Raw genomic sequence first — 46,952 nt, forward strand, 5'->3', positions numbered from 1 at the left:
ACGCTGCGCGAGATGGCTTCGGTCGGGCCCACGTCCTGGCTCGCCAGCACCGGCACCACCAGGAACGTGGCAACCGTCCATGCGAGGCCAAGGAAGCCGGCCACCAGGCGACCGATCAGGCCCAGGCGTTCCTGCAGCGCACGCAGCACCAGACCCACGGTGGCGGCAATCAGTGCGTAACCGAAGATGTTCACGATGCGCGAACGCGCAATCGCCATGCCTTCGCCAAAGCTGGCCTCCTCACCGCGCAGACGGGCCAAGGCAGCGCCAGCGAGCGCCGTGTTGAAAAAGATGATCACGAAGTACTGCGCGAGATAGAACAGGAACAGCAGCACGTAACCGCCGGCACTCATGCGGTGGCCCTGGTCCGCCACGCCACCGGCCGACACCATGGCCGCGATGATCGGCACCAGGAAACTGGCCGCCACCAACAGGCAGCAGATGCTGGAGGCCAGCGGGAACATCAACAGCGACTTGTCCGAACGCAACACGTCCGCGCTGGCCTTCATCAGGCTCCAGCTGCGTGCAAAGCGACCTGCCATATGCCTTCCCCGTTCCATGTTAGGTGGGGCCGTTTCTAGCATTACTTGTGTGCCGGGGACAGTGCTGACACCGGGCTTTCGTGCGTGTACAGGGCTGTACCTGGACGCCCCCGGCACTACCAGGGGCGACGTTTCTTCCGGAAAACCACGCGCTCATCGAACGCTTCATAGAGCAGGCTCAACACGCCGCCGGCGGCAATGCCTGCAAGAAGCAACACCACCGGCCGGGAGTCGTAGAAAAACCGGTGCGCGTGGAAACCCAGCCATGCGGTGGCGACCAGCGTGACGATGATGAGCACAAGCGGCGTCCCATAGGTCACCACGGCTTCGCACCCCGGACACGTGCGCACGCCATGCCGTGCTTCGCTGCGGCAATGGGGGCAAATCGCGTAGCGAATCGCCGCGTCACGTTTCGTCTGGTTCCCCATGCGTCCTGCCGTATGCGCTTTCGTTCATGGCGTGCCGCAGCAGTACCGTGGAAAGCGACGTGTTTGCGTGATGACATCGATAAGCCGGCGCGCCAGAAGCATTCGCCGCGTCGCTCCGCCACGATGGGCGAAGCTAGACGTGGTGCACTGGCGACAAGGCGAAGCCTAGTTCGCGCGTTGCACCGCAAGGAATCAGACAATTCCAAGAACAGCCCCTCATGCGGCAGGAAACACGCCGAAGGCGATCATGCCGAGTGATCGTCGGGGGATAAGCCGCAAGGCGCGGCGAACGCCTTACAGCGGCTCGACGATGAGCGGCTCGCTATCCACCGGAAACGCCGACCACAGCGAGGCCATCGTCTCGCCGGTGACCGGATGCCTGAGCTGCGGCGCAATATCCGCGATCGGCCTGAGCACGAACGCGTGGCGAAGCTCCTTGCGCGGAATCTCCAGGTGTCCTTCGCCCTGCCGCACGAGGTCGTCGTACAACACGATGTCCACGTCGAGCGTACGATCGGAATAGCGCGGCACGTCGCGACGACGTCCGTGACGATCTTCCAGCGCGTGCAGCCACGCGTTGAGCGCTTCCGGAGAAAGATCGGTATCCAGCCCCACGGCCAGGTTCACGAAATCGGCGCCGTCGAAGCCCACCGATTTGCTGCGATAGGCCGGCGATACGGACAACGTGCCAAAACGCTCGCGCAATTCAGCCAGCGCAGCACGAAGATAACGCAGGGGTTCGAGATTGGAACCCAGACTCAGGTAGACGCGTGCCATCGATTCAGCGCATCACTGCGGTCGCGTGCCGCGTTCGATGCGTACGCCCACCGACTTTGCACCGCGCACCGCGCCGGGCTTGGAGAGCTTCAGCCGCACCCACGACACGCCGAACTCGTTGCGGATGATGGCCGCGCACTGCTCCGCCAGCGTCTCCACCAGTCCGAAGCTGGACGCGCCGACGTAGTCGATCAAGCGCTTGGACACGTCCTTGTAATTGAGCGTGAGCGCAATGTCGTCGCTCGCGGCGGGCACGGTGTTGTCGAACGCCATTTCAATGTCGAACGACAACGTCTGCCGCACGCGGCGTTCCCAGTCGTAGATGCCGATGACGGCATCGATGCGCAGGTCTTCGATGAAAACGATATCCATGCCGATAGGGTAACCATCTGCATGAGGGAGCGCACCCTGTGCGCTTCCTCGCGATGCATCACATCGCCGGCGGCAGCGTTTCCAGATCCCAGCGCGGGAACACCTGCACCGATTCGTCCTGATGCTGGCCATGCGCCAGGCGGATGGCGCCGGCGAGCGCAATCATGGCGCCGTTGTCGGTGCAGAAGGCAAGGCGCGGGAAATACGTCTGGAAACCGTCCTTCTCGCCGGCCGCCGCCAGTTCCGCGCGCAGGCGCTTGTTGGCGCCCACGCCACCGGCAATCACCAGCCGCTTCGCGCCCGTGGCCTGCAGTGCACGGCGGCACTTGATGATCATCGTGTCGACGATGGCTTCCTCGAACCCGCGTGCGATGTCGGCGCGCGTCTGCTCGCTCTGGTCCGATTGCTGCCAGGCCAGCAGCACCTGGGTCTTGAGGCCCGAGAAGCTGAAATCGAGGCCAGGGCGATCGGTCATCGGACGCGAGAACCGGAACACGCCCGGCTTGCCCTGCTCGGCCAGCTTGGCCAGCGCCGGGCCACCGGGGTACGGCAGGCCCATCAGCTTGGCGGTCTTGTCGAAGGCTTCGCCCGCGGCGTCGTCCAGCGTGTCGCCGAGTATCTTGTATTCGCCGATGCCCTTCACTTCCACCAGCATGGAGTGGCCGCCCGACACCAGCAACGCCACGAAGGGCGGCTCCGGCGGGTTTTCCTCCAGCAGCGGTGCCAGCAGGTGGCCTTCCATGTGGTGCACGCCAATGGCCGGCACGCCCAACGCCCAGGCCATGGCCCGGGCAGCCGACGCGCCCACCAGCAGGGCGCCGACGAGGCCGGGACCGGCGGTGTAAGCTACCCCTCCCAGGTCGGCCGGGGTCAGGCCCGCCTGGGCCAGCGCCTCACGCACCAAGGGCAGCAGTTTGCGCACGTGGTCGCGGCTGGCCAGCTCCGGCACGACACCGCCGTATTCGGCGTGCAGCTTGATCTGGCTGTAGAGCGTATGTGAAAGCAGGCCGTTGCCAGGCGCGCTGGGTTCCCAGCGCAGCAGGGCTACGCCGGTCTCGTCACAGGACGTCTCGATGCCCAGCACCGGCTTGTTTGCCGGTGGGTTGTACTGGGGCTTTGAAATTGCTGTCGTTTCCACGTTATACTTCGCGGCTCACCGTATTCAAACGGCTCGTTCAGGCGAGCCAGTCTAACACTTGGAGTCTCCATGCCCAGCGTAAAAGTCCGCGAGAACGAGCCGTTCGAGCTTGCCCTCCGTCGCTTCAAGCGCACCTGCGAAAAGGCCGGCGTCCTGGCCGAAACCCGCAAGCGCGAGTTCTACGAGAAGCCGACCCAGGAGCGTAAGCGCAAGCGCGCTGCCGCGGTGAAGCGTCACCTGCGTCGCCTCTCGCGCGACACGTCGCGTCGTACGCGCCTGTACTGAGCCCGTCGTCCGCCTGGCGGACGATCCGCGGTTCTGGCGCCTCTGGCGTCGTTACAGGTAGCTTGGCAGCTGGCGCGTCCTAATCCGCTGCCTCTGTCTTCGTAGACCTACACTAGCCGGCGTTGCTCAAGCAACGCCGGCTTTTGTGTTTCCCAAGGAAAAGACCATGACCCTGAAGCAGCAGCTCACCGACGACATGAAGACCGCCATGCGTGGCGGCGACAAGGACCGCCTGGGCGTGATCCGACTGATCATGGCGGCGGTCAAGCAGCGCGAAGTGGACGAGCGCATCGAGCTCGACGACGTGCAGACGCTCGCCGTGCTGGAGAAGATGGTCAAGCAGCGCAAGGACTCCATCACCCAGTACGACGCGGCCAACCGCCAAGACCTGGCCGACGTGGAACGCGCCGAGATGAAGGTGATCGAGACCTACCTGCCGGCCAAGATGGGCGACGAGGAGCTCGATGCACTGATCACCGCCGCCATCGCCGAAACGGGTGCCAGCTCGGCCCGCGACATGGGCAAGGTAGTGGCCGCCGTGAAGGAAAAGGCCGCGGGCCGCGCCGACATGGGCGTGGTGTCGGGCCGCATCAAGGCACGCCTGGCGGGCTGATCGCCCGCTTCCCATGCCAGCGCCCAGCGGCGCTGGCATGGCCAATAGTACGGACGTTCCGGCCTGCAGGGCCGCGGTAGCCGTGCCTATCCAGGGTCTCGGCTGCGCCGCCGAACTCGCATCGCGTCGACAACGACGCGGCACGGCCTTCACATATCGACACCTACAACGGCACGGCCACCGACGCTTCCGGCGGCGTTCTCCAACAGGAGTGACACATGCTCAAGTGGGCCATCATCCTTGCCATCGTTTCGCTCGTCACCGGCTGGCTGGGCTTCGGCACGCTGTCCGGCGTGACCGGCGCGATCGCCAAGGTGCTGTTCGCGATCTTCATCATCCTGTTCTTGATCGCCTTGCTGGCCTTGGTGGGCCTGATCCATCTGGCGTAGCCGCGTCAGTCGACGATGCGCTCCATGCGCCGGTGGTCGGGCACGCGACCGCGTTCGTTGGCCAGTTGCGACTTGCGCTCGCCGGTGACCTTGAAACCGGCGCGGCGATAAAGGGCTTCGGCGCGCGGGTTACTGGCGGCCACGTCGAGCACCACGCGGCTGCGGCCCACGTCGCGCGCCATGCCTACCAACTGATCGATGAGCGCGCGGCCGATGCCATGCCCGCGCAGTTCGGGCAGCACCGCCAGATGGGCGAGGTAATGCATGTCGCCCTTGGGCGGCTGGATCACCGATTCCACGCGCAGCCCGCGCGCGATCACGCCCAGCCCGCGACGCAGCCCGTAGTGGCGAACGATCTGGCGGGCCGCGGCCAGCATGAAGGGCCATTTGGCGTCGGCCCCGAAGCCCGCGCCCACGGTCACCACCTTGCCTTCGACCAGGCCGACCCAGTGGTTGCGCCAGCCGAACTCCCCGGCGCCATCCACGAAGCAATGCTGCAGGAAGGCCCGTGCGTCACCGCCGTCGCGGGTCGTGAACACATAGTCGAACGCCACCGGACCGGAGCTGTAGATCAACGGCACGGCCACCGCGGCGTCTTCCGGCGCCGCCGGGCGAAACCTCACCTGCAGGCCCGACCGGGCCATTCCCAGCACGTTTCCCATGGCACCCCCAGCCACCGCAACGCCTCGGCGAGAGCATAAGGCAGCGCGGTGACAGGCGCAGTGGGGCGCACGGCCCGGGCTGGGGGTGAAAGCGGCCAGAGGTGGCCTGCAGCCGATAGACTACGCATCTTATGCGCGGACGTATCCCAGACAGCTTCATCGACGAATTGCTTGCCCGCGTCGACATCGTCGACGTGATCGAGCGGCGCGTGCCGTTGAAGAAGGCGGGACGCGAATGGACCGCCTGCTGCCCGTTCCACAACGAGCGCACGCCATCCTTCTACGTGAGCCCAGCCAAGCAGTTCTTCCATTGCTTCGGCTGCGGCGCGCATGGCAGCGCGGTGAAGTTCCTGATGGACTATGAGCGCCTGGAATTCCCCGATGCGGTGGAAGAACTGGCGCAGTCGGTGGGCCTCACCGTGCCGCGCGAAGGCGGCGATGACCGTCCCCGCGAAGACAAGACCGATCTCTACGCCCTGCTCGACGCCGCCGCGCGCTGGTACGAGAACGAACTGCCGAAGAACGCTGAGGCGCAGGCGTACTGCAAGAAGCGCGGGCTCGATGCGCAGACCATCCAGCGCTTCCGCATCGGCTGGGCGCCGGCCGGTTTCGATGGCGTGATGAAGGCCCTCGGCGGCAGCGAGCGGCGCACGCAACTGCTCAACGAAGCGGGCATGGTGGCGAGCAACGAACGTGGCAGCCGCTACGACCGGTTCCGCGAACGGCTGATGTTTCCCATCCTGGATCGGCGCGGTCGTGTGATCGCCTTCGGCGGCCGCGTGCTGCAATCGGACCAGGGTCCGAAATACCTCAACTCGCCGGAAACACCGCTGTTCCACAAGGGCCGCGAGCTGTTCGCGCTGTGGCAGGTGAAGCAGGCCAATCCCAGCCTCGCGCGCATCGTGGTGGTCGAGGGCTACATGGACGTCATCGCCATGCACCAGGCCGGCCTGCCCATCGCGGTAGCCACGCTGGGCACGGCGACCACGCCCGAGCACACCGAAGTGTTGTTTCGCGCCGCGCCCGATGTGGTGTTCTGTTTCGACGGCGACCGCGCCGGCCGCGCCGCCGCCTGGAAGGCGCTGGAATCGGCGCTGCCGCGCCTGCGCGACGGACGCCAGGCGTACTTCCTGTTCCTGCCCGACGGCGAAGATCCGGACACGCTGATCCGCAAGGAAGGCAAGGACGGTTTCGAGAAGCGCCTGAAGGCCGCCACGCCGCTCTCCGAATACTTCTTCGGCGAACTGGCGCACGACGTGGATACGGCCAGCCTCGATGGCCGCGCACGCCTTGCCGAACGCGCACGCCCGCTGATCGCGCGGCTTCCCGATGGCGCCTTCCGCGACCTGATGGCGCAGGAGCTGGAGAAGCGCACAGGCGCACGCGCCACGCTGGACACCGCACCGACGCCTCGCACGGCGCTGCAGCGTCCCACCGTAGTGCAGCGCTCGCTGGTGCGCAGCGCCATCGCCCTGCTGCTGGCCCAGCCGGGCGTGGCCGATCAGGTGGAGCGTCCCTACGGCTTCCTGCGCCTGGACAAACCCGGCGTGGAATTGCTGGCCGAGCTGATCGACATGGCGCGTTCACGCCCCGGCATCAACTCCGCCATGCTGGTGGAACATTTCGCCGAACGCGCCGAATACCCTGCCCTGCAGAAACTGATGGCCGCGATGGTGGTGGGCGAGCCGGAAACCCAGCGCGCGGAGTTCTTCGATGCGTTGCGACGCATGGAGGAACAGGCCGTGATCCAGCGTCGGGACTGGCTGACCGCCAAGAGCCGCGAGGGCGCGCTCGACAGCGCCGAGAAGGCCGAACTGCGCGAACTGCTGGCCGCACGCGTCACCACGCCCTCTACCTAAGCATTTGTGACAGGTGTGTGGCGCATGCCCGTCTCGGCATGAAAAGAACAGGGTTCTAACTATTGGCCCTGCAAGATTGCGCCTCACCCCGGCCTCGTCCCCGCACGGAAGAGGAACATGGAGCGACCCTGCGCCGCGTCAAGCGTATGGACGTCTTCGTATGGGATCATCGACCCCTCTTTGAGGCATGGGTAGTCCGCCCGGGCATGGATGGTGATGGAACTGCTTGAACGACTGGTCACGGTGTTCGCCGAAAACGGCTACCTCGCGGTGTTCATCGCGTTGTTGCTGTGCGGCGCCGGCGTGCCGTTGCCCGAAGACATCACCCTGGTGGCCGGCGGCGTGATTGCCGGCCTCGGCTACGCCAACGTGCACACCATGTTCGGCGTCGGCATGGCCGGCGTGCTGGTGGGCGATTCGGGCATGTTCCTGCTGGGCCATCACTTCGGCGCGCGCATCCTCAAGTTGCGCTTCGTGGCGCGCGTGCTCACGCCGGAACGCTATGCCAAGGTGCAGGAAAAATTCGAGCGCTACGGCAACCGCCTGATGTTCATCGCGCGCTTCCTGCCCGGCATGCGCACCGCCGTATTCATCACCGCCGGCTCCACGCACCGCGTGTCGTTCCTGCGCTTCTTCCTGCTCGACGGACTGGCCGCGCTGATCAGCGTGCCGATCTGGGTGTACCTGGGCTATCTGGGCGCCGACAACCACGAATGGCTGGCCATGTGGATCCACCGCGGCCAGAACGGCCTGTGGCTGGTCGGTGCCGCCGCGCTCATCGTGGCGCTGGTGCTGTGGTGGCGGCACAAGCGGCGCGTGGCCTGCGAGTCGGGCACGCGCTGACACCCGCGCATCACCGCTCACGGCCTGACTGAAAGCGCGCACGAGAGCGAGTCCTTCGAGAACGTCGCTGCCGTTGGCGCCACGCCGAAAGGCATCCGCTGCAGCCTCGACACCCAACGGCAGGAAAGACGCCGCACGCGGGGGCCTCAGCGCGATCCGGAGGCCGATGTCGACGCCACGCTGCCCGCGTCCTGGCGATGCCACCAGCCGCCACCGAGCGATTGGAACAGCGCCACCGTATCGGAGTAACGCGCCGCCCTCGCCTGCACCAACGACAACGCTGCCTGCTGCCAGGCGAGCTGTGCGTTGAGCATCGCGGCCTCGCTGAGGTCGCCCAGCGCGAGTTGGCGCCTGGCGATGTCCAGGCTGTGCGCTGCGGCCTGCTCGGCGCGTTCGGCTGCGGCCAGCGCACGCGCATCCGCATCGATGGCATGCAGCGTGTCCGCCACGTTCTGCACGGCACCGAGCACGGTGCTGCGGTACTGCGCCGCGGCTTGTCGATACGCAACTTCCGCGCCGCGCTGCTTGTGCTTGAGTGCGCCACCGTCGAATAGCGGCTGCGTCACCGTCGCGCCCACGGCCCAGAAGCCGCTGCCCGCCGTGAACAGCTGGCTGGTCTTCTCCGAGGCCGACCCCAGCGAGGCATTGATCTGAACATTGGGCAGCCGATTGGCGATGGCCACGCCCACCTGCGCACTCGCTGCATGCAGCTGCTCTTCCGATGCGCGCACGTCCGGGCGCTGCTCGACCAATTGCGCAGGCAGGCTCAGCGGCAGCTCGGCCGGCAGTTGCAGGGATTGCAGTTGGAACTGCGCATCGACGCCCTGATCGGGCGTGCGCCCCGTGAGCGTGGCCAACAGGTCGCGCTGCTGCGCCAATTGCTTGTCCAGCGGTGGCAACGTGGCCCGGCTTTGCTCCAGCGTGGCGACCTGGGCTGCGATGGCGGCGTCCGATACGTCGCCCAGCTCGTGCTGCCGCTTGAGCGTGGCGAGGATGCTCTCCTGCTCGTCGATGATCTTCTGCGTCAGCTCGATCTGCGCGCGCAGCGATGCCTCCTGGATCGCCGTGTTCACCACGTTGCTGGTCAGGCTGAGATAGGTCGCCTCGAGCTGGAAGCGCTGCGCATTGGCCTGCGCCGTCAGCGACTCCACCTGCCGGCGATTGGCGCCCCAGATATCGAGCACGTAGGACACGCTGACCTGCGCCGTCGTCAACGTGTACAGGTCCGCGTTCGATGCCACGCCGCTGGCCACGTCGCTGGCATCGTCCTGGCGTGTGGGATTCACGCTGGCGTTGACGCTGGGAAAGTACGCACCACGCTGCGCGTACACCGCTTCCCACGCCGCCTGCAGCGAGGCGTGCGCTGCTTCGACATCGGCGTTGTGTTTCAACGCATCGTCGATCAGGCCGTTGAGCGGCTCGGAGTGGAACAAGGTCCACCATTGACCGGGAATGTCCATCGAAGCCAGCAGATGTTGCGCATCGCCACCTGAGCCAGGAGCCGATGCAGTCTCGCTGGCGATGGGCGTCGGCGCATACGTCTTCGCCTGCGGTGCCTGAGGCCGCTTGTAGTCGGGTCCCACGGCGCAGCCGGCGAGTGCCATGGTCACGCTCAGCGCAAGCATGGAAAGGCGTGTTGTCTTGGTCATGATCACAGCTCCCGCGACGGATGCGGACGATGCTTGCGGCGATGGCGCTCGATATAGCGCTCGACCGCGAAGTAGAACCCGGGAAGAACGAACAGCGTCAGCAGCGTGGCAATCGGCAGGCCGCCCACCACCACGGTGGCCAGGCCGCGCTGCACATCGGTGCCCACACCCGTGGCGAGCGCCGCAGGAAGCATGCCGACGCTGGCCACGGTGGCGGTCATCAGCACGGGGCGGAAACGTTCGGTGGCGCCTTCCAGCACTGCATCGCGCAGGCCATGCCCGTGTTTACGCACGCGATTGATGTTGGCCACCATGATGATGCCGTTTTGCACCGCCACGCCGAACAACGCAATGAACCCAACCGCCGTGGCGATGTTCAACGTCTCGCCGCGCAGGTGTAGCGAGATCAGGCCGCCCACGGTCGCCAGCGGCACCACCGCCAGTACCATCACCGCCTGGTGCAGCTTGCCGAATTCGGCGAACAGGAACACCAGCATGATGGCCATCACCAGCGCCATCACCACGGCCAGGCGTGCCTGCGCACGCTGCTGATTTTCGAACGTGCCGGCCCACTGCAGTTGATAGTTCTGCTTGTCGAAGTGCACCTTGGCGTCGATCTGTTGCTGCGCATCGGTCAGGTATTCGGACAGGGCGCGGTCGCGGTTGTCCACGCGGATGGTGATCTGCCGCTTGCCCTCTTCATGTGCGATGGTGCTTTCGCCCGTCTTGAAGTGGATGCCCGCCACCTGCTTCAGGGGAACCTGCGCGCCGCTGGCGGATGTCAACGGCAGCTGGCCGATGGCCTCGACGTTGTTGGCCGTCTCGTTCGACACGCGCGTCGTCACGTTGTAGATGCGATCACCCACATACACCTGCGTCACCGGCGTGCCGCCGATCGCCGTCTGGATCAGGTTACTGATGTCGCCGATATTGATGCCGTAGCGTGCTGCTGCATCGCGATCGGCCGTGATGGCAAGTTGCGGGATCGGTGGTTCCTGGAAGATCGACGCCTCGGCCGTGCCGCGCACGCCATGCAAAACATCGACGATCTCATTGCCCACGCGGCGCAGCTCGGTGAAGTCGTCGCCGTAGATGCGCAACACCAGCGGACTGTGCGCGCCGCCGATCATGTCGTTCTCGCCATCGACGATGGGCTGGCTGATGCCCACCGACACGCCGGGAATCTGCTGCATGCGTGCATTGAAGCGGCGCACGAAGGCGGCCTTGTCCTCGCCACGGGGCCAGGTGTCGTAAGGCTTCAGCCCGACGCCCGCCTCCACGTGCGACGGCGTCCACGGGTCGGTGCCGGTGTCGTTGCGCCCCAGCTGCGTCACCACGTACGACACCTCGGGAAACTCGCGGATCACCCGGCGAAGATCGGCCGTCATCTCGCTGGCCTTGTCGAGCGACAGCCCGGACGGCATCTGCACCTGCAGCCACAACGAGCCTTCGTCGAGATCCGGCAGGAATTCCCGACCGATGGTGGCGCCCAGCAACAGCACACCGGCAAACGCCACGCCAGCCACCGTGTAGACCACCGGCAACCTGCCCAGCAACTTGCCCAGCGACGCGGTGTACGCCGCCTGCAAACGCTCCAGCGGCTTGTTGCGGAACATCTTGCGCGGCTTGCGCAGAGCGAAGTACGCCAGGCCCGGCGTAAGCGTCACCGTGCACAGCAACGCGGCCAGCAACGCATAGCCCACGGTGAAGGCCATCGGGCGAAACAGCTTGCCCTCGGCATGCTCGAACGCGAACAGCGGCAGGTACGCGGTGATGATGATCAGCGTGGCGAAGAAGATCGAACGGCCGACGTGCTTGGTCACCGTCATCACGTCGTCTTCGGTGAGGATGGCGTTGGGCTTCTCCTCGCGCCGACGCAGGATCGCTTCGGTCACCACGATGGTGCCGTCCACGATCACGCCGAAGTCGATGGCGCCCAGCGAGAACAGGTTCGCCGGCATGTGCGTGAACTGCATCAGGATGAACACGGTGACCAGCGACATGGGAATGGCCACCGCCGCCACCATCGCCGAACGCGGGCTTCCCAGGAACAGGATGAGCACGATGCACACCAGTCCCACGCCTTCCATCACGGTATGGAACACTTTTTCCTTGGTCGCGTTCACCAGGTCATCGCGATCGATGTACGGCACGATGCGCACATCTTGCGCCGCCAGCTGCCTGTTGAGTTGCGCGACCGTGGCATGGATGTTCTCCAGCACACGCGACGGGTTCTCGTACTTGAGCAGGTCCACGATGCCTTCGATGGTGTCCGGATTGCTGTCCTTGCCCAGGATGCCCTGCCGCACCTGATGACCGTATTGCAGCTTGCCCAGGTCGCGCACCAGCACTGGCACGCCGCTGTTCTGCGTGACCACGATGTCGCCCAGGTCCTTCAGCGTGTGCACCATGCCGATGCCGCGCACGATGTACGACTGGTCGCCGCGCGTGATGCGCCCGCCGCCGGCGTTCGCCGTGTTGGCCGAGATCGCGCTCGTCACCTGGTTCACGCTCACGCCGTAGTGCAACAGCTGCGCCGGATCGAGCTCGAGCTGAAACTCCTTGGTGAAGCCGCCGAAGATGTCCACGTTGGCCACGCCGGGAATCTTCTGCAACGCCGGAATCACCACCCAGTTCTGCAGCTCCGAGAGTTCCATCAGGTTCTTGCTGGTGGATTCGAGCGTGTAGCGATAGATCTCGCCCGCCGGGCCCGATACGGGATCCAGGCTCGGCGTGATGCCGGACGGCAGCGTGGCCTGCGCGATGCGCTCCATCACGCGCTGGCGTTCCCAGTAATCCTCGGCACCATCCTTGAAGACCAGCGTGATCAGCGAGAGGCCGAACGTGCTGCTGGAACGCATGGCCACCAGGCCGGGCGTGCCGGCGAGCGCACGCTCCAGCGGCGTGGTGATCTGCTGCTCGATCTCCTCTGCGGCCAGGCCCGGCACCTGCGTCGTCACCTGCGCGGTGACGTCGCTGAGTTCCGGATACGCCTCGATGGCCAGCTGCGTCCACGAGTAATAGCCAAAGCACAGCACCAGCACCGACACCACGATGAAGATCACGCGCTTCTGGAAGCAGAAGTGGAAGATCGCGTTAATCATTGAGCAGGACTCCGCCCTTCACCACCACGCGATCACCCGCCTTGAGGCCCTTCACCACGCGGGCACCGGCCGATTCGTCGTAGCTGAGGATCACCGTGCGTCGCTCGAATACCCACGGCGCCACTTCCACGAACACCGTGGTGTTGTCGTTGTTCATCAGCAGTGCCGATTCCGGCACGAACACCTGCGCCGGCTGCGGCACTGCGATGCTGGCCTTGGCGAACATGTTCGGTTTCAGACGTCCATCCGTGTTCGCGAACACGGCGCGCACCATGTCGCGGCGCGTATCGGACTGCAGCACCTGGCTCACGAAAGCGACCTGGCCACGAAACACCTGATCGGGATAGGCCGACAACGTGGCATCGACGGCCTGTCCTTTCGCGATGCCACCGACGTCCGATTCCGGCACATTCGCCGTGATCCACACCGAGTCGAGATCGGCGATGATCATCAGCGGTGTGGTGGTGTCGTTGGCATAAGTACCGGGCGCGGCCGACAGCACAGTCACGTAGCCGCTCACCGGCGCGGTGATGCGGATGCTGCGTGCAGGGCCGGTTTGCCCGCCCGCATTGATCGATTGCAGCCGCGTCTGAGCGCGATCCGATTCGGCCAGGGCCTGGTTGTAGTTGCTCTGCGCGCCCTCCAGATCCTTTACCGCGTTGCCGCCCGCCTGCTGCACGCCGCGGGCGCGCTCCAGCCCTTTCTTCGCCAGCGCGAGCGCATCGGCGGCCTTGGCCACATCCGCATAGGCCTGCGCCATGTCGCCGGATTCGATCACCGCCAGCAATTGGTTGCGCACCACGTGGTCGCCGAGCCCGACCTTGAGTTCGGTGATGCGGCCGGTGAGCGGCACCACCACGTTGGCCGTGCGCGCCGGGTCCGATTCCACCGTGGCGGGAAACACCAACGCGTGCGGTGCCGAACGCATCTCGACGGGAGCCATGATGAGCGCTTTGCGCAGCGGCGAACCATCGGGCACGCGCAACACGCCGTGGTCTTCCACGAACGGCGGCGACGATGCCTGGTCGTCGGCGCGATGCGAGCACGCGCTCAACGACACAACGGCAAGAACGAAGAAGAAAGCTGTGAGGCGATGCGTCATGGGGACTTCCCTTGCAATGCTTGGCGTACACCCGCCCGTCACGGCCAGGGACCATGGGGCAGCGTTTGCGAAAGGGATGGCGCATGTCTCGCTAGGAGACCGAGCGCATGACCCGCTCGCGGACTGGCCGTCGTCGGCCGCCGCGTGCGGGTGTCACTCCGGAGGGAGCGGACGCAGGAGCGGGGTCGACGTGGTCAGCAAGAATTTTCGATGTCAGTCGATGGGTCCGGATCCAATGTGCCGTTGCTCCGTTACAAGTTGAGTACGTTATCTAAGAAGGCTTACGTCAGGTCGTCGCGGGCTCTCGCACGAGACGATCCTGCAACAGGCCGGCGCGCTCCAGCGGCAGGTAGGCCAGTGCCGCGAGATGCGAGTGGATGCGCTTGAGGTCACGCAGGATGCGCAGATAGACGTCTCCGCCACCGCCGCCATCGCGACGTTCACGCAGCGCGCGGATGTGACGCTCCGACGCTTCGTTCTCCAGCTTCCACAGCACTTCCTTGCGCGCCAGCAACTGCTGCGCGGCACGCACATCGCCGCGCAGGAACACGGTGAGGCCCAGGCGCAGGCTTTCCATTACCTGCGCATGCATCAAGGCCAGGTCCTGGATGTCCTCGGCCGAAAAATCCTGGCCGCGTTCCGCCTTCTTGGCGGCGAATTCCATCAGGTTGTTGGCGGTGATGTCGCCGATGTGTTCGATGTTGATGACGAACGCGAGGATCTCCTGGCTGCGCTCGCCATCCTCCTCGTTCAAGGCTTCGCCGCCGAGGTCGGCGAGATACTCGCGGATGGCCATGCCGAGGCGGTCGAGCGAGGAATCCATCCGGCCGACGGCGGCGGCACGCGAGCGATCGTCCTTGCCGAACACCTCCACCAGTCCCGTGAGCATGCCTTCCACCATGTCGGCCATGCGCATGGATTCGCGCGCGGCATTGGCCAGCGCCACGTTGGCCGATTCCAATGCGCCCTCGTCGAGGTATTGCGGCACGCCCGGATCGTTGGGCTTGGGCGGCTCGGGAAGCAGGCGCACGAGCAGTCGCGCCAGGCCATCCACCGGCACGATGAAGATCAGCGCGAGTACAAGATTGAATGCTGTATGGAAATTCACCACGATGCGCGCCGGCGAGGCACCTAGCGGCGCAAGCCAGTGCGCAAGCAGCGGCAACATGGGCAGGCACACGATGCAACCGAAGGCTCGCACCATCAGGTTGCCCATCGGCAGGCGGCGCGCCACCGGCGTATGCGCCTCCATCAGCGCGGGAATGGTGCCGCCCAGATTCGCGCCCAGTACAAGCGCCAGCGCGCCCGACGTATCGACCACGCCTGCGTTCGCCAGCGACACGATCAGCAGCACCACCGCCACGCTGGAGTGGCAGGCCCAGGTGAGCACGGCGGCCACCAGCATCGCCAGCACCGGCTCACTCGCCAGGCTCTGCAGGATGGCGCGCAGCAACTGCGCGTTCTCCACCGGCGCCATCGCGCCCACCAGCAAGTGAAGCGCCAGCAGCATCAGGCCAAGGCCGATGGAGACGCGGCCGATGTTTTCGAAACTCACGTCGTCGGTACGGCGATGGATGGTGAAGCCGATGAGGATCAACACCGGCGCCACCACCGCGATGTCGAACGACATCACCTGCACGATCAGCGTGGTGCCCACGTTGGCGCCCAACATCACAGCCAGTCCCGGCGCGAGACCGAGAAAGCCGCTGGCGGCAAACGACGTGGCCATCAGGCCGGTCGCCGTGCTGCTCTGGAGAATTGCGGTGACGCACACGCCGAAGCCCAGCGCCGCCGGACGATGGCCGAGATAGCGACCCATCCAGCGACGCAGCGCACTGCCATAGCCGCGCAGCACGCCGCTGGTGACCATGTGCGTGCCCCACAGCAGCAGGGCGACGTAGCCGGCGATGTCGAGAAGAGCGAAGGTGCCTTTCATGGCGAGGCCTCCTTGGAGTAGATCGGACGCGTGGAGCATCCGCGGACTTCCTTGCGGGAGTCTTTGGTGGAATCGAGGGCGACGTCCTGAACACGCTTCGAAGCGACGCACGACATCTTCGCCGTCATTGCGGCGCACTCCCAAAGGGAGCAACGGAGGCGCGGCGCCGTTGCCGCCGCGCCCTCACCTCACAACCAGCGACCGTATCGCTTGATGTAAACCAGCTTCACCAGCTGCGTGAGCACGCAATACGTGAAGACGGTCAGCGCGAGCCAGCCGAAATACACGCCCGGCAGCGGCACCATGCCCAGCTTGCCACCCACCGGCGTGAACGGAATCAGCATGCCGATGATGATGATGGCCGTGGTCAGCGCCAACACCGGCGCCGAGGCGATGCTCTGCAGGAACGGAATGCGGCGCGTGCGTATCATGTGCACGATCAGCGTCTGCGTGAGCAGGCTTTCGATGAACCAGCCCGACTGGAAGAACGCCTGGTGCTCGTTCGAGTTCGCGCCGAACACGTACCACAGCAGCAGGAACGTGGTGATGTCGAAGATCGAGCTCACCGGGCCAATCCACACCATGAAGCGGCCGATGTCGCTGGCGTCCCACTTGCGTGGCTTGCGCAGGTACTGGTCGTCCATGCGATCGAACGGAATGGACAGCTGCGAGATGTCGTACAGCAGGTTCAGCACCAGGATCTGCAGCGGCAGCATCGGCAGGAACGGCAGGAAGGCACTGGCCACCAGCACCGAGAACATGTTGCCGAAGTTGGAGCTGGCGGTCATCTTGATGTACTTGATGATGTTGCCGAAGGTGATGCGACCTTCGATCACGCCTTCTTCCAGCACCATCAGGTTCTTTTCGAGCAGGATGATGTCCGCCGATTCCTTGGCGATATCCGTGGCCGTGTCCACCGAGATGCCCACGTCCGCTTCGCGCAGTGCCGGCGCATCGTTGATGCCGTCGCCGAGGAAGCCCACGGTGTGACCCTGGCGCTGCAGCGACTTGACCACGCGCGCTTTCTGCAGCGGCGACATCTTGGCGAACACGGTGGTGCGCTTCACCAGCGCATCCAGCTCGTCGTCGCTCAGCGGCTCGATGTGCTTGCCCTGCGCGGAGTGCTCCACGTCCAGGCCCACCTCGCGGCAGATCTTGCGCGTCACCGCCTCGTTGTCACCGGTGATCACCTTCACTTCGACGCCGTGGTGATGCAGCGCTGCGATGGCAGTGGCCGCGCTGTCCTTCGGCGGATCGAGGAAGGCCAGGCAGCCCACCGCAATGAGGTTGCTTTCGTCCGCCACGCCATAGGCGCGGCCGGCCGGCGGCTGTCGCTTGATGGCGACCACCAGCACGCGCAGGCCATCCTCGTTGAGACCGCGCGTCATCGCCTTGATCTCGGCGCGCATCTCGTCCGTCATCGGAACGATCGCGTCCTCCGTCTTGGCGGAGGAACAGATCGAGAGCATTTCCTCGACCGCGCCCTTGCACACCAGCAGCTCGTTGCCGTCGCCGTTGCCCAGCACCACCGACATGCGGCGGCGCTGGAAGTCGAACGGAATCTCGTCGACGATGCGGTAGTGCTGTGCGACCACTTCCAGGTCGCGATGCGTCAGCACCGCCTTGTCCATCAGGTTCTTCAGACCGGTCTGGAAGCGGCTGTTGAGATAGCCGTATTCCAGCGCTTCGTCCGACTCTTCGCCGTACAGATCAAGGTGACGCTCGAGCACGATCTTGTCGAGCGTGAGCGTGCCGGTCTTGTCCGTGCACAGCACGTCCATCGCGCCGAAGTTCTGGATCGCGTTGAGGCGTTTCACCACCACCTTGCGCTTGGACATCGCCAACGCGCCCTTGGCGAGGTTCGCGGTGACGATCAGCGGCAGCATCTCCGGCGTGAGGCCCACGGCCACGGAGAGCGCGAACAGGAAGGCTTCCCAGAAACTGCCCTTGTCGTACCAGTTGATGGCAAGAACGATGGGCACCATCACCAGCATGAAGCGGATCAGCAGCCAGCTGACGCTGTTCACGCCGCGATCGAAGCTGGTCTGCACGCGCTCGCCCACGATGGTGCGCGCCAGCGAGCCCAGGTAGGTGCGTGCGCCGGTGGCCACCACCACGGCGGTGGCGCTGCCGCTCACCACGTTGGTGCCCATGTAGCAGACGGTGGGCAGGTCCAGCGGATTGTCGCCGTGCGACCCGCCTTCCATTTCGTCGGTGCCATGCAGGTGCGCAGGCGCGGACTTCTCCACCGGCAGCGATTCGCCGGTGAGGATGGCCTGGCTGATAAACAGATCCTTCGCCGAAACCAGGCGCAGGTCCGCGGGCACCATGTCGCCGGCGGCGAGATGCACGATGTCGCCGGCCACCAGCTCGCTCACCGGCACTTCGATGCGCTCGCTGTGGCCGTCCGACGCGCGGCGCGTCACCGTGGCGGTGTTGCGCACCATCGCCTTGAGCTTCTCGGCGGCCTTCGACGAACGGTATTCCTGGGTGAAGCTGAGCACCACGCTGATGCCCACCATCACGGCGATGATGATCGGGCCCGTGAGGTCGGAGCTGTCCGTGGCCAGCTGCACGATGGCCAGCACCAGCAGCACGATGATGAACGGGTTCTTGAACGCCGTGAGCAGCTGCACTGTCCAGTGCGGCGGCTTCTCGTGCGAGACCTCGTTGAGGCCGTCACGGTCCAGGCGCTCGGAGATCTGCTCTTCGTTCAGACCGGCGGCGCTGGTGTCGAGCGCCGCGTACAGTGCCTCGTTGTGGCGGAACGCTTCCTGCGCCACGGCCACGCGCACCGGCGTGGCGGCGCTCGTGCCGGCCGCCTTGCCTGAGACGGACTGGGTGGAGTGCTTCAACATGACTCGCTTCCGTGAAATCGGTGACATCTGAGCCGGACCAGCGAGCCGGCGGGATCTAACCCGCGCGTGACGCCAATGCCTGCGCTACGAACTTCGTCGCAATCGATGCCAGCGGACTGGTGGGGGCCAGCCCTTGCACGGCAGCTCGAGGCGCGGCGAGGTCTTCATCAGAGACTGGATACCAGCTGCAGATGACGATGCGCTTGCGAAATAGCATGTTCCTGCCTGCGCACGACCTGATGGCCGCGCGGGGCGTCGGAAAGACGGTGATGCAAGTCGGACGGCGGGGTCACCTTCGCTTCACCCAGCGGGGCGGGCACGGTGATCGTCCAGGTACGGCGGGTATCGGCACGACGGCTCGCCAGCGCGCGGGGTGCGACACGCAGACGGAAGAATTCGCGAAGGAGCTTCATGGCCCTTTCTCCTCGTTAACGGCGCCAACGGCGCCATCAGAGGTGGGCCGGTCTTCCCTAGTCGAGGAAAGCGCCAGCCGACCGCAGGCGGTCGCCGCAGCAAATCAGCTTGTTATGCAATGCCGGCACCCGATGCTCGCGGATGTCGACGTTGCGACTAGGGTAAACGTCCATATGCCTTGGGTTGATAGGACAGAGGCCACTTAGGGCGTGTAACGCCCGGTAGCGGGCGAATTGTCTTGCTGCGGTGCGCAAGTGTCAACCCTGTGACGGTGAATTGGGGGGCGAAAGTTGTTGCGGTCACGAAGTGGGTCGGGGTGTGGTTTTGGCGTGATGGGCTGTTGGCGCTGCGCCGAGCCGGTGAGGGCTTGTTGGTTCTTTGGATGGGCGGCTTGTGTTGGCGACAACGGGCCACTCGGCCTCGACATCGCTTCGTTGTCGCGTGATCGCGACCTGGCTCGCCTGCGGCGGGCTTCCGTCCTCCTGCCGGAGGCCGGGTCACTTTTCTTTGCTTGCTCAAAGAAAAGTAACCACCGAGATGGTGGCAATGCCAAAAGAAAGAGCACCCCGGATGACGCGCCTTCCGGGCTTTCAGCCCTTCAGGTTCGCGGGCGGGTTACGGGGACCCCACAGAGCCAAGAGCAGAAGCAAATGCGAAAGCCAAAGCCAAAGCCAAAGCTCGAAGTAGCGACGCGTCCGCGAGCACCCGCCCCTCTCCCCGCCCCTCTCCCCTGCGGGGAGAGGGAGAAGTGCAGTGCTAAGCAAGAACCCAAGTCGTGCAGCCAAGAGGACGCGTAGCGCCGTTCCGCTTTAAGTCCTCTTCGCTTGGACGCGTGGCGGTGTAGCCGCAACATTCATTAGGGAGATCGTGACGTGCCGAGCTGCAACAAGCTCCAAGGCTCGTATTCAACAGAACGCTATGAGCCTTTAGCTCTAAAGGCCATTTTCTTTGGGTTACTTTTCTTTTGGGCCAGCAAAAGAAAAGTGACTCGAGCGGCGGCAGCCGATCGAAACGCCCGCCGCGTAGGCGGCCAGATCGCAGCAGCGCTGCATAAGAGCGACAGCAACGCTGCCGCCATAACCAAGAGCAAAGTCACTGGATGACCAGCCTTCGGCTGTTGAAAAGCGCCTCCTGCCTTCGCGGGAATGACGAGCAAGGAGACCTTCGTCTGTTGAAAGGCGCCTCCGGCCTACGCCGGAATGACGAGCAGAAAGGCGGGCTCAAACCGAGCGCTCAAACACCACACCCTGATGCTGAATCAACGGCTCCATCACCCAATGATCCACCAGCAAGAACGCAAACAACGCCATCAGATACACGATGGAATAATTGAACACCTTCATCGCGAAAAACTCATCCGGCGGATTGAGCAAACGCACGGCGTAATAAAGGAAACCCGCGCCCAACACCGCAGCGCCCCCCAAATACACCATCCCGCTGTATCCCGTCAGCGCAGGCAGCAACGTCACCAGCACCAGCAGGATCGTGTAGAACAACACGTGCCAGCGCGTGAACACCACGCCATGCGTCACCGGCAGCATCGGCACCTGCGCGCGTGAGTAATCGTCGCGGCGGAAGATCGCCAGCGCCCAGAAGTGCGGTGGCGTCCACACGAAGATGATCAGGCACAACTGCAGCGCGAACGGATGCAGCGCGCCCGTGACGGCGGTCCAGCCCAGTACCGGCGGAATCGCGCCGGCAAGGCCACCGATCACGATGTTCTGCGGCGTGGCACGCTTGAGATACGCCGTGTAGATCACCGCGTAGCCGATCAATCCGCAGAACGTGAGCAACGCCGTGAGCGGATTCACCAGCACGACGAGTATCACCATCGACAGCGCACCGAGCGCGAGCGCAAAGATCAGCACCTGATGCGGCTTGAGATGCCCCGTGGCGAGCGGACGATGCGCGGTGCGCGCCATCACCTTGTCGATGCGCTGATCGATGAGGTGATTGAACGCGGCCGCCGAGCCCGAGGCCATCCAGATACCCAGCGTGCCGTACACCAGCGCGCGCCACGGCGGCATGCCGGGCACGGCGAGGAACATGCCGATCACGGCGCAGAACACCAGCAGCGCGACGACGCGCGGCTTGGTCAGTTCCAGGTACTCATGGAAACGGCTGCTCATCGTCATCGGTATCCGTGGGAAAGAAACATCGCGTCCTCATGACGCTTCTGCGTGCGCGCCAGCGCTGCCAGCAGGGTGAACAGCAGCAAGGCGGCCACGCCATTGTGCAGCGTCGCCACCGGCAGCGGCAGTCCGAAATGCACATTGCTGATGCCCAGCAGCACCTGCGTCACCAGCACGATGGCAATGGCCAGGCCCAACGAACGCAAACCGCGACGCGACACGCGATGCGACAACCACGCCAGGTAGCAGAACACCACGAGCGCACCGAGGCGATGCGTAATCTGGATGGCGCTGCGCGCGGCCATGTCGAGCACGCCGCCTTCGTAGTTCACGCCGATGCCGCGCCACAGCACGAAGCCTTCGCGGAAATCGGTGGCGGGTGCCCACTGGCCCAGGCACTTGGGAAAATCCGTGCCGCAGGCGAGTGCGGCGTAGTTGGACGAGGTCCATCCGCCCAGCGCGATCTGCGCCAGCAACAGCACGATGCCGAGCACCACCGCCCTGCGAAGGTCCGCATAGCTGTCGTCATTCGCACCGCAACCGGCGAAACGCAACGCGGCATACGCGAGCAACGCAAAGGTGGTGATGCCGCCCATCAGATGCCCCATGACCACGATGGGTTTCAGCAGCAGCGTCACCGTCCACATGCCGAGCATTGCCTGGAACACCACCACCGACAGCGCCAGCACGCTGATGCGCCACGCGCCTGGGCGATGCAGACCCATCGCCGCTGCAAGCGGCAAGCCGATGGCGAGCAACGACACCAGCAGAGACCAGTGATGCTCGCCCTTGATGTACATGGCCACGCCCACGGCCGCGAAGATGGCGCCCGCGATCACTGCGAAACGCGCCCACGGCTTGCGCCAGCTGGCGATCAACGCGAGCGCGAACACCAGCGTGCCCAGCGTGCCGGCGAGGAAGCGGTGCACCTGTTCACGCCATGCCTTGTGCGTTTCGTAGGGACGATCCGGGAAGGCCTGGTTCGCCTGCGCGATCTCGTGCTGTTGCTCGGGCCACGCGGCGCGACCGTAACAGGTCGGCCAGTCGGGGCACGACAGGCCCGCATTGGAGAGGCGCACGAACGCACCGAACATCACCACGCCAAAGGCGAACACGGCAGCGAGCAAGGCAAGGCCACGCAGCACGTTAAGGGAACGGCTGGTCATCAACGGATCACCTTCTGGAGGTCCTTGCGCAAGCCGGTGGGATCGAAGCCGGCAGGATAGAACGAGAGCGCTGTGCCATCGGATTCCACCAGCAGCGCGTTCACGCTGTCAGGCGTGGTGGGCGTGAACGGCGCCAGGGCACCCATCGAGTCCTGGCCCAGCTTCCAGTAATTCGTCATGCCGGTGGCAACGGCATCTACCGGCGGCCGGCCGATATAGAGCAGACGCAGGCGCGGAGCGTTCTGGTTGAGCGTGAGGCGCGCCGCGGCCATCTTGGTCAGCACGTCGAGACACTGCTTTGCGCAACCAGGCCCAGCCAAGGCGATCAGGGTGAGTCGTGGTTCCTTCGCGCGCCAATCCCAGGTGTTTCCGTCAGTGAGCGATACAGGCACCTGTTCGGCCGCGAAATTGCGCTGCGGCGTGATGGGCTGGCCATTCGCCTTGCCGGACGGCTGCCAGCCCGCGAACGTGAGCAGCATGGCTGCCACGATCGGCGCCGCAAACACCAACATGATCAACAGCAGTTTTCGTCGGCTTGCGCGCAGTGCGGCAGGATCGGGTGTATTCATGACTTGTCCGGTCGGTTGGGACGACGACGATGCAATACCAGCAGGATCACCACCACCGCCACGGCGAAGGTGAACCACTGGAACGCGTAGGCACGATGGCGCGCAGGCGGCATCGCCGAGAAATCGATGGTGTGCTCGCGCACGTAGATGGATGACGGCTCGGCATCGAGCGAGAGCACGTGCGGGTACAGCGCGGTGCCAAGATCGGCGGCGACCTGCGGCAGGTCGAGATAGACGGTGGTCTTGGGCCACTGCGTCTGGCGCGCCAGCGCGTTGCCGCCAATTTCGAAACCCACGCCCGGCGGCGGCACGTAGAGGCCATGCAAGGATTGCTCACCGATGGCCATCGCCGGCAACTGCGGCGCCTGGTCGGTGCCGTTGCCCGGAAGAAAACCCAGATCCACCAGCAGCAGGCGATCACCGTTGTGTGGACGGAAAGGCGCATAGACTTCCACGCCACCGCGCTGGTCGTGCTTGGGATTGTCCAGCAGATAGAGCCGGCCGGCGAGGTATTCGCCGCGCACGTCGACGCGCGCAAAGGCATCCATGGGGGGATTCGAGGCCAACGCGGCAAAGTCGCGCGGTGCTGCGGTTTCCGCTGTGGCATACCGTCGCAGAATCGCTTCCTTCTCGTCGGCGCGATGCAGCTGCCACACGCCCAAACGTATGAACAGCAAGGCACTAACCGCAGTGAGCAGCAGCGCGAACCACGACGGACGGCGCAGCCACTTCACGCGGTGGCACCGCGCACGGCCGCTATACTCGGGTTGTCAAAAACGTTCGGACCGATCACGTGGAAACCATCTACAAATATGCGCTGGTGATTCTGCTGCTGGTGGTGTTGTTCAATCTTGGTCAGGCCCTGTACTTCATGATGACCGACAAGGAAGGCAGCAAGCGCACGGTGTGGGCGCTGACGCGCCGCATCGGGTTGTCGGTGCTGCTCATCCTGATGGTGGTGTTCGGCATCTGGATGGGCTGGCTTCACCCGCACGGCGTGGGCCAGTAATTGTAGCGTCCTGCCGCCGCTGACGCCTCGCTGCGACATCCGGTTCCACCCAAGGCCCGCCGATCGGCGGGCCTTTGTTTTGCGCAACGCACCCACCACGCAGGCGAGCACGGGAGCCCCACAAAAAAGCCCGCCTTCCGGCGGGCTTTTTGCTGCGACGCGCCAGCGTCTCAGAGGATGTAGACGAACATGAACAGGCCCAGCCACACCACGTCGACGAAGTGCCAGTACCAGGCCACCGCTTCGAACGCGAAGTGGTGTTCCTTGGTGAAATGGCCCTTGGCCACGCGCAGCCAGATGATCGCCAGCATGATCGTGCCCAGCGTCACGTGCATGCCGTGGAAGCCGGTGAGCATGAAGAAGGTCGACCCATACACGCCACTCTGCAGCGTGAGGTTGAGCTCCTTGTACGCCTCGATGTATTCGTGCGCCTGGAACCACAGGAAGGTGGCGCCGAGCAGCACGGTGAGGCCGAGGAACAGGAGGATCTTGCCGCGATGGCCGGCCTTCAGCGCGTGATGCGCGATGGTCACCGTGACGCTGGAGGAGAGCAGGATCAGCGTGTTGAGCAGCGGCAGGCCCCAGGGCGCCACCGTCTCGAAACTGCCGCCGATGCGCTCCGGACCACCACCGCCGCCAGCACCCCACGAAGCGGCGTAGTCGCTCCACAGGAACTGGTGGGTGAGCACGCCATGACCTTCGCCACCCAGCCACGGCACCGCGAACATGCGGGCGTAGAACAGCGCGCCGAAGAAGGCGGCGAAGAACATCACCTCGGAGAAGATGAACCACATCATGCCCATGCGGAACGAGCGGTCCACCTGGTTGTTGTAGTTGCCCGCGAGCGACTCGCGGATCACCGAGCGGAACCAGCCGAAGAACATCAGCAGGATGCCGACGAAGCCGATGCTCAGCATCGTCTTGCCGAAGCCCGCCTCACCCGGAGGCGCATTCAGCCAGTGCGCGGCACCGAGCACGGTGACGAACATGACCACCGCGGCCACGATCGGCCACTGGCTCTTGGATGGAACGAAATAAACGCCTTCTTGCTGAGCCATGCTGAGATCCCTATGGAATGCTCTGTCAACTTCCGCCCGTGCAATGGTCGCGCGGGCTGCAACCCGTGATGCCTGCTCGACACCGCGGAGGAATACGGCAGCGGTTGCGTCAGGAGTACTTCAGCCCCTGCAACAGCGAGAGCACGAAGATCGCAAACGCGATGCTGCCAACCACCGTGACGGTGAGTCGCACACCTTTCTTGCGGGCCTGCTCAATCGTTGTCGTAGACGGCTGGTTCATCGTTTCGCTTCCTTCCGCTCCGGCGCGAAACCGGAGCGGCAATGCTTGGATCAATCTTCGACGTGGCCGTGTGCCAGTTCGTCATCATGGATGACCGGCGGCACATCGAACGTGTGGTACGGCGCGGGCGACGGCAGGGTCCACTCCAGGCCCTTGGCGCCTTCCCACACGCGATCCGGTGCCTTCTTCTTGGAGAACCACACCGCGTGGATGATCACGCCCAGGAAGATCAGCTGCGAGGCGCCGAACAGGAAGCCGCCGATGGAGCTGATCATGTTGAAGTTGGCGAACGCGACGTTGTAGTCGGGAATGCGGCGAGGCATGCCGGCCAGGCCCAGGAAGTGCTGCGGGAAGAACAGCACGTTCACCCAGATCACGCTGTTCCAGAAGTGGATCTTGCCCCACGTTTCCGAATACATGTGGCCGGTCCACTTCGGCAGCCAGTAGTACGTACCCGCGATGATCGCGAAGATCGCACCGGTCACCAGCACGTAGTGGAAGTGCGCCACCACGAAGTAGGTGTCGTGATACTGGAAGTCGGCCGGAGCGAGCGCGAGCATCAGGCCCGAGAAGCCGCCGATGGTGAACAGGATGACGAACGCGATGGCGAACAGCATCGGCGTTTCGAACGTCATCGAGCCGCCCCACATGGTGCTGACCCAGTTGAACACCTTCACGCCGGTCGGCACCGCGATCAGCATGGTGGCGTACATGAAGAAGATTTCGCCGCCCAGCGGCAGACCCACCGCAAACATGTGGTGCGCCCACACGATGAACGACAGGAATGCGATGGACGCGATGGCGAACACCATCGCCTTGTAACCAAAGATCGGCTTGCGCGCGAAGGTCGGGATGATCTCGGAGACCAAGCCAAAGGCCGGCAAGATCATGATGTAGACCTCGGGGTGACCGAAGAACCAGAAGATGTGCTGGAACAGCACCGGGTCGCCACCGCCAGCCGCGTTGAAGAAGCTGGTGCCGAAGTATTTGTCGGTGAGCAGCATGGTCACCGCGCCGGCCAGCACCGGCATCACCGCGATCAACAGGAACGCCGTGATCAGCCAGCTCCACACGAACACCGGCATCTTCAGGAGATCCATGCCCGGCGCGCGCATGTTGAGGATGGTGGCGATGATGTTGATCGCGCCCATGATGGAGCTGATGCCCATCAAGTGCACCGCGAACACCAGGTACGCCACCGAGTCACCCTGCAGCGACAGCGGCGGATACATCGTCCAGCCGCCGGCGGGGCCACCGCCCGGAAGGAACAGCGTGGAAAGCAGCAGCGAGAAGGCGAACGGCAGGATCCAGAACGACAGGTTGTTCATGCGCGGCAAGGCCATGTCCGGCGCACCGATCATTAGCGGGATCATCCAGTTGCCCAGGCCCACGAAGGCCGGCATCACCGCGCCGAAGATCATGACCAGCGCATGCATCGTGGTCATTTCGTTGAAGAAGTACGGCTGCACCAGCTGCAGGCCGGGCTTGAAGAGCTCCGCGCGTATCACCATCGCGAAGCTGCCGCCGATGAAGAACATCAGGAGCGAGAACACCAGGTACAGCGTGCCGATGTCCTTGTGGTTGGTGGACATGCACCAACGGACAAAGAAATTTTTCGGCGCGCCGTGATGATCGTCGTGATGATGATCGTTTGTAGCTGCGTGGGCCATGCCTTACACCTCTACCTAAATACGAATGCTGTGAAGAAGCTGATCGCTCAGCCCTGATGGCCCTGGGAAACAGGTGCGTCGGTCGCCTGCGCCGTGGTCGGCGCGGCAGCGGTGGAAGCCGGCGCCGGAGCGGCAGGCTGCGCCGGCTGCTGCGGCTTGTTGGCCTCGGCCTCCTGCTCGGCCAGCCACTTCTCGAACTCGGGCTTGGGCAGCGCCTGCACCACGATCGGCATGAAGCCATGGTCCTGGCCGCACAACTCGGCGCACTGGCCGCGATATACGCCCGGCTCGGTGATGTTGGTCCAGGCGGCGTTGACGATGCCCGGGATGGCATCCATCTTCCAGCCCAGCGCCGGCACCCACCACGAGTGGATCACGTCGCCGGCCGTGATGACGAAGCGGATCTTGGTGCCCACCGGCACCACCAGCGGCTTGTCCACGTTGAGCAGGTAGGTGTTCTCGTTGCCCACCTTCACCGCGTTCGGGTCCAGGCCCGAATTGAGCTGGCGGGTCTCGTCGCTCTCGCGATCGAGCTTGGACATGAAGCCGACCTTCTCGATCGCCTTGCCCTTGTAGTCGACGTAGTCGTAGCGCCACTTCCACTGGTAGCCGGTGACCTTCACGGTCATCTGCGAGCCGGTGGTGTCGGCGAACGTGCGCAGGCCGCCCGTGGCGAGATAGGCCAGCACGATCAGAATGATGACGGGGATGGTGGTCCACACGATTTCGAGCGTGGTGTTGTGCGACCACTTTTCGGCCACCGCGCCGCGCGATTTGCGGAAGCGGAACATCGCGATGAACATCGCGCCGAACACAAGGATGCCGATCACGACGCACACGCCGAGGGCAACGTTGTTGAGGAAGTAGGCCTCGGGCGACCACTCGGAGGCGCCGCGGGTCATGTTCAACTGCCCTGGCTGCGGATTGGCCAAAGCCACGCCGCCGAACATGGTGAGGGCGAAGAGTGCGCTTGCCGCCACTGCTCGCTTGATGCTGCCAGGCTTGATGCCGCCAGATGTCATGTCGTGATGCACCCTTTGTTGAACCTACCTGCGCTGCGGACCACGTTGGATATCGGCCAGCAACACCATGAGTTTCCTTGACAGCTCGGCACGCTCCTCTTCCCCGAGGAAAGCCCCGATTTCCAGCTCCCGTCCATGCGATGCCAGCAGCAGACGTTCCCTTCCCTGGCCGGACCGCAGCTGCACGCGCACCCAATACGTGGGAAAGCGCGCACTGCGCCGACCTGGCAGGGATTGCACCTCCAGCGACGACTCGTCGAGGGTGATGCGTTCGCTGCGGTCGCCGGCCCGCCAGGCTACGCCTAGGGCGAAAGCCACCGCGGAAGACTCGACCAATGCAAACAAAGGAGCGAAGACATTCCCCTGCCATGCTCCCAACACGGCCGTCGTCAGCGCCAGCGCCGCCAGAACTCCGATCAATCGACGCAGGTCGCGTCGGCTCAGGGCACGATTGGGCTTGAGCCACATCGTTGCGCACGGCAAGCCGGCTGCTGCTGGTCGAAGCACGATCATGAGAACCCGGCGTGCCTGGAACGCAGGCATGATAGGCCGCGAGCGCATCGGGGAGCAACAATGCCGCATGTGCTTGATTTGAAGCAGGGATGAACGCGCAAGTTCGTGCTCGTGCGCACGATGAGACGCCAACGCAGGCGATGTTCGCCTTGAGGAACACGTGTTTGCGCCACGAACAGCGCAAACGGCGCCGACGGGCGGACCGCGCGACGCCATGGGTGCGACCGTTTGCCACGGCCCACGCATCGCACGTCGACCCACCCGACACGCCAGTGACATCTGCGGTGTCGCCGTGCCACCGGCATGACAACGTCGACCAGGGCGGTCCCGCCCTTCCCCAGACCCCAGGCCGCCCATACATATGTATGCGCCAGCCCGCGCGCCTGCCGCACCGCAACACCGCGTACGGGTGCGTGCGTATGCCCCCACGCGTACAATTCCGCGATTCCCCGCCCCACCAACGTTTCGGCTAAAGCCCAAGTGACACAACCTATCCTCAGCCCCGAACTGCCGACCGGCGTCGAACCGGCGCGCGCGCGCATCACTGCCAACTGGCTGCGCGACGAGACCGAAGCGGTCAACGACCTGCTCGCCCAGGCCACCCTGCCGCCCGTCGAGCGCGAAAAGGTGATCGATCTGGCGGCCGACCTGGTGAGCCGTGTGCGCCTGCGCGCCAAGGACCAGAGCGCCGTCGAATCCTTCATGCGCCAGTACGACCTGTCGTCGGAAGAAGGCGTGCTGCTGATGTGCGTGGCCGAGGCGCTGCTGCGCATTCCGGACAAGAGCACCGCCGACAAGCTGATCCGCGACAAGCTGGGCGATGCGAACTGGAAGAAGCACCTGGGCCAGAGCGAGTCGCTGTTCGTCAACGTCTCCACCTGGGGCCTGATGCTCACCGGCAAGTTGGTGACGCTGTCAGAAGAAACGCGCCACGATTTCACCGGCGCGCTGCGTCGCCTGGTGGGTCGCGCGGGCGAGCCGGCGATTCGTCTGGCCGTGCGCCAGGCCATGCGCATCATGGGCCACCAGTTCGTGATGGGCCGCACCATCGGCGAGGCGCTGGACCGCTGCGCGCAGAAGGAATACGCGGTCTATCGCTATTCCTACGACATGCTCGGCGAATCGGCGCTCACCAGCGAAACCGCCGAGCGCTACCAGCAGGATTACCGCAACGCCATCGCCGCAATCGGTTCGCGCGGTCCGTTCGCCAACCACACCGATGCGCCCTCGATCTCGGTGAAGCTCTCAGCGCTGCATCCGCGCTACGAAGTGGCCAAGCGCGAGATCGCCCGTCGCGACCTCACCGCCAAGCTGCTCGAACTCTCGCAGCTGGCGATGAAGCACGGCATCGCGCTTTCCGTCGACGCGGAAGAAGCCGATCGCCTGGAACTCTCGCTGGATATTCTCGGCGACGTCTTCGCGCATCCGTCGCTGCAGGGCTGGAACGGCCTGGGTATCGTGGTGCAGGCGTATTCCAAGCGCACGCCGTTCGTCATCGACTGGCTGATCGAAACCGCGCGCGCCAGCGGCCGCCGCTGGTACGTGCGACTGGTGAAGGGCGCGTACTGGGACGCGGAAGTGAAGCGCGCGCAGGAAAACGGCCTCAGTGGTTACCCGGTGTATACGCGCAAACCGAACACCGACGTGTCGTACCTCGCGTGTGCACGCAAGCTGTTCGACGCAGGCATCGAGCTGATCTATCCGCAGTTCGCCACGCACAACGCGCACACCATCGCCGCCGTGCATCACCTGGCGCAGAACCGTCCGTACGAATACCAGCGCCTGCACGGCATGGGCACGGACCTCTACGCCGAAGTGATCGGCAAGCAGAACCTCAACGTGCCGTGCCGCGTGTACGCGCCGGTGGGCACGCATGAAGACCTGCTGCCTTACCTGGTGCGCCGCCTGCTCGAGAACGGCGCCAACACCAGCTTCGTCAACCGCGTGGTCGACGAAACGCTGCCGGTGCGCGAACTGGTCGCCGATCCGTGCGAGACCGTGCGCTCCTTTGCCTCCATTCCTCACCCGCGCATCCCCCTGCCGGTGAATCTCTACGGTGAACTGCGGAAGAATTCCATGGGCGTCAACTTCTCCAACGACAACGAACTGAAGGCCCTCGCCGAGGCGATCCAAAGCAAGAGCGGCCCGTGGAATGCCGAACCGCTGGTGCCCGGCGCCAAGAGCACCGGCGCCACCGTGCAGGTGACCAATCCGGCCGACCGTCGCCAGACCGTGGGCAGCTACGTCACCGCCGACAGCGCCACCGTCGACAAGGCTCTCGCCAACGCCGTCAACGCACAGCACGCGTGGGACCGCCTGCCGGCCGCCAGCCGCGCAGCGATTCTCGAGCACGCTGCCGAACAACTCGAAGCGCGCCGTGGCGAATTCATCGCGCTGTGCGTGCGCGAAGCGGGCAAGAGCCTGCCCGACGCCATCGCCGAAATCCGCGAAGCGGCCGACTTCCTGCGTTATTACGCGACCATGGCACGCCGACTGTTTGGCCATCCGGAACAGTTGCCCGGTCCCACCGGCGAGAGCAACCAACTGTTCTTGAACGGCCGTGGCGTGTTCGTCTGCATCAGCCCGTGGAACTTCCCGCTGGCGATCTTCCTGGGCCAGGTCAGCGCCGCGCTTGCGGCAGGCAACGCCGTGATCGCCAAGCCCGCCGAACAGACCAGCCTGATCGGCTACGTCGCCGTGAAGCTGCTGCATGAAGCCGGCGTGCCCGCCGACGTGCTGCAATACCTTCCGGGCGACGGCGCCACCGTCGGCGCTGCATTGACGCGCGACCCGCGCGTGGCCGGCGTGGCCTTCACCGGTTCCACCGAAACCGCGTGGGCGATCAACCGCGCGCTCGCCGCGCGCAACGCACCCATCGCTGCGCTGATCGCCGAAACCGGCGGCCAGAACGCGATGATCGCCGACTCCTCCGCCCTGCCGGAGCAGATCGTCAAGGACGTCATTTCTTCGGCCTTCCAGTCCGCCGGCCAGCGTTGCTCGGCGGCGCGCGTGCTGTTCGTGCAGGAAGACATCGCCGACAAGGTGAGCGCGATGCTCGCCGGCGCGATGGCCGAGCTGAAGGTCGGCGACCCGGGCCAGCTGTCCACCGACGTGGGTCCGGTGATCGACGAGGACGCGAAGAAGATCCTGGTCGACCACGCCGCACGCATGGACAAGGAAGCGAAGAAGATCGGCGAAGTGACGCTCGATCCAGCCACCACCGGCCACGGCACGTTCTTCGCGCCGCGTGCGTACGAAATCCCGGGCCTGGCCACGCTGACCCGCGAAATCTTCGGTCCGGTGCTGCACGTGATCCGCTGGAAGGCCGACGAGTTGCCCAAGGTTGTCGAGCAGATCAACGCCACCGGCTACGGCCTCACGCTCGGCATTCACAGCCGCATCGACGACACGGTGGAGTTCATCCAGAGCCGTGCGCGCGTGGGCAACTGCTACGTCAACCGCAACCAGATCGGCGCGGTGGTCGGCGTGCAGCCGTTCGGCGGCGAAGGCCTGTCGGGCACCGGCCCGAAGGCCGGCGGACCGCACTACCTGCTGCGTTTTGCCGGCGAGCGCACGCTCACCATCAACACCACCGCCGCTGGCGGCAACGCCTCGCTGCTCACCATCGGCGAATAAGCGCACCACGGGCCGGCGCACCCGCGCCGGCCCGCACGTTCAAAGGAGCCAGCATGCGGCACGCTTCGCGATTCGTTGGTCTATTCGCCCTCGCGTGGATGCTGTGCCCGCTGCATGCGGCGGACGCACCGAACGACGAACAACGCTTCGTTGCCGCGCTGCAGCTCGGCCCATCAGCCGACGTGCATTATCTCGACGCCGCCGGCAAACCGTTGAGCTATGCCGCCTTCGCGCAGCAGCTCGGCGAAGGCCGCAATTACAGCAGCACCATGGACAGCAAGGCGAACGCAGCGATGCTGCGTTTGCGTCCACCCGGCAGCACAAGCGCGGGTCGCTTTTCGTTCGGACGCGGCAGCGCGTTTCCACCGTTCGAGCTGCCATCCCTGCAGGGCGACACGCAACGCCTGAGCGATTTTCGCGGCCGCTACACGCTGGTGAGTTTCTTTTTTGCCGAATGCGCGCCGTGCATCGCCGAAGTGCCGGCGCTCAACGCGTTTGCGCACGCCAACGGCGACATGGCCTTCGTCGCCATCACCTACGAAGACGCCGCCACGGCGCGCCAGTTCGTGGCCGATCGCGGCCTGAAGTGGCCGGTGCTGCACGATGGGCAAGCGCTGATCGACACGCTGGGCGTCAGCATCTACCCCACGCTGATGTTGATTGATCCCTCGGGCCACGTCGCCGGGGCGGCGGTGGGCATGTCCATGCGCGAAGGCCAGGACAAGCAGCTCGCCGATCTCACCGGCTGGGTGCAGCAATGGAAGAAAGCGACACAGCCGCGCTGACGATCACGCCGCTTCCGTCGAAGCGTTCGCCATGCGCAACTCCAACGCATCGTCCGCGACCGGCCACTTCAGCAGCATCTCGCAATCGCGCTCGTAATTGTTCAACACACGCCACGGCACCTGTCGCCCTTGCTTGGGCAACACGGGCGCACCGCGTTGCACATAGCCTGACGTCAACGCACCCATGATCGACTCGTCCTGCCCTTCATCGGCCGGCGCACGCGGCGTCACCACACGTGCGCCTTGTTCCTGCATATACGCCAGCAGGCGGCAGACGTACTTCGCGGCAAGATCCGCCTTGAGCGTCCACGGCGCATTCGTATAACCGAAGATGCAGGCGAAGTTCGGCGTGTCCTGCAGCAGCACGCCCTTGTACGTCACCAACTCGCCCATCCGACGCGGCTGGTCGTCCACTTGCAGTTGCATGCCGCCCAGCGTCTGCATGTCGAGCCCGGTGGCCGTGATGATGATGTCGGCTTCCAGCGTTGCGCCCGATGCCAGCTGCACGCCGTGCTCGGTGAACGTGGCCACGCTGTCGGTCACCACGGAAGCCTTGCCGCTCTTGATGGCCTCGAACAGATCGCCATCGGGTACCACGCACAGGCGCTGATCCCAAGGTTGATAGTTCGGCGTGAAGTGGCGCATGTCCGCATCGGGGCCGAGTTTCTTGCGCACGCCAGAAACCAGGAAGTCGCGCACCTTGTCCGGCCAGCGGCGAGCCGCCTTGTAGATGAGCCGCGTGAGGAAAATATTCCGTCGCCGTGCCATGCGGAACACCAGCGCCTTCGGCAGGAAGCGCTGCAGCACCGCGGATATCTTGTCGAAACGCGGCAACGAGAGAATGTAAGCGGGCGAGCGCTGCAGCATGGTCACGTGCGCGGCGTCGGCGGACATCGCCGGCACCAGCGTCACCGCCGTGGCGCCACTGCCAATCACCACCACGCGCTTGCCGCGATAGTCCAGCGTCGCCGGCCACTGCTGCGGATGTACGCGCAGGCCCTGGAACCGTTCTACGCCAGGAAATGCCGGAAGGTAGCCGTGATCGTAGTTGTAGTAACCGGTGCAGACGATCAGGAAGCGGCACTCGAACACGCGCGTTTCGCCACGCGATTCGTCCAGCACCTGTATACGCCAGCGCTGCTGTTCGCTTGACCACGACGAGGAGACCACCTTGAGCCCGTAGTGGATCTTGCCGTCCACGCCGTATGCGCGCGCGGTATCGATGACGTAGTTGCGGATGGCATCGCCGTCGGCCATCACGTCCAGCGCATGCCATGGGCGGAATGCGTAGCCGAAGGTGAACATGTCCGAGTCGGAACGCACGCCCGGGTAGCGGAACAGATCCCAGGTGCCACCCATCGCGGCGCGGCGTTCGATCAAGCCCACGTGCAAACCCGGATGATCCATCGCGAGATGACAGGCCATGCCGATGCCGGACAGGCCCGCACCGATGATCAAGACATCGAACGGGGACGAAACCTCACGATCCATGCACTTCGCTCCGTGTCGCGCGGCGAGGAAAGCATTGCGCCAGCTTACGCCGGCAATGGCGTGCTCAGTACGGCGTGGGTTCGATCAAGGCCTTCTCCGCAGCGCACTGCGCGGCGGGCATGGGGTTGTTCGCCTCGCGGTACGCATTCCATTCCCGCTTCGCATCGGCAAGGCTGGACTGGAACGACGGCGACGCGTGCAGCACGGCCACCACGGCCGCACCATTCATCGCGCCTGCTTCCACGGCGCTGAGATTGTGCACGCCGCACACCACGCGGCTGTCGCCAAACGCACGCGAACGCAGCAGCACATCCGTGGCGCGATCGGGCGCCAGCTCCGCCAGCACGAGGCCCACGGCCCAGCCGCGCGTGGCGTGGCCGGAGGGATAGTCGAAGCTGTGCGCGAGCTGCGCGGTGGACTGGCAGGTGGCGCCCTGGTCGATCAGGAACGGCCGCTGCCGCTGGTTGGCCTTCTTCGCCGGCGCCGTGGAGGCATCCGCCGCATTGCTGGTGGCATCCACCAGCGCGGCGAGCTTCGGCAGCCTTGCAGCGTCCAGCGGCGCGCCCATGGCGCAGCTGAAGTCAGCCATCAGCTTGGGCGTGGCGTAATCCACGTCCTGCTGGGCCAGCGCCCAGCGCGGCGAGTCCTGCAGCTTGCGGGTGGCCAGGAACACCTGGCGATCGGCCTCATAACGGGGGCTGCCGGCCTTGGGCGCGGCCGGGAGCAGCTCGGCCGTCTGCAAGGAGGCGGCCACCGATCTCGCGCTGGCCGGCGACAGCTGGGAGACCGGGGTTTGCACCGGGGCGCAGGCTGCCAGCGGCAGCAGGCCCAGCCATACGACGCGACGACAGCCAGCCAGTATCGTGTTCATCGGCATCTCCCCAGGGCAACGAGGCGGCCGGCCTTGTGCATTGCATAAGGCGGCCGGGCGAAGGCCATGATATAGATCAAGGGGTCTCGCCGGGTCCATCCGGCGCTCTCGGGGGTGGGAGCACAGTTCATGTCCGCCGTTGTCAGCCACGTCACCGACGATGCCGCGTCGGCGCAACTGAGCGCCGATGCGCGCTACACCGTGGCCGAAACACCGCCGAACATCCTGGTGCACCTCACCCAGCTCGCCCTGTCGCGCGGGCAGCGCTGCGACGGCTGGTTCGCCGGCTCGGGCCTGCTGCGCGAACAATTGAATGACCCCACGCTGCGCGTTTCCTACCGACAGGCGCGTTCGATCATCCGCCGCGCACAACAGGCCACCGGCGAAGCGGGACTCGGGCTGGCCGTGGGCCGCGCCGAGACGCTCGGCAGCTTTGGCCTGCTGGGCCTGGCCATGATGACCTCGGCCACGTTCGGCGACGCCATGAAGGTCGGCATCACCCATCATCGCGTGAGCGGCAGCCTGGTCGACGTGAGCTTCGAAGTAGTGAGCCCGCGCGAAGTGGCGCTGGCCGTGTGGCCGCGCTTCAACGACGCGCCCTTGCTGCCCTTCCTGTGCGAAGAACTGTTCGCCAGCTCGCTGGCCATCGCGCGCGAACTGGCCGGCCCGACGTTCCGTCCGCTACGCCTGGAACTCACCTACGCGCGCCCTGAGCACGCGCAGGAGTACGCCGATTTCTTCCAGTGCGAGCTGATGTTCGGCGCGCGCCACAACCGCGTGGTGATTGACGCGCAATGGCTGGAGCACCCTCTGCCCTGCCACAACCCGCTTACCGCACGGCAGGCGTTGGCGTTGTGTACGCAGCAACACGACATCGAAGGCCCGCAGCAGGAAGTCGTGGCCTCGGTGGAACGCCTGCTGCGCACCCACCTGCGCCATCAGCCCCGCCTGCCCGATGTGGCACGCATGCTCAACATGAGCGAACGTTCGCTGCGTCGCCGCCTTGCCGAAGGCGGCCGCGTGTTCCGCGAAATCCACGACCGCGTGCGCGCCGAGCGCGCGCTGGAACTGCTGCACGGCGGCACGCTCAGCGTGGCCGAAATCGGCCTGGAAATCGGCTTCAGCGATCCACGCGAATTCCGCCGCGCCTTCAAGCGCTGGACCGGCATGCCGCCAAGGAGCGCGCGCCAGCACGCCGCTTGAAATGTAGAGTGGATCACACGATGAGCCAGGATATCCTCAAGCAGATCGGTCGCACGCCCTTAGTACGTCTCAGGCGGATCGGAAGCCATTTGCCCCGCGAGATCTGGGTGAAGTGCGAGCACCTGAACCCAGGCGGCTCGATCAAGGATCGCATTGCGCTGGCCATCATCGATGACGCCGAAGCGCGCGGCATGCTGCGACCGGGCATGACGCTGATCGAAGCCACCGCCGGCAATACCGGCGTCGGCCTCGCCCTGGTGGCTGCGGCTCGCGACTACCGGCTTGTTTGCGTCATGCCTGAAAAGATGTCCATCGACAAGCGTACCGCGCTGACCACCCTCGGCGCAGAAGTCATCATCACGCCAAACGCGCCGCCATCGAGCGACGATAATTTCCGCAATGTCGCCCAACGTCTTTCACGCGAACATGGCTGGTTTCTCGTCGATCAGTTCCGCAATCCGGCGAACGTTCGCATGCACGAAGAAACGACTGCCAAGGAAATCATCGATCAGACCGGCGGAAACATCGGCGCGTTCGTCGCGGGCGCGGGCACCGGCGGCACGATCTCCGGTGTAGGAAGGCGACTCAAGGCGCTCCACAAGGACATCATGGTGGTGCTGGCCGATCCCGTAGGTTCCGCATTGGCCGACTGGATCGAAACGGGCAAGCCCGGACCCGATGGCTCGTACGCCGTCGAAGGCATCGGCGCAGCCGAACCACCGGCAAATTTGCACCGCGATGTCATCGATAGCGTCGAACGCATTTCCGATGACGAGAGTTTCGACATGGCTCGGCGCTTGATTCGCGAAGAGGGCCTGCTTGTCGGCGGATCGTCCGGTACCAATGTGGCAGCGGCGATGCGCCTGGCAGCCAGCGGCCAAGTGAATGGCCCGATTGTCACCATCCTTCCGGATGGCTGGGACAGGTACCGATCGAAACCATGGCTGCAAGTTTCTTAGCGTGGCCCACAAAACGGATGATGGGCTCCGTAGAGGTTAGTCGCGGAAGGGGCACACTTCATCCATAGAACGGCCGTGGACTACATGAACGCGGCAACGCTCGTGCTTGCGGGCTGGAGTTCTGCCCTGCCGGGCAGTTATCGCGCCTCCAAACCAGAGCGGGCGCGACTCAATATCGCTGCGCTAGGGGAATAAAGCAGGACGACAGGAAACGCGCAGATGGACATGCTATCTCCGAGTGTTCCTGGGGCGGAAGTTGAGGTTCGTCAACGTGCCGTGTATCTATGGACAAGGTCCGCTATCCACCCGAAACGGACCCTGGGGAATCAAGTAAAGAGAGACCTATGGCCGGCCCTGACTATCTGATCGCCCATGCTTGTTTCCGTTGTCGAAAGAGCTTCAAGATTCGCCCACGAAAGGAGCGAAGTGCGACTTGTCCTCATTGTGGGGACGTCATCTGTGAGATGGGACGATCATTCCGAGCGCCCAAACGAAGTGGCGAGGAACAATGGGAAAAGGTCAGGCGCCTTCATGCCGCTGGCTTTCGGTTTTTTAGCTATCGCAGCGTCGATGGCCTTTCATTGCCCTCAAGGCTGTCCGATGTGGCTGCATTCGTTGCCGAGAATCCCCACCATCCACTTCGCATCGCAGCACCCAGGTGACCCACCGCCGATTTAGTAAGGTCCGCTTCGACCCATAGCGAACATGGCAGCAAAGCCGCGCGGAGATAGCAGGCTGCCATCATGACCCACTATCGGTAGTTACTTCGTTTGGGACGGTACGAAGTCCACAATCATCCCCCGAACAGGCAGCTCCCCGGCTCTCTCATCCCAACCGTGGCCCGTCTTTACTCTGTAGCGGTCGATGACATAAGGCATGCCCTCTGAATCGAGGATGTCGGTACCGGTTGCCAGTTGGAAATGCAGATGCGGTTCCCGTGCGTCACCGGAGTTGCCGATGCTTGCAAGCAACTGCCCGCGCTTCACGTGATCTCCCCTCGTGACGCGAAGGCTCCCAGCCTTGAGATGGGCGTAGTAGGCAAACTGTCCATTGCCAAGGTCGAGAATTACGGAGTTACCCGCCACTGTTTCCATGGTGATGGGCACCGCGGTATTGAATCCCGCCGGTGTGCGTGGAATGTTGTCCGGCAGGCCATCCTTTATCCCAACGACTACTGCATCGGCAACGGCCAGCACGTCTTGGCCATAGGCATGGTAAGCATGCACGTCACGGGGATCACCGGAGAACGATGAGCCGTTCTTGATCTGCTTCCAGTCAATGGCGTAGCGCCTCGAAACCTGAGCGGCGCCACCGGCAACAAATAGACCAAGGCGGTGGTGGGATTCATTGCTGGGGCCGTCGGCAGCTGTCCAGTCGGTGCCGGCAACCGGTGCTGATAGCACCGGCAGCGGGCCCCGTGCAGCATGGATGTCTGGGCCGCTGGCTACGCCATTGGGCAGGAAAACGCGATGGCTAATCCTTGATGGCAACGCGGTCTTTCCATCGAACGCTAGGCAAAGGAACGCAACGACGGTCCGTCCTTCGTCAAGACGGTATCCGTGCGTCGTGTCCTTAGGCTGCGGCGCAGCGCCCACCGGCTGCAACACAGAGCGCAGTTCATGCGGTCGGATGCTGGTCACTGGTTCGTTGGACGCTGAGCCTGCATCGACCACGTCGATACCCATGATGTCCATCGACGCTTCCGAGAAGTTCTCGATGTGCAGCTCATAGATCAAGTACTGCCGCCCTCCACTCGGGAAGTAGGTCGGTGCGTAGGGAGTGACTATCTGTAGCTGCGGCGGCGGAAAGGCCAGACCGGCTTCGGCTGGAGTCGGGTTTGCTCTCTCACCTCGTCCGGCCATGATGCAGCCATCGGCGGGTTCACCAATAAGGGTGGCTGCGTGGCCATCCATAGCCATGAAAGCTGAGGTAATCGATATGGCAAGCAGCGCGACGCGGCTGCGAATCCACAAATGCATTGGCACATCCTTATGCTGGGCAGCGCAGGCTTGGTGCGTCTCAGAGAAATCAGTCGCCTAACCATCAAGCTGAGCTGACAAGCCAGACACCGTGCTTTAGTTGATCTTCACAATACTAATGATCTTGCCGATCTGGCATAGGTCTCTTGGCACCTCCCGCGGCAAGTCGAAGCTGAGTCGCGACGCGTTGTAAGCTGGGAATGTCCGTTTTCGACCCACAGCGGACCTCTCAGGTACGGGCTCAACGCCTGGATCGCTTCGGATGGTGTGGTCGCTTATAGGTGGGTAAATTCTATGGATATCGATTCCCCAGCCCGCGCCATCCTTTTGGAACTGAGGGCGAAGGTAGAGGGCGGGGGCGAAGGGGGAATTTATGGTGACCGAACCAAAGCGCTCCATGACATCGACGCGCTGCTCGCGAATCCCTCCGTGCACCAAGTAAAGCTGTTGCTCCTGCCGACGGCCAATCTGCAGGAGCTCTCCATGGACTGTGGATGGGGAAGCCTGTTTAACGATCTCGCTGCCCGGCTCGAGGCGGTTTTAGGTATCGATTAGGTGCATGCGGCTAAGGTCCATTTTCGCCCCCTAGCGGAACCAGGGGCGAACGCCAGCTGGCCCTGCCGCAGTTCTCGAGTCAAAAAAAGCCCCGCATTCGCGGGGCTTTTTCGTACATAAGGACGTTCGGTAGTCAGGCGCCTCGGTGGCTTGGCGCAGCCCATTCTCGACTAAGCCAGGAGCGTGATGTGATCTCCGATTCTGGCCTCAGCAGCGCGAGCCAGGTGGGATTCATGGCTATAGCCCAAATAGCCCCGACGTTCACTAAATATCCTCATGCACCTTCTTTTCGCCAGCATTTATACGCAAATTGAGGCGATTTTCAGGTATCGCTATGGGGCAATTAGGGAAAGGCATGAATGCGCAAGGAGGATTGACGGCCTTATTGAAATCCAAGACGATTTTTCCATCCTTGGCTGCAGGGGTCATTAAGAAGCGGGCGCCGCCATAAGTCTCTTTGCCAGAAGTGCGATCTGCAAAGACGAACAATACCTCGTCGTCTGACTGCATATAAGGCATGAGTTCGTAACGTTTTCCATCTCGAAAGAACACTGCCTTGTTCTTGAACTGGATCTTTTGAACGGAGCCCTGTATGTAAGCCACCTCGACTTCACGAGGCTGTTTTAGGGGCTCCCAGTCCGCGGTGATCTTCCAGCTGGAGTCAATGGGGAAATAATCGAGGCCCTTGAAATTGACGAGTCTCGGGGCCTGGGTATCGGTAATGAGGAGCCGCTTTTCGCCCTTGTTATAGTCGCCTTCGTAGGAATAAATTTTCAGCGTTTCAGTGCCGATATGCACCGCGGTGGGCGTACGGCTGCCTTTCACGGGCTCCAGCAACAAGGTTCCATCGGGGAAGAAATACAAGCCATTTATATGAAATGGTTCGATGCTGCCTTGCCCTGAAGGCGAGTGGTCGAACGTGGCATGGCCACCGTTCGCCAAAGCCAAACTGATGGGGCCATTGTCAACGTAAGTAAGGTTGCCCAGATGCGAGGGCCCCGATGGCAACACAATGTCTTCGTCCGCTGCAGATCCAATGCGAGTGACGCCTGGTCGCACAACCTCAGAGTTGGTAACGCCTAGCCAGCTTTGAGGAGACTTTAGCTTTTCAAACCGTTGTTGCTGCCACTGCTGGATCTCAAGCTGATAGCTGTCGGCGGCAGCTTGCGCAACTCCACTCGTTGCACAGACTGTTGCCAAGGCAATTAAGTACGACGAAAACTTACGCATCATGTTCACGAGCCCTTGTCTTCTTGATTGTGAAAACACGGGCGTGTCAGCCAAGCAATCAGCCTCCACGCGCATGTGCAGCCGCTTTTTTGGGCCACCCTTATGGCGTAAAGGCAAACGCAATCAGCAGGAAAATGCAGAGCGCGTTGCTCACGCCATAGGTCGGATTAGTTCCGCAGCGAAGGCCGATGGTTACCCATCGAGGCTTGAGGTCCTCAGTCGACATTCATCTTGTTGACTCTTCATCGAGGCGAGGCGACGAATTCAAAACGGCGCACCGTGTTACCTCCGCGTCACCATCGCTAGTGGAGCGCAGGTTCGCAGATCAAGAAAAGCGCTCGGGCTTTCTTCAGTTGACGCGCATGATCGTGCAGAACCATTCGCCGCTTGCTTTCGATATCGACGAGCTCGATGAAGTGCGGCAACATCTCAGCACGGCGTTGAGATACCGGTTACTCAAAAATCAGAGCTCGCTCGGATGCAGCCATTCATCGCGCCGTTCAGACCTGCACGTAGCATCCTCGCTACCGTGACAACGCCAGCCGCCGACCAGGTCTTTCGAAGGACCTCAAGGGCTGGCGTGCCGCTTGGCACCGCAAGTAGCTGCTCCTCCCGTGCCGAGATACTGACTGCGCGGACTTGTTCGCTGCCCTGTCGATAGGGTCGGATGCGCATCAAGCGCGAGAACAGGGTCTGATGGCTCAGGTCGATGGCCATCCCGTCAGGGATGAACACCGGATCCATCCAGCGATCTTCCAGCTCGAACGGTATCTCGTCCTCGAAATGAACGATAACCGCGTGAAAAAGTGGGCCGGTGTCGGCGGCGCCAAATGCCGTTGCTATGGGCGACGGCGGTTGAACGATTTCTCGCGTCAGCACATCGGCTCGATGTACGCCGCCGCGATCTTCGATTTCCCGTATGACATCCAGGTGCGCGTATTCGGCGATGTATGCGCTCGGTTCGGCCACATAGGTGCCCGATCCACTTCGGCGCGCCAGAAAGCCCTGCGACGCAAGATCTCGAAGGGCGTGGTGGACAGTCATTCGGCTGACGCCGAAGGTCGCCACCAATTCGTTCTCCGAGGGTATTCGATAACCGGTCGCCCACTCTCCCGTCGTGATCTTCTCGATGACGTACGCGGCAACTCGATCGCGTAGCCCCTGCGGCTTGGCGCCAGCCCCCTTTCCTGTTGGCAGTAGCTTCATATGAATAGACAGACTATTATCAAATGTATATACATTTATAGCAGGAGGTGGCTGTGTCTTCAAAACCATCGAGCGTGGTCGACGCGTTGGCCACGCGCCAAACCCCGGAACTGATCCTCGACGAAGGCCGGATGCTGCGCAATGTGGATCGCCTTCGTGCCCACCTGGAGCCACTCGGTGTCACCTTGCGGCCGCACATGAAAACGGCCAAGTCCATCGAGGTTGCACGTCGCGTCCTCACTGGCGGCGCCGGGCCGGCGACTGTCTCCACATTGAAGGAGGCCGAGGAGCTATTTGCCGCCGGCGTGACAGACATTCTGTACGCGGTGGGCATTGCGCCCCATCGTCTTCCAAGGGTCCAGGCATTGCGGGCAGCAGGCTGCGACCTGAGTGTGGTACTCGACTCGTTGGAACAGGCGGAGGCGGTGGTCGCGGCAAGCGCTAACGCTCCCATTCCTGCGCTGCTGGAGATTGATTGCGACGGCCACCGCTCCGGCCTCAAGCCGCGCGATCCCGCCATTGTCGAGATTGGACATGCGCTGGTGAGGGGAGGCGCTCACCTGCGTGGGGTCCTCACTCATGCCGGAGAGAGCTACACGGCGCGGAGCGAAAGCGAGCTTGTCGCCTTCGCCGAGCTTGAGCGAAGCGCCGCTGTCGACGCAGCCGGGTTGTTGCGCCAGGCGGGCCTTCCTTGCCCTACGGTGAGCGTGGGTTCTACACCGACGGCCCACTACGCGCGAAATCTTGATGGTGTCACTGAAGTGCGCGCTGGCGTCTATGTTTTCTTCGACCTCGTCATGGCGGGCATTGGCGTGTGCCAAATCGAGGACATCGCACTGTCCGTGTCGACCACAGTCATTGGCCATCAGCCGGACAAAGGCTGGGTCATCGTGGACGCGGGATGGATGGCACTCAGCTCAGACCGAGGCACGGCAAGCCAAGCGGTGAACCAGTTCGGCGGAGTCGTGTGCGATGCGGCCGGAAAGCCTTACCCCGATCTCCTACTCATCCAGGCGAACCAGGAGCATGGCATTGTCGCGGTGCGGCCTGGAAGCGGTGCCAGGTTGCCGCCACTGCCGGTGGGTACCGTGTTGCGCATCTTGCCCGTTCACGCTTGTGCAACTGCCGCGCAGTTCGATGCGTATGCGGTACTTCCCGCCACCGGAGGACCATTGCAGAGCTGGCCTCGGTTCCGCGGCTGGTGAGGAGATGCCATGCAAGTGATGACCGAAGATCAAAGCAGGCGCCTTGTCACGCGTGCGCTCGCGTACACCGCCGCACGAGAAGCCTATATCGCAGCCGATGACAAGCTGGCGCATATATTTCCCGCGGTCATCGCGCACGGGTCCGACCCTGGCAACCGGTTCTCCATCAAATCGGGCGCTACAGCCCAATTGGCGGGCTTAAAGATCGGATCGTATTGGCCGGGAAATACCGCTCGCGGCATGCAGAACCACAGTTCGACGATCCTTCTGCTAGATCAGGCAACGGGCCGAATAGCCTGGGCGATTGAAGCCGGTGAGGTGAATGCCTATCGCACCGCGGCTGCAGATGCCGTCGCCGCCGATGCCCTGGCCAGGCGCGACGCATCGGTGCTCGCCATATTCGGCGCCGGCCACCAGGCCTTGCATGAGTGCGCTGCCCTGGCGGAGATACGTCCTCTAACGCACGTCCTGGTCGTCGCTCGGTCGCAGGAGCGCGGACAAGCTTTCGTCGGAGCGCTCATCGAGGCCGGCTTCAACGCCGAGCTCTCAGGCGCCGAAGAGGCGTGTGTACGCGCGGATATCGTTGTCACGGCCACCGCCGCGACGGCTCCGCTATTCGAAGCCGAGTGGATCCGGCCCGGCACACACGTGGCCAGCATGGGCTCAGACGCCAGAGGTAAGCAGGAGCTTCCACCAGCGCTTTTCGACCGCGCGTCACTGTTCTGCGATCTGCCGGCGCAAGCGGTCGTCCTGGGTGACCTGCAGCACTTCTCGGGCGACGTAACGCGGATCACGCCCATCGGGCGAGTGCTTTCGGGACAGGCGCCCGGGCGCAAGGATGATCACGACATCACAGTATTTGACAGCTCAGGAATTGCCCTGCAGGACCTATACATGGCCTGGAAACTCGTGCTCGCCGCTGTCGCATGACCTGATCGCCGCGCGCGAACCGGCGACCTATCACTCACTCAGTGGGGATCCTGGAAAACAGGGCTGGATCCATGTTGCTTCCAGACACCAGTGCCGTCCCGTCTCAGGCAAAGCAACCCCAAATCACGGCTTCAAATACAACATCCCATCCCCAAAATCGATCACTGCATGATTCGCCAGCATCACATCGGCGCCCAGAAAACCGCCGATCTGATCCGCCGGCGACGCTGGTCGCGGAGTGGCTTCGTAGTCATACAGATCCAGCACCCGGGTGTTGTCGGGCACTTTCACCGCCTGACCTTCAATGCTCAGCGATAGCGCACTGGCCGCTGCGTATGACTTGCCGGTGGTGCCGGTGGGCCCGCCATAGGTATCCACTACCTTGCCAAGGGTGATGTTGGCGCGCTTGGCCGTGTGGTCATCGATAAAGAAATTGGCCACCGTGGAGACCACAAAATTGGCGCTCGCACCGTTGAGCGCCACTTGCACTTCGTATTCGTTGGTGGCGGCGTTCCATTGCATGGCGTGCGCGACATAGCCCGCAGCCAACAAGCGCTGGCGTTCCTGTGCGGTGTCGGCCGACGAATGCGGAATACCGATGCGGTGCTGATCAAAATCCACCAGCACCCGTCGCGCACGCAACCAGCCCATGCCCAACATGCCCTGCATGGTCTGCTTCTGCGGCACCTCAAACACCTTGAGCGGCGCGTCCTTCACCACGTCATCGCCCACCTGCAGCGTCTTTACCGTAGTCATAGCCACACCCTGGTTGCTGACCTGGCCGGGCCCGGTAATGCCGTAATGCCCACTGGACTGCAGCGGCCCGACCCCGGCCTGCTCCGCATTGGCATGGGTGGTCATGGCGTAGAACCCCGCATTGGCATGCACCATGAAGGAAAACGGCACCTGGTTGATGCGCACATCCACAAAGGGACGGATGCCAGACACCTCACGCAGCTGGAACGGCGTCCACTGCGTCTCGGCAAAGACCTGGGAGGACGCAAGGGCCAACAACAGGCCAAGGGCAAGGGCTCGACGCATGGGGAACTCGGTATTGGGGACGTGGGGATGGCTGGCGGGCGAAGCACACCGACGGCCTTCCAGGATCGTACGCGCGGGCCGCCGTAATGCCATATGTCATGAGTTGTGGTGCTATTACGCTCGTCATCGGTGCCAGCCTGGCAAGCTGGCTGTCAGAGAAGTGCGCAAACCCAGCGAGCAAGTAAATGTCCCCTCCCGGCCCAACGCGGACCTGTCAGACATAGGCAAAGAATATGGATTCGTTCTCCGTGCGGTGCATTTTTCTATGTGAGCGCCGTGATGATCAAAAGCTCGACTACTTGTACGAGGAGCGGATTACGCTATGGCAAGCGGAGGTGATCGATATCGCCATTGAATTGGCGGAGAACGAAGCGCGGTCCTATGCTGAGGAATCATCCGAATATCTTGGGCATTCCCAGGCATTTGCACTGTTTGAACCAGTGAGTGCTTCGGGTGTTGAGGTGTTCTCGTTACTTCGTGAGAGCAATCTTTCACCGAAAGCCTACCTAGACGCATTTTTTGATACGGGGCGCGAGCGGCAGCAAAACTCGCCCGGCAATTGATTCATGCATAGCGGCGTACGTGCAGCACTTCGTGAGAGCGGCGACGTCCGCTTCCGACCCGAAGCGGACCTCAAATAGAACCGTGCTGGGGGACATTCTTGGCTGAGTCCGTGAAAGTCAAAGTCGAATGGTCGGGAGAGAAGTTGGCGAGACCGCCAACTTTGGGAACCTACTCAACGGTCGCTCGATTTGCAGATGACCACGATTGGCCTAACGGCGATACGTGGAGCATCGTTCTGCTTCTACCTTCGGTGGACGAAATGCGAGGCGGACCTTTTGAGGCGAAGGCACGGTTTCTCGCCCCCGACGCCCCAGTAGACCGCCTAAGCCCTGGGTCCGTATTCGAGCTCTTTGAAGGCCGGGTCAAGACGGCTACCGTACTGGTCTTATGACTGCTTCCGACCCGAAGCGGACATTTTTCGACAGCACGCATATGGAAGGTGCAAATGCCATCGTTAGCCAAACTAACCATGTTCTTCGTGTACAGCGGTGGCGCAGTGCTGGTCGGGACGATATTCGCGTCGGTAGTCGTCGCGCGCTTTGCTGAATCCATCAAGCCGCCCTTGATGAAGAGGCTGCGACACGCCGCGAGAGCAGCTTATGCACTCGCATCTTATCTCTTCGCGGGTGGTTTTCTGGCATCACTGCTAGTGGAGGTGCTCATTGGAAGATCTTCTCAGACCTCCCGCGCTGGCGGAACGCTGACGGTTTTCCAAACCGACTCGCCCTTTCTCTTCTGGGCGCTGACGGCATTCAAAGGGGTCGCTGTGCTGTTTGCCTTTTACCTAGCTTCGAGGGTTTCGAAAGATCCACCGTTAGATTGATACAAGCGCTGGAATGTCCGCTTCCGACTGCGACTTCAGCTGGTCACTGCAACACATTGCTGGAATCGTTCTGCCGGCGTTTCGAAGTTCAACGTCTGCCGAGGCCGCTCGTTCAGTCGCCGA

At 63.6% G+C, this 46,952-nt stretch carries 42 protein-coding genes (1 of these 42 only partly in view); 15 read left to right on the forward strand and 27 right to left on the reverse strand.

Annotation, left to right across the window (positions count from 1 at the left end):
• The 5 genes from ABIC75_RS09990 to tsaD form a co-directional block, all read right to left on the reverse strand.
• Positions 1-542, reverse strand: the 5' portion of a protein-coding gene (locus ABIC75_RS09990) for a DUF6159 family protein (RefSeq protein WP_354013675.1). 313 nt of this gene lie to the left of the window's left edge; the window shows 542 of its 855 coding nt (coding positions 1-542); its start codon is at positions 540-542; its stop codon lies off the left edge, out of view.
• 116 nt (positions 543-658) lie between these two features.
• Positions 659-892: a hypothetical protein gene (locus ABIC75_RS09995; RefSeq protein WP_354013676.1), complete on the reverse strand. Its 234-nt coding sequence runs from the start codon at positions 890-892 to the stop codon at positions 659-661.
• 372 nt (positions 893-1,264) lie between these two features.
• Positions 1,265-1,747, reverse strand: coding sequence for a 2-amino-4-hydroxy-6-hydroxymethyldihydropteridine diphosphokinase (folK, locus tag ABIC75_RS10000; RefSeq protein WP_354013677.1), 483 nt, complete (start codon positions 1,745-1,747; stop codon positions 1,265-1,267).
• Positions 1,748-1,759: 12 nt separating this feature from the next.
• On the reverse strand, positions 1,760-2,119 hold the full coding sequence (gene folB, locus ABIC75_RS10005; protein ID WP_354013678.1) for a dihydroneopterin aldolase: 360 nt from the start codon (positions 2,117-2,119) through the stop codon (positions 1,760-1,762).
• Positions 2,120-2,177: 58 nt separating this feature from the next.
• Positions 2,178-3,203: a tRNA (adenosine(37)-N6)-threonylcarbamoyltransferase complex transferase subunit TsaD gene (gene tsaD, locus ABIC75_RS10010; RefSeq protein WP_354013748.1), complete on the reverse strand. Its 1,026-nt coding sequence runs from the start codon at positions 3,201-3,203 to the stop codon at positions 2,178-2,180.
• Between the two features lie 123 nt (positions 3,204-3,326).
• On the opposite strand from tsaD, the gene rpsU reads away from it, so the two are divergent.
• The 3 genes from rpsU to ABIC75_RS10025 all read left to right on the forward strand — a co-directional run bounded on the left by rpsU (position 3,327) and on the right by ABIC75_RS10025 (position 4,544).
• Positions 3,327-3,542, forward strand: coding sequence for a 30S ribosomal protein S21 (gene rpsU, locus ABIC75_RS10015; RefSeq protein ID WP_014404075.1), 216 nt, complete (start codon positions 3,327-3,329; stop codon positions 3,540-3,542).
• Between the two features lie 166 nt (positions 3,543-3,708).
• Positions 3,709-4,155: a GatB/YqeY domain-containing protein gene (locus tag ABIC75_RS10020; RefSeq protein WP_354013679.1), complete on the forward strand. Its 447-nt coding sequence runs from the start codon at positions 3,709-3,711 to the stop codon at positions 4,153-4,155.
• 218 nt (positions 4,156-4,373) lie between these two features.
• Entirely contained in the window at positions 4,374-4,544 is a 171-nt protein-coding gene (locus ABIC75_RS10025; protein WP_354013680.1) for a DUF1328 family protein, read from the forward strand.
• Between the two features lie 5 nt (positions 4,545-4,549).
• Here ABIC75_RS10025 and ABIC75_RS10030 read toward each other — a convergent pair whose 3' ends face one another.
• Positions 4,550-5,188 (reverse strand): GNAT family N-acetyltransferase, encoded by a 639-nt coding sequence (locus ABIC75_RS10030; RefSeq protein ID WP_354013681.1) that lies wholly within the window; start codon positions 5,186-5,188, stop codon positions 4,550-4,552.
• Positions 5,189-5,337: 149 nt separating this feature from the next.
• On the opposite strand from ABIC75_RS10030, the gene dnaG reads away from it, so the two are divergent.
• Together dnaG and ABIC75_RS10040 are read left to right on the forward strand one after the other, a co-directional pair.
• Positions 5,338-7,065 carry a DNA primase gene (gene dnaG, locus ABIC75_RS10035; protein WP_354013682.1) on the forward strand — a complete coding sequence of 576 codons (1,728 nt, stop codon included), beginning with the start codon at positions 5,338-5,340 and terminating at the stop codon, positions 7,063-7,065.
• 216 nt (positions 7,066-7,281) lie between these two features.
• Positions 7,282-7,908, forward strand: a complete 627-nt coding sequence (locus ABIC75_RS10040; RefSeq protein ID WP_354013683.1) for a DedA family protein — start codon at positions 7,282-7,284, stop codon at positions 7,906-7,908.
• Between the two features lie 146 nt (positions 7,909-8,054).
• Here the strand turns inward: ABIC75_RS10040 and ABIC75_RS10045 are convergent, their stop codons facing one another.
• From ABIC75_RS10045 to ABIC75_RS10090, 10 genes are all read right to left on the reverse strand, one after another.
• Complete coding sequence (locus ABIC75_RS10045; protein WP_354013684.1) at positions 8,055-9,557, reverse strand: efflux transporter outer membrane subunit; 1,503 nt, start codon at positions 9,555-9,557, stop codon at positions 8,055-8,057.
• A gap of 2 nt (positions 9,558-9,559) precedes the next feature.
• Positions 9,560-12,661, reverse strand: coding sequence for an efflux RND transporter permease subunit (locus ABIC75_RS10050; protein WP_354013685.1), 3,102 nt, complete (start codon positions 12,659-12,661; stop codon positions 9,560-9,562).
• Positions 12,654-13,763 (reverse strand): efflux RND transporter periplasmic adaptor subunit, encoded by a 1,110-nt coding sequence (locus ABIC75_RS10055; protein ID WP_354013686.1) that lies wholly within the window; start codon positions 13,761-13,763, stop codon positions 12,654-12,656. The genes ABIC75_RS10050 and ABIC75_RS10055 overlap by 8 nt, the downstream gene beginning before the upstream one ends.
• Before the next feature lie 286 nt (positions 13,764-14,049).
• Entirely contained in the window at positions 14,050-15,699 is a 1,650-nt protein-coding gene (locus tag ABIC75_RS10060; RefSeq protein ID WP_354013687.1) for a Na/Pi cotransporter family protein, read from the reverse strand.
• Between the two features lie 188 nt (positions 15,700-15,887).
• Positions 15,888-18,557 carry a magnesium-translocating P-type ATPase gene (gene mgtA / locus ABIC75_RS10065; protein ID WP_354013688.1) on the reverse strand — a complete coding sequence of 890 codons (2,670 nt, stop codon included), beginning with the start codon at positions 18,555-18,557 and terminating at the stop codon, positions 15,888-15,890.
• A gap of 167 nt (positions 18,558-18,724) precedes the next feature.
• Positions 18,725-18,970 (reverse strand): hypothetical protein, encoded by a 246-nt coding sequence (locus ABIC75_RS10070; protein WP_354013689.1) that lies wholly within the window; start codon positions 18,968-18,970, stop codon positions 18,725-18,727.
• Between the two features lie 1,221 nt (positions 18,971-20,191).
• Positions 20,192-21,106, reverse strand: a complete 915-nt coding sequence (cyoE, locus tag ABIC75_RS10075) for a heme o synthase (protein ID WP_354013690.1) — start codon at positions 21,104-21,106, stop codon at positions 20,192-20,194.
• On the reverse strand, positions 21,103-22,269 hold the full coding sequence (locus tag ABIC75_RS10080) for a COX15/CtaA family protein (RefSeq protein WP_354013691.1): 1,167 nt from the start codon (positions 22,267-22,269) through the stop codon (positions 21,103-21,105). Before ABIC75_RS10080 ends, cyoE begins: the two co-directional genes overlap by 4 nt.
• A complete protein-coding gene (locus ABIC75_RS10085; protein ID WP_354013692.1) occupies positions 22,269-22,838 on the reverse strand; it encodes a hypothetical protein in 570 nt (189 codons plus the stop codon). Before ABIC75_RS10085 ends, ABIC75_RS10080 begins: the two co-directional genes overlap by 1 nt.
• Positions 22,835-23,572 carry an SURF1 family protein gene (locus tag ABIC75_RS10090; RefSeq protein WP_354013693.1) on the reverse strand — a complete coding sequence of 246 codons (738 nt, stop codon included), beginning with the start codon at positions 23,570-23,572 and terminating at the stop codon, positions 22,835-22,837. Before ABIC75_RS10090 ends, ABIC75_RS10085 begins: the two co-directional genes overlap by 4 nt.
• 59 nt (positions 23,573-23,631) lie before the next feature.
• Between ABIC75_RS10090 and ABIC75_RS10095 the strand changes: the two genes are divergently transcribed.
• Entirely contained in the window at positions 23,632-23,847 is a 216-nt protein-coding gene (locus ABIC75_RS10095) for a twin transmembrane helix small protein (protein WP_046971617.1), read from the forward strand.
• Between the two features lie 170 nt (positions 23,848-24,017).
• On the opposite strand, the gene ABIC75_RS10100 is transcribed toward ABIC75_RS10095, so the two are convergent.
• The 5 genes from ABIC75_RS10100 to ABIC75_RS10120 all read right to left on the reverse strand — a co-directional run bounded on the left by ABIC75_RS10100 (position 24,018) and on the right by ABIC75_RS10120 (position 28,306).
• Entirely contained in the window at positions 24,018-24,905 is an 888-nt protein-coding gene (locus ABIC75_RS10100; RefSeq protein ID WP_354013694.1) for a cytochrome c oxidase subunit 3, read from the reverse strand.
• A 109-nt stretch (positions 24,906-25,014) separates the two neighbouring features.
• Complete coding sequence (locus tag ABIC75_RS10105) at positions 25,015-25,146, reverse strand: hypothetical protein (protein ID WP_354013695.1); 132 nt, start codon at positions 25,144-25,146, stop codon at positions 25,015-25,017.
• Between the two features lie 50 nt (positions 25,147-25,196).
• Positions 25,197-26,816, reverse strand: a complete 1,620-nt coding sequence (ctaD, locus tag ABIC75_RS10110; RefSeq protein WP_354013696.1) for a cytochrome c oxidase subunit I — start codon at positions 26,814-26,816, stop codon at positions 25,197-25,199.
• A gap of 47 nt (positions 26,817-26,863) precedes the next feature.
• Complete coding sequence (gene coxB, locus ABIC75_RS10115; protein ID WP_354013697.1) at positions 26,864-27,838, reverse strand: cytochrome c oxidase subunit II; 975 nt, start codon at positions 27,836-27,838, stop codon at positions 26,864-26,866.
• A 24-nt stretch (positions 27,839-27,862) separates the two neighbouring features.
• Positions 27,863-28,306 (reverse strand): DUF2244 domain-containing protein, encoded by a 444-nt coding sequence (locus ABIC75_RS10120; RefSeq protein WP_354013749.1) that lies wholly within the window; start codon positions 28,304-28,306, stop codon positions 27,863-27,865.
• A gap of 525 nt (positions 28,307-28,831) precedes the next feature.
• Between ABIC75_RS10120 and putA the strand changes: the two genes are divergently transcribed.
• Positions 28,832-31,987, forward strand: a complete 3,156-nt coding sequence (gene putA / locus ABIC75_RS10125; protein WP_354013698.1) for a bifunctional proline dehydrogenase/L-glutamate gamma-semialdehyde dehydrogenase PutA — start codon at positions 28,832-28,834, stop codon at positions 31,985-31,987.
• A 53-nt stretch (positions 31,988-32,040) separates the two neighbouring features.
• Positions 32,041-32,772: a TlpA family protein disulfide reductase gene (locus ABIC75_RS10130; protein ID WP_354013699.1), complete on the forward strand. Its 732-nt coding sequence runs from the start codon at positions 32,041-32,043 to the stop codon at positions 32,770-32,772.
• Positions 32,773-32,775: 3 nt separating this feature from the next.
• Here the strand turns inward: ABIC75_RS10130 and ABIC75_RS10135 are convergent, their stop codons facing one another.
• Together ABIC75_RS10135 and ABIC75_RS10140 are read right to left on the reverse strand one after the other, a co-directional pair.
• Entirely contained in the window at positions 32,776-34,263 is a 1,488-nt protein-coding gene (locus ABIC75_RS10135; RefSeq protein WP_354013700.1) for a flavin-containing monooxygenase, read from the reverse strand.
• 64 nt (positions 34,264-34,327) lie between these two features.
• Positions 34,328-35,134, reverse strand: coding sequence for an acid phosphatase (locus ABIC75_RS10140; RefSeq protein ID WP_354013701.1), 807 nt, complete (start codon positions 35,132-35,134; stop codon positions 34,328-34,330).
• A 129-nt stretch (positions 35,135-35,263) separates the two neighbouring features.
• Here ABIC75_RS10140 and ABIC75_RS10145 point away from each other — a divergent pair, with 129 nt between their 5' ends.
• Together ABIC75_RS10145 and ABIC75_RS10150 are read left to right on the forward strand one after the other, a co-directional pair.
• Entirely contained in the window at positions 35,264-36,337 is a 1,074-nt protein-coding gene (locus ABIC75_RS10145; protein ID WP_354013702.1) for an AraC family transcriptional regulator, read from the forward strand.
• A gap of 20 nt (positions 36,338-36,357) precedes the next feature.
• Complete coding sequence (locus ABIC75_RS10150) at positions 36,358-37,296, forward strand: PLP-dependent cysteine synthase family protein (RefSeq protein ID WP_354013703.1); 939 nt, start codon at positions 36,358-36,360, stop codon at positions 37,294-37,296.
• A gap of 761 nt (positions 37,297-38,057) precedes the next feature.
• Here ABIC75_RS10150 and ABIC75_RS10155 read toward each other — a convergent pair.
• Complete coding sequence (locus ABIC75_RS10155) at positions 38,058-39,275, reverse strand: M23 family metallopeptidase (protein WP_354013704.1); 1,218 nt, start codon at positions 39,273-39,275, stop codon at positions 38,058-38,060.
• Positions 39,276-39,569: 294 nt separating this feature from the next.
• Here ABIC75_RS10155 and ABIC75_RS10160 point away from each other — a divergent pair, with 294 nt between their 5' ends.
• Positions 39,570-39,830 carry a hypothetical protein gene (locus tag ABIC75_RS10160; protein WP_354013705.1) on the forward strand — a complete coding sequence of 87 codons (261 nt, stop codon included), beginning with the start codon at positions 39,570-39,572 and terminating at the stop codon, positions 39,828-39,830.
• Between the two features lie 264 nt (positions 39,831-40,094).
• Here the strand turns inward: ABIC75_RS10160 and ABIC75_RS10165 are convergent, their stop codons facing one another.
• Complete coding sequence (locus tag ABIC75_RS10165; RefSeq protein ID WP_354013706.1) at positions 40,095-41,114, reverse strand: DUF1684 domain-containing protein; 1,020 nt, start codon at positions 41,112-41,114, stop codon at positions 40,095-40,097.
• A gap of 402 nt (positions 41,115-41,516) precedes the next feature.
• Positions 41,517-42,266 carry a UTRA domain-containing protein gene (locus ABIC75_RS10170; protein ID WP_354013707.1) on the reverse strand — a complete coding sequence of 250 codons (750 nt, stop codon included), beginning with the start codon at positions 42,264-42,266 and terminating at the stop codon, positions 41,517-41,519.
• 53 nt (positions 42,267-42,319) lie between these two features.
• Between ABIC75_RS10170 and ABIC75_RS10175 the strand changes: the two genes are divergently transcribed.
• Together ABIC75_RS10175 and ABIC75_RS10180 are read left to right on the forward strand one after the other, a co-directional pair.
• Entirely contained in the window at positions 42,320-43,471 is a 1,152-nt protein-coding gene (locus tag ABIC75_RS10175) for a DSD1 family PLP-dependent enzyme (protein ID WP_354013708.1), read from the forward strand.
• A gap of 9 nt (positions 43,472-43,480) precedes the next feature.
• Positions 43,481-44,401 (forward strand): ornithine cyclodeaminase family protein, encoded by a 921-nt coding sequence (locus ABIC75_RS10180; protein ID WP_354013709.1) that lies wholly within the window; start codon positions 43,481-43,483, stop codon positions 44,399-44,401.
• A gap of 123 nt (positions 44,402-44,524) precedes the next feature.
• Here ABIC75_RS10180 and ABIC75_RS10185 read toward each other — a convergent pair whose 3' ends face one another.
• Positions 44,525-45,442, reverse strand: a complete 918-nt coding sequence (locus ABIC75_RS10185; protein WP_354013710.1) for a hypothetical protein — start codon at positions 45,440-45,442, stop codon at positions 44,525-44,527.
• A 233-nt stretch (positions 45,443-45,675) separates the two neighbouring features.
• Here ABIC75_RS10185 and ABIC75_RS10190 point away from each other — a divergent pair, with 233 nt between their 5' ends.
• Both ABIC75_RS10190 and ABIC75_RS10195 read left to right on the forward strand, forming a co-directional pair.
• Positions 45,676-46,005: a hypothetical protein gene (locus tag ABIC75_RS10190; RefSeq protein WP_354013711.1), complete on the forward strand. Its 330-nt coding sequence runs from the start codon at positions 45,676-45,678 to the stop codon at positions 46,003-46,005.
• Positions 46,006-46,451: 446 nt separating this feature from the next.
• Positions 46,452-46,829, forward strand: a complete 378-nt coding sequence (locus tag ABIC75_RS10195; RefSeq protein WP_354013712.1) for a hypothetical protein — start codon at positions 46,452-46,454, stop codon at positions 46,827-46,829.
• The last annotated feature ends 123 nt before the right edge of the window (positions 46,830-46,952 follow it).

This window comes from Dyella japonica (genome assembly GCF_040545895.1).
Taxonomy (GTDB): Bacteria; Pseudomonadota; Gammaproteobacteria; order Xanthomonadales; family Rhodanobacteraceae; genus Dyella; species Dyella japonica_D.

Coding starts and splice junctions, on each gene's coding strand:
- ABIC75_RS10040 (WP_354013683.1), top strand. CDS start 7,282: ATGGAACTGCTTGAACGACTGGTCACGGTGTTCGCCGAAAACGGCTAC.
- ABIC75_RS10150 (WP_354013703.1), top strand. CDS start 36,358: ATGAGCCAGGATATCCTCAAGCAGATCGGTCGCACGCCCTTAGTACGT.
- mgtA (WP_354013688.1), bottom strand. CDS start 18,557: ATGTTGAAGCACTCCACCCAGTCCGTCTCAGGCAAGGCGGCCGGCACG.
- ABIC75_RS10070 (WP_354013689.1), bottom strand. CDS start 18,970: ATGAAGCTCCTTCGCGAATTCTTCCGTCTGCGTGTCGCACCCCGCGCG.
- ABIC75_RS10190 (WP_354013711.1), top strand. CDS start 45,676: ATGGATTCGTTCTCCGTGCGGTGCATTTTTCTATGTGAGCGCCGTGAT.
- ABIC75_RS10135 (WP_354013700.1), bottom strand. CDS start 34,263: ATGGATCGTGAGGTTTCGTCCCCGTTCGATGTCTTGATCATCGGTGCG.
- ABIC75_RS10160 (WP_354013705.1), top strand. CDS start 39,570: ATGGATATCGATTCCCCAGCCCGCGCCATCCTTTTGGAACTGAGGGCG.
- ABIC75_RS10105 (WP_354013695.1), bottom strand. CDS start 25,146: ATGAACCAGCCGTCTACGACAACGATTGAGCAGGCCCGCAAGAAAGGT.
- coxB (WP_354013697.1), bottom strand. CDS start 27,838: ATGACATCTGGCGGCATCAAGCCTGGCAGCATCAAGCGAGCAGTGGCG.
- ABIC75_RS10170 (WP_354013707.1), bottom strand. CDS start 42,266: ATGAAGCTACTGCCAACAGGAAAGGGGGCTGGCGCCAAGCCGCAGGGG.
- ABIC75_RS10130 (WP_354013699.1), top strand. CDS start 32,041: ATGCGGCACGCTTCGCGATTCGTTGGTCTATTCGCCCTCGCGTGGATG.
- ABIC75_RS10045 (WP_354013684.1), bottom strand. CDS start 9,557: ATGACCAAGACAACACGCCTTTCCATGCTTGCGCTGAGCGTGACCATG.
- ABIC75_RS10085 (WP_354013692.1), bottom strand. CDS start 22,838: ATGAATACACCCGATCCTGCCGCACTGCGCGCAAGCCGACGAAAACTG.
- rpsU (WP_014404075.1), top strand. CDS start 3,327: ATGCCCAGCGTAAAAGTCCGCGAGAACGAGCCGTTCGAGCTTGCCCTC.
- ABIC75_RS10030 (WP_354013681.1), bottom strand. CDS start 5,188: ATGGCCCGGTCGGGCCTGCAGGTGAGGTTTCGCCCGGCGGCGCCGGAA.
- ABIC75_RS10050 (WP_354013685.1), bottom strand. CDS start 12,661: ATGATTAACGCGATCTTCCACTTCTGCTTCCAGAAGCGCGTGATCTTC.
- ABIC75_RS10055 (WP_354013686.1), bottom strand. CDS start 13,763: ATGACGCATCGCCTCACAGCTTTCTTCTTCGTTCTTGCCGTTGTGTCG.
- ABIC75_RS10060 (WP_354013687.1), bottom strand. CDS start 15,699: ATGAAAGGCACCTTCGCTCTTCTCGACATCGCCGGCTACGTCGCCCTG.
- ABIC75_RS10120 (WP_354013749.1), bottom strand. CDS start 28,306: ATGTGGCTCAAGCCCAATCGTGCCCTGAGCCGACGCGACCTGCGTCGA.
- folK (WP_354013677.1), bottom strand. CDS start 1,747: ATGGCACGCGTCTACCTGAGTCTGGGTTCCAATCTCGAACCCCTGCGT.
- ABIC75_RS10155 (WP_354013704.1), bottom strand. CDS start 39,275: ATGCATTTGTGGATTCGCAGCCGCGTCGCGCTGCTTGCCATATCGATT.
- ABIC75_RS10080 (WP_354013691.1), bottom strand. CDS start 22,269: ATGACCAGCCGTTCCCTTAACGTGCTGCGTGGCCTTGCCTTGCTCGCT.
- ctaD (WP_354013696.1), bottom strand. CDS start 26,816: ATGGCCCACGCAGCTACAAACGATCATCATCACGACGATCATCACGGC.
- ABIC75_RS10020 (WP_354013679.1), top strand. CDS start 3,709: ATGACCCTGAAGCAGCAGCTCACCGACGACATGAAGACCGCCATGCGT.
- ABIC75_RS10025 (WP_354013680.1), top strand. CDS start 4,374: ATGCTCAAGTGGGCCATCATCCTTGCCATCGTTTCGCTCGTCACCGGC.
- ABIC75_RS10100 (WP_354013694.1), bottom strand. CDS start 24,905: ATGGCTCAGCAAGAAGGCGTTTATTTCGTTCCATCCAAGAGCCAGTGG.
- ABIC75_RS10145 (WP_354013702.1), top strand. CDS start 35,264: ATGTCCGCCGTTGTCAGCCACGTCACCGACGATGCCGCGTCGGCGCAA.
- ABIC75_RS10185 (WP_354013710.1), bottom strand. CDS start 45,442: ATGCGTCGAGCCCTTGCCCTTGGCCTGTTGTTGGCCCTTGCGTCCTCC.
- cyoE (WP_354013690.1), bottom strand. CDS start 21,106: ATGACGATGAGCAGCCGTTTCCATGAGTACCTGGAACTGACCAAGCCG.
- folB (WP_354013678.1), bottom strand. CDS start 2,119: ATGGATATCGTTTTCATCGAAGACCTGCGCATCGATGCCGTCATCGGC.
- ABIC75_RS10140 (WP_354013701.1), bottom strand. CDS start 35,134: ATGAACACGATACTGGCTGGCTGTCGTCGCGTCGTATGGCTGGGCCTG.
- dnaG (WP_354013682.1), top strand. CDS start 5,338: ATGCGCGGACGTATCCCAGACAGCTTCATCGACGAATTGCTTGCCCGC.
- ABIC75_RS10195 (WP_354013712.1), top strand. CDS start 46,452: ATGCCATCGTTAGCCAAACTAACCATGTTCTTCGTGTACAGCGGTGGC.
- ABIC75_RS10180 (WP_354013709.1), top strand. CDS start 43,481: ATGCAAGTGATGACCGAAGATCAAAGCAGGCGCCTTGTCACGCGTGCG.